Origin of the sequence: Kitasatospora sp. NPDC005748, assembly GCF_040630735.1 — a bacterium.
Classification (GTDB): domain Bacteria; phylum Actinomycetota; class Actinomycetes; order Streptomycetales; family Streptomycetaceae; genus Kitasatospora.
The window spans coordinates 169,581-226,269 of record NZ_JBEXYD010000003.1 but is presented as its reverse complement, the minus strand read 5'-3'; the positions used below and the strand labels follow the sequence as shown (position 1 = coordinate 226,269).

Genomic DNA, 56,689 nt, shown 5'->3' with positions numbered 1-56,689 from the left:
CACGTAGGTGACCTCGGGGTGGACGGCGGCGGCGGTGTTGGAGACCAGGGTCCACGGCGTGGTCGTCCAGACCAGCAGCGCGGCCCCGCCGGCCAGCGGGCCGGAGGTGAGCGGGAAGCGGACGAAGACCGAGGGGTCGACGACGGTCTCGTAGCCCTGGGCCAGCTCGTGGTCGGACAGGCCGGTGCCGCAGCGCGGGCACCAGGGGGCGACCCGGTGGTCCTGGACCAGCAGGCCCTTGTCGAAGATCTGCTTGAGCGACCACCAGACCGACTGGACGTAGGACGGGTCCATCGTCCGGTAGGCGTCGTCGAGGTCGACCCAGTAGCCCATCCGGGTGGTGAGCTCGGTGAAGGCGTCGGTGTGGCGGGTCACCGACTCGCGGCACTTGGCGTTGAACTCGGCGATGCCGTACGCCTCGATGTCCTGCTTGCCGGAGAAGCCCAGCTCCTTCTCGACGGCCAGCTCGACGGGGAGGCCGTGGCAGTCCCAGCCGGCCTTGCGGGCGACGTGGTAGCCCTTCATCGTCCGGTAGCGGGGGAAGACGTCCTTGAAGACGCGGGCCTCGATGTGGTGGGCGCCGGGCATGCCGTTGGCGGTCGGCGGGCCCTCGTAGAACACCCACTCGGGGCGGCCCTCGGACTGCTCCAGGCTGCGCTGGAAGATCTTGCTGTCCTGCCAGAAGGAGAGGATCTGGTGTTCGAGGGCAGGCAGGTCCACCTGCGCGGGGACGGCGTTGTAGGTGGTCATCGCGGTGTCAAACCTCCGGCGGATATCGGCTGGATCCGACGGAGGGACGAGACGGCGAGCCGCCCCGCGGTACCACCCTCCTTGGCCGCGGTGCTGCTGCGACCCTCTTGTTTGGGCTTGCTGCCGGTTCTACCGGGCCGCTGGGCTGACCAGCGGCCGTTCTTCCGGCGGCTCCGGGGTGATCTTCCCGCCGCGCACACCCCCGGGCTCGCACCGTCCCCGGGTCGCTGGTGGCTGCGTACGTCGGTACTCGTCCCATCTGCGCCTTGCCGGCCCAGTCTATCGGCAGCCGCAAGTCGGTTTGTCCGCCGCCGCGACGGCGCGCGGAGGCGGTTAGGCGGGGGTGTTCTGGGCACAACTCAGGTCAGCGCGCGGGGCGGGGCGGTTGTGACGGCTGCCTGGGTGGGATCATTGTGAGGCGTCGGTATGTCATGTTGTGACCGGTTTTGATGGGGATTATCGTTCCGGCACTGGAGGCCGCCGGGAACCGGCGGCTCGATTCGTTCGTAGATGGGGTCGAAGCCATGGCTGATGAGGCAACCGGCGCGGGTACCGCCACCAAGCGGGCCCGCAAGGCCGTGGCAGGCGAACCAGGGGAGGGGACCGTGACCACTACCGCACGGCACAAGACCAGCAACGATTCCGCGCTCGTGGCCCCCGGCCGCACCCGCACCCCCGCCGCGGCGGTCCGCGGCGGCGGCGCGGAGGCCGTGGACCCGGCCGAGCTTCCCGTCCGCCCGGGCGAGGACCCGTGGACCTCGCAGGAGGTGCACGAACTGCACGCCGAGCTGATCAGCGAGCTGGACCGGCTGCAGAACGAGATCGGCGCCGCCGAGGCCGCGATCACCGGGCTGATGCGGGACTCCAACGACGGAGCCGGCGACGACCAGGTCGACGCCGGTACGAAGAACATCTCGCGGGAGAGCGAGCTGGCGCTGGCCAACAACGCCAGGGACAGCCTCGCGCAGGTCGAGCGGGCCCTGGGCCGACTGGAGGGCGTCGGCTTCGGGACCTGCGAGTCCTGCGGCCAGGCCATCGGCAAGGCCCGCATGCAGGCCTTCCCCCGGGCGACGCTCTGCGTCCAGTGCAAGGCCAAGCAGGAACGCCGCTGACCGGGGCGACGCGGGGGGTCGGGCTTGCCGTACGCTCGACCCCGTAACGTCGCCTGACTCGTCGAGGTCGGCGACCACCGGCCCACTCTCCCCCGACCTTCGGCCCCGGGGGACCCTCATCGGCAGCGGAGCGGATCATCAGTACGCAAGGTTCCCCCCAGACGCGGGACGAGTCCGTCCCGACCCCCGCCGAAGCCCTGGAGGAGGCCGTGGCCGAGCCCGGTGAGGTGACCGCTCCGGTCGAGCAGGAGGCACCGAAGGGCCGTCGGCGGATCGGTGTCCTGCTGGGCGTCGCGCTGGTCGCCTTCCTGATCGACCTGGGGACCAAGCTGCTGGTGGTCGCCCGCCTGGAGAACCACGCGGCGATCAAGGTGATCGGCGACGTGGTGACCTTCCAGGTGATCCGCAACTCCGGCGCCGCGTTCGGCATGGGCCAGGCGCTGACCATCGTCTTCACCGTGATCGCGGCGTCGGTCATCGTGGTCATCTGGCGGATCGCCCGCCGGCTGTACAGCCTCCCCTGGGCGATCGCGCTCGGGCTGCTGCTCGGCGGGGCGCTGGGCAACCTGACCGACCGGCTGTTCCGCTCGCCGAGCGCCTTCCGCGGCCACGTCGTGGACTTCATCTCCGTCCAGCACTTCGCCGTCTTCAACCTCGCCGACTCGGCGATCGTCTGCGGCGGCATCCTGGTGGTGCTGCTCTCCTTCCGCGGCAGCAACCCGGACGGCACGGTCCACCAGCCGGCCGGCAAGGGCGCGGGCGGCAAGGACGGGGCGGCCGGGGGCGACGCCGACGGGGACCGGCCCGGCCCGACCGCGTAAGGGGCGGCTCCCGCGTCCGGCATACTCGTACGGGTGAGTACCGCAGCGCAGATCCGCAGCCTCCCCGTACCCGACGGCCTGGAGGGCGAGCGTCTCGACGCCGCTCTCGCCCGGATGTTCGGTTTCTCCCGGACGAAGGCCGCCGAGTTGGCAGCCGACGGCAAGGTGACGCTCGACGGCGCCCTGGCCGGCAAGTCGGACCGGGTCACCGCCGGCTCCTGGCTGGAGGTCGAGATCCCGGCCCCCGCCGCGCCCGTGCGGATCGTCGCCGAGCATGTCGAGGGCATGCGCATCGTCCACGACGACGAGGACATCGTGCTCGTCGACAAGCCGGTCGGCGTCGCCGCCCACCCCAGCCCCGGCTGGACCGGTCCGACCGTGATCGGCGGCCTGGCCGCGGCCGGCTACCGGATCTCCACCTCGGGCGCCGCGGAGCGCCAGGGCGTCGTGCACCGGCTCGACGTGGGCACCTCCGGGCTGATGGTGGTCGCCAAGTCCGAGCGCGCCTACACCGACCTCAAGCGCCAGTTCCACGACCGGGTGACCGAGAAGAAGTACCACACGCTGGTGCAGGGCCACCCGGACCCGATGAGCGGCACCGTGGACGCGCCGATCGGGCGCCACCCCAGCTCCGACTGGAAGTGGGCGGTCATCCAGGAGGGCAAGCCCTCCGTCACCCACTACGACCTCATCGAGGCCTACCGGGCCGCCTCGCTGCTGGACATCAAGCTGGAGACCGGCCGGACCCACCAGATCCGGGTGCACATGTCGGCGCTGCGCCACCCCTGCGTGGGCGACCTGACCTACGGCGCCGACCCGACGCTGGCCAAGCGGCTCGGGCTGACCCGGCAGTGGCTGCACGCGGTCTCGCTCGCCTTCGAGCACCCGGCCGACGGCGAGTGGGTGCAGTTCGGCAGCGAGTACCCCGAGGACCTGCGCAGGGCGCTGGACATCATCTCGGCGGAGAGCTGACATGAGCTCCTTCGCGGCGCGGATCCGGGTGGCCGAGGGCGCGGACGACCTGGCACTGGTGCGGGGCGTCCGGCACGAGGTGTTCATCGCCGAGCAGGGCGTGCCCGAGGAACTGGAGTACGACGACCTCGACGCGACCTCCGAGCACCTGCTGGCGGTCGGCCCGGAGGGCGAGCCGCTCGGCACCGCCCGGCTGATCCACGGCCCGCAGGCGCTCGCCCTCACCGGCGGGACGGCGGGCCGGGTGCTGCTCGGCCGGCTCGCGGTGGTGAAGGCGGCGCGCGGCACCGGGCTGGGCGCCGAGCTGGTCCGCGCCGTCGAGGCGGCCGGGCGCGGGCGGGGCGCCCGTGAGGTCGAGCTGCACGCGCAGGTGCAGGCGCTGGGCTTCTACGAGCGGCTCGGCTACACGGCGGAGGGGCCGGTCTACGACGACGCCGGGATCCCGCACCGGACCATGACCCGGGTGCTCTAGGGCCGGTCCCGGTCCCGGGCCGCGCCGGGACCGGGGTGCTCCTCCGTGCGCAGTCGTCGGCGCCGTCTCGTACCGGCTGAGCAGCGCCTCCAGGCCGGTCGCCACCACCCGGACGGTGAGCCGGCCGACGGAGCCGAGCAGGAACAGCGGCACCAGGTGGTGCAGGCCGTCGTCGTGCCGGTGGAAGATCCGCTCCCGCGGGGCGGCGGCGAGCGTCAGCGCCGACCCGGCCCCCAGCTGCAGGGGGATCCGGCAGCGGCGCAGCAGTGCCCAGACGGCGTCGTCCGGGTGGCTCGCGGCGACGCGCTGGAAGACCTGGTCGACGATCCGGCCGACCACCAGGGTGGCGGCGATGGCGGCGAGCAGGCCGGTCAGCGGCCGGAGCACAGACACCTCGTCGTCGGGCGGTGGGGCGGGACGGGCGGACGACACCCGGGCATAGTCGGATGAATCGGGCGTCTCGGCCCGGCCCGGCCCGGGCGGCCTTATCGGACGCCTACCGGCACGGCGGATACGATCACCGACCATGGAGCTCGGTGGGGCGTGGCGTCGGTGGCGCGGCCGCGGAACGGCTGTCGGACGAAGAGTGCTGGCCGCGGCGGTGGCCCTGGTGGTGGTGGCCGGAGTCGGCACGGCGGTGGCGGTGGCCGCCGGCGGGGACGAGCCCGTCCGGCAGGAGGATCGTTTCCTCAGCATGCCGGAGACGCCCGGCAGCGACGCCACGGTCCAGCTGGACACCTCGTTCTTCACGACCGGGACGGGCCCCCGCCCGGCGGTCCTGCTCGCCCACGGCTTCGGCGGTTCCAAGGAGGGTGAGCGCGAGCGCGCCCAGCAGCTCGCCCGGCAGGGCTACGCGGTGCTGACCTGGTCGGCGCGCGGCTTCGGCCACTCCGGCGGCCGGATCGGCCTCAACGCCCCCGACCGCGAGGTCGAGGACGTCCGGCACCTGGTCGACTGGCTGGCCCAGCGGCCCGAGGTGCGCCTCGACGGGCCGGGCGACCCGCGGGTCGGCATCACCGGTGCCTCGTACGGCGGGGCGGTGTCGCTGCTCGGCTCCGCGTACGACAGCCGGATCGACGCGGTGGCCAGCCAGATCACCTGGTGGAACCTGGCCGACGCGCTGTTCCCGCAGGGCGTGCGGGGCTCGGGCGCGGTGGACGGCGTGTTCAAGAAGCTCTGGGCCGGCATCTTCTTCACCACCGGCTCGGCGGGGGACCTCGGCCCCTCGGGCGAGGCCCCGCGCGGTGGCACCGGGCCGCAGCAGGCCCCGGGCGATTCGGCGGACGCGACGGTCGGCTGCGGCCGCTTCCTGGACGAGCTCTGCCGGATGTACGACCGGGTGGCGACCGCCGGTCACGCCGATCCGGAAGCCGTGACCCTGCTGGACCGCTCCAGCCCGTCCTCGGTGGCCGGGCGGCTCAAGGCGCCCACCCTGGTCGTCCAGGGCCAGCAGGACTCGCTGTTCCCGCTCGACCAGGGCGATGCGATCGCCCGGGCGGTCGCGGCCAACGGCGCGCCGGTCGCGGTGGACTGGTTCGCCGGCGGGCACGACGGCGGCACCGACACCAGCGCCCGGGTGGACGACCGGGTCGGTGCCTGGTTCGACCGGTACCTGAAGGAGCCGGCCGGGCAGGACCCGGCCGGCTCCACCGGGCCGGCGTTCCGGGTGACCCGCACCGGCGGGGTGGACTCCACCGGCTTCCAGGCCGTGCTGCGCGGCGCCTCCGCCGACGCCTACCCCGGTCTGGCGGGCACCGGCTCGCGGCAGGTGGAGCTGACCGGCGGCAAGGCGGGCGCCGAGCAGACCTTCGCCAACCCGCCCGGCGGCGCGCCGCCCAACATCTCCGCGCTGCCCGGCATCGGCGCGCTCAGCCAGGCCGCCTCGCTCGGGGCCGGGCTCTCGCTCGACTTCCCCGGTCAGTACGCCGGGTTCGACTCGGCGCCGCTGGACGGGCAACTGCACCTGACCGGGCAGCCGACGGTCACGGTGAAGGTCGCGGCCGACCGGCCGGACGCGGTGCTCTTCGCCAAGCTGTACGACGTCGCGCCGGACGGCAAGCAGACCCTGCCGCAGCAGCTGTCCGCCCCGCTCCGGGTGACCGGCGCGGACGCGCCCGGCGGCCGGACCGTCACGGTGGCGCTGCCCACCGTCGACCACACCTTCGCCGCCGGGCACCGGCTGCGGCTGGTGCTCGCCGCGACCGACCTGGCGTACGCCTCGCCGGCCGAGCCGGCCACCTACCGGGTCTCCCTGGCCGGCCCGGTCACCGCGCCGACCGTCGCCGAGCTGGTCACCGAGGCCACCCCGCTGCCGGCCCGGACCTGGGTGCTGCCGCTGATCGCCGTCGCGGTGGCGGCCGCGCTGCTGCTCCTGCCGCGGCTGCGCCGGCGCGGCCGGACCGCCCGCGGGCCGGCCTACGACCCGGCGCTGGCCGAGGTGCCGCTGCAGATCACCGGCCTCGGCAAGCGCTACAAGGGCGCCACCGACCGGTACGCCGTCCGGGACGTGGGCTTCCGGGTGGAGCAGGGCCAGGTGCTCGGGCTGCTCGGGCCCAACGGCGCCGGCAAGACCACCACGCTGCGGATGCTGATGGGCCTGATCCGGCCCGACGCCGGCGAGATCAGGATCTTCGGCCACCTGGTGCGGCCCGGCGCGCCGGTGCTGTCGCGGGTCGGCGCCTTCGTCGAGGGCGCCGGGTTCCTGCCGCACCTGAGCGGCCGGGCCAACCTGCGGCTGTACTGGCAGGCCACCGGCCGCCCGGAGGCGGACGCGCACCTGGCGGAGGCGCTCGCCATCGCCGGGCTCGGCGAGGCGCTGGACCGGGCGGTGCGGACCTACTCGCAGGGCATGCGGCAGCGCCTGGCCATCGCCCAGGCCATGCTCGGCCTGCCGGACCTGCTGATCCTGGACGAGCCGACCAACGGGCTCGACCCGCCGCAGATCCGCGAGATGCGCGAGGTGATGGTGCGCTACGCCGCCGCCGGACGGACCGTCATCGTCTCCAGCCACCTGCTGGCGGAGGTCGAGCAGAGCTGCACCGACCTGGTGGTGATGGACCGCGGCCGGCTGGTCACGGCGGGCGCCGTCGCCGAGATCATCGGCGCGGGCGAGCACCTGCTGATCGGCACACCCGACTCGTTCGGGCCGTCGGAGCTGGCGGTGGCCGCCGACAAGGCGGGCGCGCTGGCCGGCGTGGGCTCGGTGGAGGTGGTCGAGGGCGGGCTGCTGGTGCGGCTGGACGGCATGGCGGCCAGCCAACTGCTGGCCGAGCTGGTGCGCCTGGGAGTGCCGGTGGAGCGGGCCGGACCGCACCGCCGGCTGGAGGACGCGTTCCTGTCGCTGATCGGAGGTGCGGCGTGAGCGCCGTTGTGTCACCGGACCACGTCTCACCGGACCACGCGCCCGGGTACCGGCCCGGGCGGACGCTGCCGCTGCGGATCGAGGCCCTGCGCCAGCTGCGGCGCCGGCGCACCCTGGTGATCGGCGGGGTGCTGGCCGCGATGCCGTTCGTGATCCTGGCGGCGTTCCAGATCGGCGGCACGCCGGGGCGGGCCGACCGGACCAGCTTCATCGAGCTGGCCACCGCCTCCGGCCCGAACTTCGCGACCACCCTGCTCTTCATGGGCACCGGCTTCCTGCTGGTGATCCCGGTGGCGCTGTTCTGCGGGGACACCGTGGCCTCGGAGGCCAGCTGGTCCTCGCTGCGCTACCTGCTGGCCGCGCCGGTGCCCCGGGCCCGGCTGCTGGCCCGCAAGTTCGTGGTGGGGCTGGCCTTCTCGGCGGCGGCCGTGGTGCTGCTGCCGACGATCGGGCTGCTGGTCGGCACCGCCGCGTACGGCTGGGGGGACCTGAAGCTGCCCACCGGCGCGACCCTGTCGGCGACGGAGGCACTGCCGCGGCTGGCGCTCGCGGTGGCGTTCGTGTTCCTGGGCGAGGTCGTGATCGCGGCGCTGGCGTTCTGGCTCTCCACCGCGACCGACGCGCCGCTGGGCGCGGTCGGCGGCGCGGTGTTCGCCTCCATCGTCACCGGGGTGCTGGACGCCGTCACCGCCCTCGGTGACCTGCGGGAATGGCTTCCCGCGCACTGGCAGTACGCCTGGGCGGACGCCCTGCAGCCGCAGTTGGAGTGGGGCGGCATGGTGCAGGGCGTCTCGCTGTCGCTCTCCTACGCGGTGGTGCTGCTGGCGCTGGCGTTCCGCGGGTTCGCGCGCAAGGACGTGGTGTCCTGAGGAGCCTGCGGAAGGGCGTCTGCGGAGGGGGTGCGCCTGGGTGGCGTACCCCCTCCGGGGCGCGGCCTACTTGACGGGAGAGTAGACCCGCTCGATCTGCTGGGTGCCGGACCGGGTGCGGTAGGAGCGCGTCCACTTGGTGGTGGCGTCCTTGCGGGTGCGGTCGGAGAGGACGTAGTAGTCCATCTGGGTCTGGCTCGGGGTGATGTCCAGGACGCCGTAGCCGTGCGAGTCCAGGTCGACCCACTTGACGTGCGGGTTGGCCGACTTGATCGCCGCGGCCGCCACCAGCGAGAGGGTCTGCGGGGCGACCTTGAGGACGTCGTCGATGTTGTCCGACGTCACCGAGGTCACCACGAACTCGGTGGCCGCGCTGCCCGAGAGCGGGTAGGTGGCGGCCTCGTTGGGGACGTCCGACGCCCAGGCGGAGTGGATGTCACCGGTCAGGAAGACGGTGTTGGTGATGCCGTTCGTCTTGAGGTGGCCGAGCAGCTCGCGGCGGTCGTGGGTGTAGCCGTCCCACTGGTCGGTGTTGACCGCGAGGCCCTCGCCCGGCAGGCCGAGCAGCTTGGCCAGCGGGCGCAGCAGGTAGTCCGGCAGCGAGAAGAAGGCGACCGGGGAGATCATCACCTCATTGCCGATCAGCCGCCAGGTGGTGTCGGAGGCGGTGAGCCCGGCCTTCAGCCAGTCCATCTGGGCGCGACCGGTGATGCTGCGGTCGGCCGAGTCGACGTCGCCGTTGCCGACCTTCACCTGCTCCGAGCGGAACGAGCGCTGGTCCATCAGGTGGAAGTCGGCGAGCTTGCCGTAGCGCAGGCGGCGGTAGGTGGTGCCGGCGATCGACGGGCGGACCGGCATCCACTCGAAGTAGGCCTGCTTGGCGGCGGCCATCCGGTCGGCCCAGTCGCCCTCGGTGCCGGGGGTGTGGTTCTCGGCGCCGCCGGACCAGGCGTCGTTGGCGAACTCGTGGTCGTCCCAGATCGCGATGGTCGGGACCTGCGCGTGCAGCCCCTGGAGGTCCTCGTCGGTCTTGTAGCGGCCGTGCCTGGTCCGGTAGTCGGCGAGGGTGAGGATCTCGTGGGTGGGGGCGTGCGGGCGCACGACCGAGCCGCGGGCGCAGAACTCGCCGGTCTTGTACTCGTAGATGTAGTCGCCGAGGAAGAGGAAGGCGTCCAGGTCGCCGCGGGCGGCGAGGTGGCGGTAGGCGGAGAAGTAGCCGGCCTCCCAGTTGGCGCAGGACGCGACGCCCAGGCGCAGACGGGAGAGGGCGGCGTCGGCGGCCGGGGTGGTGTGGGTGCGGCCGACCGGGGAGACGGCGGCGCCGGCGGTGAAGCGGTACCAGTAGAGGGTGTCCGGGGTCAGGCCGCGGACGTCGGCCTTGACGGTGTGGTCGGAGGCGGCGGTGGCGGTCACCGTGCCGCTCGCCGCGATCCGGGTGAAGCCCTTGTCGGTGGCGAGCTCCCAGCGGACCTCGGTGGCCGGGCCCGTGGCGGAGCCGGGAACGGCGTCGGGGGTCGGGGTGACCCGGGTCCAGAGCAGGATGCCGTCGGGGAGCGGGTCGCCGGAGGCGACGCCGTGCAGGAACTGCGGGGCGGTCGCGGCCGAGGCCGCGGAGCCGAGGGCGAGCGGCAGGGCGGCGGCGCCCGCCACGATCGCGGTGGCCTTCAGCACCTGGCGGCGGTGCGTGCGGGCAGCGGTCATGTCATCGACAAGGTCAGTCACGGCGGACAGGCTACCGGTCGGTAACGCGCCGCTCCATAGGTCGGACTGACTGTTCGTCGCCGCTTCACCGACGCGTGGCCTCCGCCACCGCCGCGCGGGCGCGAGGCCACCCGGTGGCCATGAGCGATGATGGGGGGAGTCTCCGCCCGCCCTGCAAGGAAGTCCGACCGTGGCCCAGATCCTGCTCCTCCACTCCGTCTACGGACTGCGCCCCGCCGTCCACGACGCCGCCGACCGGCTGCGCGCCGCCGGGCACACCGTGCACACCCCGGACCTGTTCGACGGGAAGACCTTCGACGACGTCGAGGAGGGCATGGCGTACAAGGAGGAGCTCGGCAGTGACGAGCTGCTGCGCCGGGCCGTCGGCGCCGCCGCCCCGCTGCTGGGGTCGGGAGCCTCGCTCGTCTACGCGGGCCTCTCGCTCGGCGGCTCGCTCGCCCAGAACCTCGCGCTGGCCGACGAGAAGGCGCTCGGCCTGCTCCTGCTGCACGGCACCTCGGACATCCGGGAGGACGCGGCGACCTCGATCCCCGTCCAGCTGCACGTGGCCGAGCCGGACCCGTTCGAGTCCGAGGACTGGCTGAACGCCTGGTACCTGCAGCTGCGCCGGGCCGGCGCCGACGTCGAGGTCCACCGCTACCGGGGCGCCGGTCACGTCTACACCGACCCCGAGCTGCCCGACTACGACGCCGAGGCGGCCGAGCGGACCTGGGCGGTGGCCCTGGACTTCCTCGCCGAGCTGGACGACCAGGCGGCCTGAGACGCGCCCCGTGCACAGGAAGTCGGCCCGGCCGACTTCCTGTGTATCGAGCCTGGCTCAGCTGCTACGGCACCGGCGCTGGTACCGGCACCGGCGCTGCGCCGCGCAGCAGGCCGCGCGCGAACTCGGCGACGCCAGCGGGGATGTAGGTCGGAAACCGTCCTCGGCGGGAGCTGGGGGAGGATGGCGGGGTGACACAGCGGAGATACGAGTACGCACCGGCGGCGACGCTGCCGGGGCTGTTGCAGCGGGGCCGGGGGCTCGGGGCGCGGATGGCCGAGGAGGACCCGGCGGCGGCCGCCGAGCTGGTGTACGGGTGCGTGCGGTGGGACTGGCGATGGGAGCCCGTCGATCAGCGGGCGCTCTACCTGGCACGACTGGTCAGGGACCTCGCGCTGCCGGTCGGGCCGGTGGTCGAGCTGCTGGCGGGGGACGAGGACGCCTGTGAGCGGGCCGGCGCGGTGCTGGTGCTGCTGGCGCTCGACGGGTCGGCGCAGGCCCGGGAGGCGCTGCGGGCGTATGTGCGGGTGGGGCGGCACTGGGCGCCGGTGCTGGAGGCGATGGCGGACCGGTGGCCGGTGGAGTGGTGGGAGGACCTGGCGGAGACGGCCGGGGAACGGGCGCGGCGGGATCCGGCGGACCGGTGGGGCGAGCCGTGGACGCGTTGGGGGTGGGTCCGGCCGGGGCCGGGGCCGGTGCACGGGCCCCGGGAGGCGAAGCCGTTGGCGAGGACGGGGAACGCGGAGCTGCTGGAGCTGCTGGCGGATCCGGCCGAGTCGCAGGAGCGCCGGACCGCCGCGCTGGACGTGCTCGACGACCGGGGGCCGGAGCCCGGGGTGCTTCCGCTGGTGCCGTCGCTGGGGACGGCGGACGGCAGGTACGTGCTGTGGCCACTGACCGGGGTGCTGGAGAAGCTCGGCGCCCGGGCGGTGCCCGCCGCGCGGGAGTGGGCCGCGGTCACGGAGCCGGACTGGCTGCGGGCGCAGGGGCAGTGGGTACTGGCCGAGTACGGGGCGGCCGAGGACGTCCCGGTGCTGGTGGCGGAGCTGGAACGGCACTGGGTGCGGCGGCACTGGTGCGGGCCGAGGAGACAGGCCAAGGCGCTCGCCCGGTTCGGGCCGGCGCAGGCCCGGGACGCCGTCTCGCTGCTGCGCCGGTTCTGGCTGTGGACGCCGCACTCGTACGAGCGGGCCGCCTACCTGGAGGCGCTGGCCGCGATCGGCCCGGCCGGGCTGGGCGCGGTGTACACCGAGTCGCTCCGGGACTGCGAGGCGGCGGCGCGGCTGCTGGCCGTCGGGCACGCGCCGGACGGCCCGGAGGTGCGGGAGCGGCTGGCCTACCTGCGGGACGACCCGATGGAGGAGGTGGAGGTCAGGGCCGCCGCCGGGGAGCGGCTGGCGGCCCTGGCCGGGTAGTCCTACAGGCCGGGGATGCGGCCGTTGCGGTAGAGGTCGACGAAGAGCTGGTGGTCCTGGCGGGCCTGCGCCCCGTAGGCGTGCGCGAAGTCGACCAGCATCGCCGTGAAGCCGGCCTCGTCGCGGGTGATGGCGGCGTCGATGGCGTGCTCGGTGGAGAACGGCACCAGGGTGTGGCCGCTGGAGGACTCGTCGGCGGCCGCGTGCATGGTGGCGGTGGCGCGGCCGAGGTACTCGGTGACGGCGAGCAGGTCGGACAGCTCGTTGAGGTCGGTCCAGTCGAGGTCGGTGGTGTAGGGGGAGACCTCGGCGACCAGCTGGCCGCGCCCGCGCAGGGTGGTGTGGCCGAGCCACGGGTCGCTGTGCGCCTGGAGGGCGCGCTGGGAGATGACCGTGCGGTGGCCCTCGTGCTCGAAGTACCCGGCGATCGCCGGGTCGGTGACGTGCCGCGACACGGCCGGGGTCTGGCCCTGCTTCATGTAGATGACGACGTCGTTCTCCAGCGCGTCGGTGTGCCCCTCCAGCAGCAGGTTGTAGGAGGGCAGGCCGGCGCTGCCGATGCCGATGCCGCGGCGGCCGACGACGTCCTTGACCTTCAGCGACTCCGGCCGGGTGCGGGAGGCGGGCGGCAGGGTGGCGACGTACGCCTCGAAGGCGGCGAGCACCTCGGCGCGGGTCGCTTCGTCCAGCTCGATCGCGCCGCCGCCGAGGCGGAAGCGGCGCTCGTAGCCCTCGACGACGGTGTCGCCGTCGAGCAGCGCGACCCGGGTCTGCAGCCGGGCCCGGCGCAGGGTGTCCAGGATCGGGCCGGTGGCGGTGTCCAGGGTGAAGGGGTCGGCGTCGCCGGAGGAGACGTGGGCGGCGATCTGGGCCCGGTAGGCGGTGGCGAAGGCTGTGACCAGCTGGGTGATCGTGGTGTCGGACAGTGCCTTGGCGTAGCCGATCAGGGCCAGCGAGGCGGCGAGGCGCTGGACGTCCCAGGTGAAGGCGCCGACGTAGGCCTCGTCGAAGTCGTTGACGTTGAAGACCAGCCGGCCCTCGGCGTTCAGGTAGGTGCCGAAGTTCTCGGCGTGCAGGTCCCCGTGGATCCAGACCCGGCTGGTGCGCTCGTCCAGGAAGGTGGCGCCGTACCCGGCGAACGGGCCGTCGGCGAGGTCGGCGTAGTAGAGCCCGGCGGTGCCGCGGTAGAAGGCGAACGCCGAGGCGGCCATCTTCCGGAACTTCACCCGGAACGCCGCCGGGTCCTTGGCGAGCAGGTCGCCGAAGGCCGTGTCGAAGACGCTCAGGACGGTCTCGGCGCGGTGGTCGGCGATGGGCTGCGGGTGGGACATGGAAGGGTCCTTTGCGGCGTGGTGGGCGGCCGGGCACTTCTGGGGCCGGAGGCTAGAGTAGGACCGTGAACGTGTGAGAGCTGGTCCGGGCCCCGATGGCGGCTCGGACCACAGCTGTTTCCAGGCACCTCCGTGACCTGTGCGTTCGCCGGCCAGCCAGACAGCACCAGCCTCCGGAGGCCCCGCCTTGAGCGACCAGCCGTACGCGCACCTGCACGTCCACACCGAGTACTCGATGCTGGACGGCGCCGCCCGGCTGAAGCAGCTCTTCAAGGAGGTCGAGCGGCTGGGCCAGACCCATGTCGCGATGACCGACCACGGCAACATGTACGGCGCGGCGGAGTTCCACAAGCAGGCCACCGCCGCCGGGATCACGCCGGTGATCGGCATCGAGGCGTACGTCGCGCCCGAGTCGCGCACCAACACCAAGCGCGTCCTCTGGGGGCAGCCGCACCAGAAGCGGGACGACGTCTCGGCGTCCGGGGCCTACACCCACAAGACCATCTGGGCCCGCAACAAGCAGGGCCTGCACAACCTCTTCAAGCTGACCTCGCGCTCCTACGCCGAGGGCTGGCTGGTGAAGTGGCCCCGGATGGACAAGGAGATCATCGCCGAGCACGCGGCCGGCCTGATGGCCACCACCGGCTGCCCTTCCGGCGAGGTGCAGACCAGGCTGCGGCTCGGCCAGTTCGACGAGGCGCTCCGGTCCGCCGCCGACTACCGGGAGATCTTCGGCCGGGAGAACTACTTCCTGGAGCTGATGGACCACGGCCTGGACATCGAGAAGCGGGTCCGCGACGGGCTGCTGGAGATCGGCCGGAAGCTGGACATCCCGCCGGTGGTCACCAACGACTCGCACTACACCACCGAGTCCGACGCCGGCGCGCACGACCTGCTGCTCTGCGTCCAGACCGGCAAGAACCTCTCGGACCCGGACCGCTTCCGCTTCGACGGCACCGGCTACTACATCAAGTCGGCCGCCGAGATGTACGCGCTGGACTCCTCGGACGCCTGGCAGGAGGGCTGCCGCAACAGCCAGCTGCTGGTCGCCTCGCGGGTCGACACCGAGGGCATGTTCGAGTTCAAGAACCTGATGCCGCGCTTCCCGATCCCGGCGGGCTTCGCGTCGGAGGCGGACTTCTTCAAGGCCCAGGTCTGGCAGGGCATGGACCGGCGCTTCCCGGGCGGGTACGACGAGGAGCACAAGAAGCTCGCCGAGTACGAGATGGACACCATCATCCAGATGGGGTTCCCGGCGTACTTCCTGGTGGTCGCCGACTTCATCATGTGGGCCAAGGAGCAGGGCATCGCGGTGGGGCCGGGCCGCGGCTCGGCGGCCGGCTCGCTGGTCGCCTACGCGATGGGCATCACCGACCTCGACCCGATCCCGCACGGCCTGATCTTCGAGCGCTTCCTCAACCCCGAGCGCGTCTCCATGCCCGACGTCGACATCGACTTCGACGAGCGCCGGCGCGGTGACGTGATCCGGTACGTGACGGACAAGTGGGGCTCCGACAAGGTCGCCATGATCGTCACGTACGGCACCATCAAGGCGAAGGCCGCCATCAAGGACTCCTCGCGCGTCCTCGGCTACCCGTACGCGATGGGCGACCGGATCACCAAGGCGATGCCGCCGGACGTCATGGGCAAGGGCATCCCGCTCTCCGGCATCACCGACCCCTCGCACCCGCGCTACGGCGAGGCCGGCGAGATCCGCGGGCTGTACGAGAACGACCCGGACGTCCGCAAGGTGATCGACACCGCGCGCGGCATCGAGGGCCTGATCCGCCAGCCCGGGGTGCACGCGGCCGGCGTCATCATGTCCGCCGAGCCGCTCACCGACCACATCCCGGTCTGGACCCGGCACACCGACGGCGTCACCATCACGCAGTTCGACTACCCCACCTGCGAGGGCCTCGGCCTTCTCAAGATGGACTTCCTCGGCCTGCGCAACCTGACGATCATGGACGATGCCGTCAAGGCGATCGAGCGGAACAAGGGCGTCAGGATCAACCTGCTCGACCTGCCCCTGGACGACAAGCCCGCCTACGAGCTGCTGGCCCGCGGCGACACGCTCGGCGTCTTCCAGCTCGACGGCGGGCCGATGCGCTCGCTGCTGCGCCTGATGAAGCCCGACAACTTCGAGGACATCTCCGCCGTCCTCGCGCTGTACCGACCGGGCCCGATGGGCGTCAACTCGCACACCAACTACGCGCTGCGCAAGAACGGCCAGCAGGAGATCACCCCGATCCACCCGGAGCTGGAGAAGCCCCTGGAGGAGATCCTCAAGCCGACGTACGGCCTGATCGTCTACCAGGAGCAGGTGCAGAAGGCCGCCCAGATCCTGGCCGGCTACTCGCTCGGCCAGGCCGACCTGCTGCGCCGCGCGATGGGCAAGAAGAAGAAGGAGATCCTGGAGGCCGAGTTCGTCCCGTTCCAGCGGGGCTGCCGCGAGCGCGGCTACTCGGACGCGGCGATCCAGGCGGTGTGGGACGTCCTCGTCCCCTTCTCCGGCTACGCCTTCAACAAGGCGCACACCGCCGGGTACGGGCTGGTCTCGTACTGGACGGCGTACCTCAAGGCCAACTACCCGGCCGAGTACATGTCCGGGCTGCTGACCTCGGTGAAGGACGACAAGGACAAGTCGGCGGTCTACCTCAACGAGTGCCGGAAGATGGGCATCCAGGTGCTCCCGCCGGACGTCAACGAGTCCGACTCCGACTTCACCCCGCACGGGGACACCCTCGTCCGGTTCGGTCTCACCGCCATCCGCAACGTCGGCGGGCCGGTGGTGGAGTCGATGATCCGCACCCGGAAGGCGAAGGGGAAGTTCACCTCCTTCCCCGACTTCCTGGAGAAGGTGGAGTCGGTGGTCTGCAACAAGCGGACCGTCGAATCGCTCATCAAGGCGGGCGCGTTCGACTCGCTCGGGCACACCCGCAAGGGGCTGACCGCGGAGTTCGAGCCGATGATCGACAACGTGGTCGGGGTCAAGCGCAAGGAGGCGGAGGGCCAGTTCGACCTGTTCGGAGGCGACGCGGTCGCCGACGAGCCGAGCTTCGGGCTGGACGTGGTCTTCTCCGAGGAGGAGTGGGACAAGGCCTTCCTGCTCACCCAGGAGCGGGAGATGCTCGGCCTCTACGTCTCCTCGCACCCGCTGCACGGCATCGAGCACCTCCTCGCCGACAGGGCGGACTGCGCGGTGGCCGACCTCGCGGAGCGGCCGGACGGCTCGATCGTCACCATCGGCGGCATCATCTCGGGCCTCCAGCGGAAGATGACCAAGCAGGGCAACGCCTGGGCGATCGCCACCGTCGAGGACCTGGCGGGCTCGATCGACTGCATGTTCTTCCCCGCCAGCTACCAGCTGGTCTCCTCGCAACTCGTCGAGGACTCCGTGGTGTTCGTCCGCGGCAAGCTGGACAAGCGGGAGGACGTGCCGCGGCTGATGGGGATGGAGCTGTCGGTGCCGGACCTGTCGAACGTCGCCGCCCAGCTCCCGATCACCCTCACCATCGCGGAGAGCCGGCTCAACCCGCAGGTGGTGACCCGGCTCGGCGAGGTACTGGCCCACCACAAGGGGACCACCGAGGTGCACGTCCACCTCCGGCGCGGCGGCACCACCACGGTGCTGCGGCTGGACCGGCACCGGGTGAAGTCCGACCCGGCGCTGTTCGGGGACCTCAAGCAGCTGCTCGGGCCGAGCTGCCTGGCGAACTGAGACCGGCCCCGGGAGACGCCCCGGGGCGAGCTCAGAGCACCGCGCCGCCGAGGGCGGGCGGGACGGCGGTGTGCAGGGCCGAGACGAAGGCCGAGATCGCCGGGTGCGAGCCCGCGCCCGCCCGGAAGGCGGCGCGGGTCCGGCGGTACATCGGCAGCCGGGTCAGCACCACCCCGGGCGGGGTCCGCTCCGTGCCCAGCTGCGGGACCAGCGCCACCCCCTGGCCGGCCGCCACCAGGGCCAGCACCGTCGCGAAGTCGTCGATCTGGTGCCGGATCCGGGGGGCGAAGCCGGCGCTCTCGCAGGCCCGGACGGCCATGCTGTGGCAGAGCGTGCCGCGCGGCGCCATGATCCAGGGCGCGGCGCGCTGCTCGGCGACGGTGCCGGCCGCCCGGGCCGCCAAATACATCGGCTCGGTGAACACCGGGCGGGTCACCGCCAGGCCGGGCTCCGGGTCGGTCGGCACCAGGTCGTACTCGTGCACCAGCGCGACGTCCAGCTCGCCCGCGCGCAGCGCCGCCGCCACGTCCGCCGGGTCCACCTCCGCCACCATCGGCTCCAGCCCCGGGTGCCAGCCGGACAGCTCGGCGAGCACCGCCGGGATCACCGCCCGGGCCGCCGAAGGATAGGTGCCGATCCGCAGGGGACCGGCCAGCCCCTCCCTGGCGTGGGCGAGTTCGGCGCCGGCCTGTTCCAGCCGTGCCAGCACCGCCTCGGCGTGCCGGACCAGGCCCAGCCCGGCCGGGGTCAGCGCGACCCGCCGCCCGGTGCGCTCCAGCAGCGGGACACCGGCCTCCTTCTCCAGGACGGACAGCTGCTGGGAGACCGCCGAAGGGCTGAACGAGAGCGACTCGGCGACGGCGGCGATGGTGCCGAGGTGGGCGAGTTCGCGCAGCAGGCGCAGGCGTCGGACATCGAGCATCGGCCCAGCTTACGAGAAGCGTCAGAAATGTGAACTGGACCTGAGTGATGACCGGGCCGCAGGATCGTGGCCATGGAACACACGGTTCTCAAGGGCATCTACGTCCCGCTGGTCACCCCGTTCGCCGAGGACGGCTCGGTGGCGCTGGACGCACTGGAGAAGCTGGCCGGTTCGCTGCTGGACGACGGCGCGGCCGGGCTGGTCGCGCTCGGCACCACCGGCGAACCGGCCACGCTGGACGCGGCCGAGCGGCGCGCGGTGGTCGACGTCTGCGCGGCCGTCTGCGCCGATCGCGGCGCCCAGCTGGTGGTCGGAGCGGGCGGGGCCGACACCCGGGCCGCCGCCGAGGAGCTGGCCGGGCTGGGCGCGCGGGTGCCGGGGGCGGCGGCCGCGCTGGTCACCGTCCCGGCCTTCGTCCGCCCGGGCGAGGCCGGGACGGTCGCGCACTTCCGGGCGCTGGCCGCGGCGAGCGCGGTGCCGCTGGTCGTCTACCACATCCCGTACCGGACCGGGCAGCAGCTGTCGGCCGGCGCGCTGCTCGAACTCGCCGCGATCGACGGCGTGGTCGGCGTCAAGTACGCGACCGGCGGGCTGGACCAGGCGGCCGTCGAGCTGCTCGCGCAGGCCCCGGACGGGTTCGCGGTGCTGTCCGGCGAGGACGCCTTCCTCGCGCCGGTGCTGGCGCTCGGCGGCGCCGGCGGCATCCCGGCCTCGGCCCACCTGGCCACCGCCCGGTTCGTCGAGCTGACCGACGCCTGGGAGCGCGGAGACGTACCGCGGGCGCGGGCCCTGGGGCACCGGCTGACCGCGTTGGCGACGGCCGCCTTCGCCGCGCCCAACCCCGCGGTGGTCAAGGGCGTGCTGCACGCGCAGGGCCGGATCCCCACCCCGGACGTCCGGCTGCCGCTGCTGCCGGCGGGGGCGGACGAGGTGGCGGTGGCGCTCGCACTCGCCACCGGTCTGGACCACTAGTCCGGCCCGGGCCGATCCGGCCGGATCGGCGCCCGGCGGGACCTACCGGACCGGGGCCGGGCTCTCACACCGTGGAATACCAGGTCGCCCCGCCCGGGTCACAAGGCATGATGGGCGGAGGGCGGCTGTGACCAGCACCATCAAGAGGAGTACTCGGAATGAAGATCGGCATTGTCGGGGCCACCGGCCAGGTCGGCGGCGTGGTCCGCGAGATCCTGGCGGAGCGCGCAGGACTTCCCGGAGGCGTGGGTCCGGTGGAGCAGCTGCGGCTGTTCGCCTCGGCCCGTTCGGCCGGGCGCACGCTGCCCTGGCAGGGCACCGACATCACCGTCGAGGACGCGGCCACGGCCGACTACACCGGCCTGGACATCGTGATCTTCTCGGCGGGCGGCTCCACCTCCAGGGAACTCGCCCCCAAGGCGGCCGCGGCCGGCGCCGTCGTGATCGACAACTCCTCGGCCTGGCGCCGTGACCCCGACGTCCCGCTGGTCGTCTCCGAGGTCAACCCCGACGCCATCGCGAACCGCCCCAAGGGCATCATCGCCAACCCGAACTGCACCACCATGGCGGCCATGCCGGTGCTGCGCCCGCTGCACGACGAGGCCGGCCTCGCCGCGCTGGTCGTCTCCACCTACCAGGCCGTCTCGGGCAGCGGCGTGGCCGGGGTGGCCGAGCTCCAGGACCAGGCCGCCAAGGTCGTCGACGGCGCCTCGGCGCTCGCCCACGACGGCTCCGCGGTCGAGTTCCCCGAGCCCAAGGTCTACAAGCGCCCGATCGCCTTCAACGTGCTGCCGCTGGCCGGCTCCATCGTCGAGGACGGCTCCAACGAGACCGACGAGGAGCAGAAGCTCCGCCACGAGAGCCGCAAGATCCTCGGCATCCCCGGGCTGAAGGTGGCCGGTACCTGCGTGCGCGTCCCGGTCTTCTCCGGCCACTCGCTGCAGATCAACGCCCGCTTCGAGCGCCCGATCAGCCCCGAGCGCGCCGTCGAGCTGCTCGCCGCCGCCCCCGGCGTCGAGCTGAGCGAGATCCCCACCCCGCTCCAGGCCGCGGGCAAGGACCCGAGCTTCGTCGGCCGCGTCCGCGTCGACGAGACGGTGGAGAACGGGTTGTCGCTGTTCGTCTCCAACGACAACCTGCGCAAGGGCGCCGCGCTCAACGCCGTCCAGCTGGCCGAACTCGTCGCCGCCGAGCTCAAGGGCTGAGCACGCGGTCGCACGCGGCGGGCCCCGTCCTCGGACGGGGCCCGCCGCGCGTTCCCGGCCCTCGCCCGCGCCCCGGCCGCACCTCGCGCGCACCTCGCCCGCGCCCCGGCCGCACCGCCGCCGGATGTTGCCGGACCGCGACATCCGCCGAGATTCGGCGGGCGAACCAGGGGTAAAGGTGACCCAACGATCGGGCGGCCACGGGCACCCTCACCCCACGGGCCCGAGCGCCGGGCCGACCGCGCCCACCCGGCAGCGCCGCACACCGGCGCCGCCGGATCCCCGAGGGCGAGCGAAAAGAGGTGCGCGATGGACCGCTGTGTCGTCCTGGTGGACGCCGGTTACCTGCTGGGCGCCGCCGCCAGCCTGCTCGCCGGCGACCCGAGCCGTTCCCGGGTCAGTGTCGACCACACCGCGCTCATCACCGCGCTGCGCGAGCGCGCCGAGGCCGAGACCGGGCTGCCGCTGCTGCGGATCTACTGGTTCGACGCCGCCCCCGACCGCCGCCCGATGCCCGAGCACCGCCGGCTCCGGGTCCTGCCGCGGGTCACCGTCCGGCTGGGCGCCCTGACCAGGGCGGAGGGCCGCTGGGTGCAGAAGGGCGTGGACGCCGCGATGCACGCCGAGCTCTCCGAGCTCGCCCGCAACCGGGCCTGCGCGGACGTCGTGCTGATCACCGGCGACGGGGACCTGCTGCCCGGCATGATGTCCGCCAAGGAGCACGGCGTGGTCGTGCACCTCTGGGCGCTGCAGGCCGCCGACGGCGACTTCAACCAGTCCGAGGACCTGGTCGGCGAGGCGGACGAGCGGCGGGTGCTCGACCGGGAGTGGATCGAGGGCTCGTTCACCCTGCGCGACACCGCCACCGCCTTTCCCGCCCCCGGGCCGCGCCACGAGATCGCCAAGATCCTGGCCGCCCCGCCCGCCGCCGTCGCGTCCGCCGCCCGGCCCGCCGCCGTCCCCGCGGCCGAGCAGGTGCCGGTGGCGAACGGGCGCGCCACCGGGACGGCCACCGCGCTGAAGGTCGTGCCGACGCCCAAGGACCTCGCCGGGCGCACCCCCCAGCTGCCGGCGACGGCGGGGCACCCCACCGGCCCGGTGCTGCGCTGGTCGTCGGACCGGGGCTGGGTCGAGCGGCCCGCCGCCGAACAGCCCGTCACCGCCGGGGACGGCCTGCCCACGCTGGCCCAGCTGACCACCGCCGAGCAGCGCTGGGCCGACCGCGAGGAGGACATCACCACCATCGGCGGGGACGCCCACGAGGTCGGCCAGGTGTTCGCCCGCCGCTGGACGGAGCGGCTCGGCGACGTCGAACGGCTCACCGTGCTCTGGCCCGACTACCCGCGCATCCCGCACCGGGTCGACGGCGAGCTGCTCCGCTACGCGGCCCGGTTCGGGCTGCTCGCGCACAAGGACGACCAGATCGACGAGCACGACCGGTACGCCATCCGGGCGGGATTCTGGAAGGAGCTCGCCGGCCGGGTGCCGGGCGGGGACCTCGTCGTCGACGACTGACCCGCCCCGCCGCCCCGGGCGGCCGGGCCCCCTTGTCCGGCCGACCGCGTCCACCGCGTAGAGTCTTCGCTCGTGAGCGAGGGCAAGGAGCGGAGCGTCGACAGGGACGCGATCCGTGGTGCGACCGCTCGGTGGAGCGAGGCGGGCGGATGAGCGAGACGGCCGGGCGGGCACCCGGGGAGGCCTCGCCGTGCTGTGCCGTACGCGACCTGGTCAAGACCTACCGCGCCGGACGCGGCACCGGGGCCGCCGGTGGGATCCGGGCCAACGACGGCATCAGCCTGACCGTCCGGCAGGGCGAGATCTTCGGGCTGCTGGGGCCGAACGGAGCCGGCAAGTCCACGCTGGTCCGCCAGCTCACCGGCCTGCTGCGGCCCGACTCGGGCTCCATCGAGCTGCTCGGCCACGACGTCGTCCGCCACCCCGAGCGGGCCGCCCGCCTGCTGGGCTACCTCGGCCAGGAGTCCAGCGCGCTGGACGAGCTGACCGTCGCGCTCGCCGCCGAGACCACCGGCCGGCTGCGCGGCCTCAGCCGGGCCCGGGCCCGGGCCGAGGCCGCCGACGTGCTGACCGAACTCGCCCTGGAACCGCTCGCCCACCGGCCGCTCGCCAAGCTCTCCGGCGGCCAGCGCCGCCTCGCCTGCTTCGCCGCCGCGCTGGTGGGGGAGCGGCCGCTGCTGGTGCTGGACGAGCCGACCACCGGCATGGACCCGGTCGCCCGCCGCGCGGTCTGGAGCGCCGTCGACCGCCGGCGCGCCGAACGGCGGACCACCGTGCTGCTGGTCACCCACAACGTCATCGAGGCCGAGACCGTGCTGGACCGCGTCGCGGTCGTGGACGAGGGCCGGGTGATCGCCTGCGACACCCCCGGCGGACTCAAGGCACTGGTGGACGGTGACGTCCGGCTGGACCTGGTCTGGCGGGACGAGGCACCGATGGCGGTGCCCGCCGTCGCCGCGCTCGCCGAGCGGGCCGAGCGCACCGGCCGGCGCTGGACCGTGCGCACCAGCCCCGAGCGGGCCCGCGAACTGGTCGCCGCCGTCACCACCGGCCCGGCCTTCGCCGCGCTGGACGACTTCACCCTGGCCACCCCGAGCCTTGAGGACGCCTACCTCAAGCTGGGCGGCCGCCATGGAGGACTGGCCAAGTGACGCTGCTCTCGGTGCCGCCGCAGACCGCCGGGGCCCTGGCCGGCGGGCCCGCCCCGCTGGCCCCCGCCGCCCGGCTGCTGCCCGCGCTGGCCGCCGTCTACCGGGCGCAGCTGGCCCGGGCCAAGGTGGCCCGCATTCCGCTGCTGTTCGTGGCGACCTTCCAGTCGCTCGGCATCCTGGTGATGATGCGGGGCGTCGTCGACCCGGGGCAGACCTCGGCCGCGCGGTCGGTGGTGGCCGGCTCCAGCGTGCTGGTGGTGGCCTTCGTCGCGCTCAACCTGCTGGCCCAGTACTTCGGCCGGCTGCGGGCCACCGGCGGCCTCGACCACTACGCGACGCTGCCCGTCCCGGCGGCCTCGGTGGTCCTCGGCGCGGCCGCCGCGTACGCCTCCTTCACGCTGCCGGGCACCCTGGTGACGGCCGTCGCCGGGGCCTGGATGTTCGGGCTGCCGATGGGGCAGCTCTGGGTGCTGCTCGCGGTGGTGCCGCTGGCCGGGGCGGCGCTCTCCGGGCTGGGCGCGGCCTGCGGGCTGCTGGCGCCCAAGCAGGAGATCGCCACCATGCTGGGGCAGCTCGGCATGTCGGCGGCGCTGCTGCTGGGCGTGCTCCCGGTGGACAACCTGCCGCAGCCGGTGCTCTGGCTGCGCGAGCTGCTGCCCTCCACGTACGGCGTGGAGGCGTTCGCCCGGACCTTCGCGGCCGACCCGGACTGGGCGGCGGTGGCGGGCGACCTGGCGGTCTGCGCCGGGGTCGGCGTGGCGTCGCTCGCGGTGGCCACCTGGGCGTACCGGCGGGCCACCACCCGCTAGGGCTTCTCCGATCGATTCGCGTCGCACCGGCGGGCGGCGGGAGGTGCCGGGCAAGCCCCGGGCCCGTGCGACGGTCCCGCCGCGCCAGGCCGGGCGGGCTCCGGGCGCGGGCCGGTACGGGTGGCGGGTCCGTTCGGGCGGCGGTCGTGAAACGATGGGGCCCGTGACCGTACCGAACACACCTCCGGACCCCCTGCGTGCCGCCGCGGGCACCGACGCGGACGCCACCGCCCCTGGTCCGGCCGCCGGCCGGGACCCGTACGCGCCGCCGCCCGTGGACCAGGCCGTCGTGCGGGCCGCGGACCGGCGGGCGCCGCTGGAGCGGCTGCTGCCCGAGCTGAAGGTCGGTGCGGTCACGGTGCTGGCCTGTCTGGCGCTGGGTCTGCTGATGGCGGTGCTCTGGGCCTGGCTGGCGCCGAAGGTGCCACTGGTGGTCGACGGCAACAAGATCCTCTACGGCGACCCGGAGGGCGAGCAGCGGGCCGGGGCGGACAGCGTCTTCGTGCTGATCGGGCTGGGCATGGGCATCGTGACCGCGCTCGGCGCCTTCCTGTTCACCCGGCGGCGCGGCGGCGGGATCGCGGTGGCGACCGGCCTCGCGGTCGGCGGCCTGCTGGCCTCGGTGGGCGCCTGGGGCCTGGGCCGGCGGCTCGGCCCGGCGAGCGACCTCGTCGCCGAGGCGCGGCGGGTCGGCAACGGCGGCCACTTCGACGCGGACATCGACCTCGGGGCCTACGGCGCGCTGCTGGCCTGGCCGATGGCCGCGATGGTGGTGCTGCTGGCGCTCTCGGCCGCCTTCGGCAAGCGCGAGGAGGACCCGCCGCCGTACTGGGCGGGCCCGTACGACCCGCAGCGGCCGGTGGCCGGGCCGCCCGGCGCGGCCGGTCCGCTGCCCGGCGGGCCGTTCCACCCGGGCCCGGCGGGGGAGCACCCGGGCGACCGCACGCCGCAGGGCCGGCCGTCGCAGGACCAGCCGCCGCAGGGCCGCACGCCGTGACGGCACACCGGGCGGGGGCGGCCTTCGCCGGACCCGCCCGGTGCGCCCCGGCGGTCAGCGGCCGATCGGGGCGGTCAGCGCGCCGGTGACGCCGACCAGGTCGGCCGGGGCCAGCTCGACCTCCAGCCCGCGCCGGCCGGCCGAGACGTACACCGTGGCGTGGGCGAGCGCGCTGTCGTCCACCACGGTGCGCAGCGGGCGGCGCTGACCGAGCGGGGAGATCCCGCCGAGGACGTAGCCGCTGCTGCGCTCGGCGGCCGCCGGGTCCGCCATCGCGGCCCGCTTGCCGCCGACGGCGGTGGCGAGCGCCTTGAGGTCCAGCCGGCCCGCGACCGGGACGACGCCCACCGTGAGCACCCCGTCGACATCGGCGACCAGGGTCTTGAAGACCCGCTCGGGCGGCACGCCGAGCACCTCGGCGGCCTCGCCGCCGTAGGAGGCGGCGGCCGGATCGTGCGGGTAGGAGTGCACGGTGAACGCCACCGCGGCGTTCTCCAGGGCGACGGTGGCGGGCGTTCCCCCGCCGGCCTTCTTCGGCTTCCTGGCCATCGGGACCTCTTCGAACGCGTGAGTGGGCGTGGTCAGTTGGGACTGAACGACTGCCGGGTCAGATCGACCGCGGGCAGCGACGGCAGCCAGCTGAGCACCGCCGTCTCGCGGCGCAGCAGCTCCAGCTCGGAGGTCAGCCGCCGGGCGGTGTCGGGGCAGGCCAGCAGCTCCTGCTTGACCGGCGTCCCGAACACCGAGGCCGCGGCCACCAGGTAGGAGAGCACCTGCGGGTCGTCCGGCAGCTCCTGGCGGCCGACCGTGCTGGCCTCGCGGGCGCCGGCCAGCCGCTTCTGGTACGCCCGGAACGCCCGCTCGACGCCGGAGGCCAGTGCCCCGGCGCCCTCGCCGGGCAGCTCCTCGAGCGTCTCGATCTCGCCGTTCAGGTACGCGCCGCCGGTGTCCACCGAGCGCAGCCGGAACCGGGTGGTCCCGGTGACCAGCAGCTCGTACCGGCCGTCCGGCTGCTCCTGGGCCGAGGCGACGTCGGCCACGCAGCCGACGTGGTACAGCGCCTCCAGAGGGTCCCCGGTGACGGTGCCCAGGCCGTCCAGCGGACCGGCCGGGCCCTCCTCGGGCCGGACCGGCGCGACCTCGCGGCCGTCCTTGATGGCGAGCACGCCGAACCGCCGCGGCTGGTCCTCGGGGAGGGCGAGCAGGTCGGCGACCAGACGGCGGTAACGCTCCTCGAAGATGTTCAGGGGCATCACCAGGCCCGGGTAGAGCACGGTGTTCAGCGGGAAGAGCGGCAGCCGTTCTGTCACGGCCGACAGCGTAGTTCCCCGGACGGCCGCCTCGCGCCCGGGTTATCCGCGCTGGAGCATCCGGGTCGCGCCCGCGGCGACCGTGGTGGCGAGGATCCAGCCGACGATCACCAGCCCGGAGGCCACCCACTGGCTGAACCCGCCGGGGTTCCAGCCCTGCTGACCGAGGTCGACGACCGGCAGCAGCTGGCCGAGCGCGTACAGCACCGGGTTCCAGTGCGGGCTCTCGTCGGCCTTGAGCGGCTGGAGCCGGTGGGCGGCGAAGTAGCCGCTGCCGAGCGCCCAGGCGAGCAGCAGCCAGAGCGCGGCCCGGCCGGGGCGGAAGCCGTAGCCGACGGTGACGTCCTGGACCCGGCCCCAGAGCCGGGCCGGCAGCGGCAGGGTCTGCCGGCGGCGGCGCTGCTTGGCGTACAGCACCTCGCGGGCGTCGTCGTCGGCGCCGTCGCGGCGCAGGGCGGCGGCCAGCTGCTCGTAGGACTCGGGCTGGAACTCCACCGAGGAGCCCTCCAGCCAGGCGATCCGCTGCGGGACGGTGAAGGGCGCGGCCGGGCGCAGGCACTCGTAGGTGAAGCCGGTGAGGCCGAGGTGCCTGCCGTGCGGCCAGGAGTCCGGGGCGTCGACCAGGTTGCCCACCCGGGCGCGCGAGAGCGAGACCTTGCCGGTGGGCGGGGTGCGGCAGGTGAAGCGCAGCTCGGGCGTCTGGATCCGGCGCAGCGCCAGCTCGTCGTCCGTGCCCAGGCGGAACTCGGCGTCGGAGATCAGGCAGGCGTTGTCGAAGCGGCTGTCCGAGAGCCGGACGGCGCCGTGCGCGCGGAACGGCGTGCCGGCCACGCCGGCCGTGACGACCTGGCCGTAGCCGGAGCCGTAGTACGAGCCGGAGGAGGACCAGCCGCCGTCCGCCGAGCCGCTGAGGTACAGGGTGTGGCCGACGGTGACCCGGACGGCGTTGAGGGCGTTCGGGTTCTCCGGGACGGCGTACAGCTGGGCGCCGCGCAGCGAGAGCCGGCCGCCGATCCGGGCGGAGCGCAGGCTGACCTCGCCGCGCGACTCCAGCCGGTCCGCCTCGAAGTCCTGGCTGACGGCCAGGCCGTCGGCGGACAGCGCCCGGCCGAACCGGTCGCCGCCGAGGACGGCCTGGTTGAGCAGCAGGTCGGTGCCGATCCGGGAGTCGGTGAGCCGGACGCCGCCCGGTATTCGGCAGCGGGCCAGGTGCAGGTCGCCGGAGGTGGTCAGGCGGGAGGCCTCCAGCCGGGGGATCGCGCAGCTGACGAAGCGCAGGGTGCCGGCGTCGGCCTCGGACACCAGGACCTTCCGCTCGAAGCGGCAGTCGTGCACCTCGACGTAGTGGCCGATGGTGCCGCCGGCCAGCACCAGCGGGCCGGTGACCCGGGCGCCGGTCAGCTTGAGCGAGGCGACCCGGCCGGGGGCGGCCGGCGGGCCGTCCAGCAGCAGGTGGGCCAGGACCTCGGCGCGGACGGTGCGCCCGGGGCCCCAGGGCGCGTCGCCGAAGGGGTCGTCCAGCGGGGTGCCGGTCCGGCCGCCGGCGCCGTTCGCCGGTTCGGCGCCGCGGGCCCGCAGGTCGTACACCTCGCCCTGGCGGAACGCCTCCCAGAGCCCCTGCTCGGTCCGCGTCCAGTCGTCCGGCGCACGCTCCGCCATCGTTCCCCCGTCTCCCCCGGTCGTCTCGCCTTTCGTATCACGGACTGAAATGCGGGGCCGCCGGTTCCGGCCACTCCTTACACTGGGTGGCGTGATCTCTCGAATCGACCTGCGCGGATCCCTCGACGACCCGCGCGACCTGCTGCCCCGTGCCGACTTCGACGTCGCGGCCGCCCTGGAGACGGTGCGCCCGATCGCCGAGGACGTGCATCATCGCGGGGTCGCGGCGCTGATCGACATCACCGAGCGTTTCGACGGCGTGCGGCTGGAGTCCACCCGGGTGCCCGCCGAGCAGCTCGCCGAGGCCCTGGAGACGCTGGACCCGAAGGTCCGCGCCGCGCTGGAGGAGTCGATCCGCCGCGCCCGCCTCGTCCACGCCGACCAGCGCCGCACCGGGCACACCACCCAGGTCGTGCCGGGCGGCACGGTCACCCAGCGCTGGGTGCCGGTGGACCGGGTCGGCCTGTACGTGCCGGGCGGCCTCGCCGTCTACCCGTCCTCCGTCGTGATGAACGTGGTGCCCGCGCAGGAGGCCGGGGTGACCGGCATCGCGGTGACCTCGCCGCCGCAGAAGGCCTTCGGCGGCCGGGTGCACCCGACGATCCTGGCGGCCTGCGCGCTGCTCGGCGTCACCGAGGTGTACGCGGTCGGCGGCGCCCAGGCGGTCGCCATGTTCGCGCTCGGCACCGAGGAGTGCGAGCCGGTCAACATGGTCACCGGTCCGGGCAACATCTACGTGGCGGCGGCCAAGCGGTACTTCGCGGGCCGGATCGGCATCGACTCCGAGGCCGGTCCGACCGAGATCGCCGTCCTCGCCGACGACAGCGCCGACCCGGCGGAGGTCGCGGCCGACCTGATCAGCCAGGCCGAGCACGGCCCGACCTCCGGCTCGGTACTGGTCACCGACTCGCCCGAGCTGGCCGAGGCGGTCGAGGCCGAGCTGAAGACGCAGGTCGCCCGGACGAAGCACAGCGCGCGGGTGGCCGAGGCGCTGGGCGGCCGGCAGTCCGGCGTCATCCTGGTCGACGACCTGACGCAGGGCCTGGCGGTGGTGAACGCCTACGCCGCCGAGCACCTGGAGATCCAGACCCGGGACGCCCACGCGGTCGCCGACCGGGTCCGCAACGCCGGCGCGATCTTCATCGGCCGCTACACCCCGGTCTCGCTGGGCGACTACGCGGCCGGCTCCAACCACGTGCTGCCGACCGGCGGCTGCGCCTGCCACTCCTCCGGACTCTCCGTGCAGACCTTCCTGCGCGGCGTCCAGGTCGTCGAGTACGACCGGGAGGCGCTGGCCGGCATCGCCGCGCACGTCGTCAACCTCGCGGACGCCGAGGACCTCCCCGGTCACGGCGACGCCGTCAAGGCACGTTTCGTGGGAGACGAACAGAACTGGCACAGCGACTGGACGGTTCCCCGCTCGTGAAGATCGACGACCTCCCCATCCGCGACGAACTGCGCGGACAGTCCCCGTACGGCGCACCGCAGTTGGACGTCCCCGTCCAGCTGAACACCAACGAGAACCCGTACCCGCTGCCCGCGGAGCTGGTGGCCCGGATCGCCGAGCGGGTGGCCGAGGCCGCCCGCGGCCTCAACCGCTACCCCGACCGGGACGCGGTCGAGCTGCGCGAGGGCCTGGCCGCCTACCTGACCACGACGACCGGTTTCGCGCGCACCCGCGAGCAGGTCTGGGCCGCCAACGGCTCCAACGAGATCCTGCAGCAGCTGCTCCAGACCTTCGGCGGCCCCGGCCGCACGGCGCTGGGCTTCGAGCCCTCCTACTCGATGCACGCGCTGATCTCCCGGGGCACCGGCACCGGCTGGCTCTCCGGGCCGCGCAACGCGGACTTCACCATCGACGTGGACGCCGCCGTCGCGGCGATCGCCGAGCACCGGCCGAACGTCGTCTTCGTCTGCTCGCCGAACAACCCGACCGGCACCGCCGTCGCCGCCGACGTGGTGCTGCGGCTCTACGACGCCGCGCAGGCCGCCCGGCCCAGCCTGGTGGTCGTGGACGAGGCGTACGTCGAGTTCTCGCACCGCGCCTCGCTGCTGCCGCTGCTGGAGGGCCGCCCCAACCTGGTGGTCACCCGCACCATGTCCAAGGCCTTCGGCGCGGCGGGCCTGCGGCTGGGCTACCTGGCCGCCGACGCGGCCGTGGTGGACGCGGTGCAGCTGGTCCGGCTGCCGTACCACCTGTCGGCCGTCACCCAGGCCACCGCGCTGGCCTGCCTGGAGCACACCGACACCCTGCTCGGGTACGTGGGCCGGCTCAAGGCCGAGCGGGACCGGCTGGTCGACGCGCTGCGCGGGCTGGGCCTGGAGGTGACCGAGTCGGACGCCAACTTCGTCCAGTTCGGCCGCTTCGCGGACACCCACGCCGTCTGGCAGGCGATCCTCGACCGGGGCGTCCTGGTCCGGGACAACGGCGTGCCCGGGTGGCTGCGCGTCACCGCCGGCACCCCGGCCGAGAACGACGCCTTCCTGGACGCCGTCCGCTCCGCCCTCCCGTCGCCCGCCCCCACCCCCGCAGCGGCGCGCTCCGCGCGCGCGGCCAGTCAGGAGCTGTAACCCGCATGCCCCGCATCGGACGCGTTGAACGCACCACCAAGGAGACCTCGGTCCTGGTCGAGATCGATCTCGACGGCACCGGCCGGACCGAGATCTCCACGGGCGTCGGGTTCTACGACCACATGCTCGACCAGCTCGGCCGCCACGGCCTCTTCGACCTCACCGTGAAGACCGACGGCGACCTGCACATCGACACCCACCACACCATCGAGGACACCGCCCTCGCGCTGGGCGCCGCCTTCAAGCAGGCGCTCGGCGACAAGGTCGGCATCTACCGGTTCGGCAACTGCACGGTGCCGCTGGACGAGTCGCTCGCCCAGGTCACGGTGGACCTCTCCGGCCGCCCCTACCTGGTGCACACCGAGCCGGAGTCGATGGCGCCGATGATCGGCAGCTACGACACCACCATGACCCGGCACATCCTGGAGTCCTTCGTGGCCCAGGCGCAGGTCGCCCTGCACGTCCACGTGCCGTACGGGCGAAACGCGCACCACATCGTGGAGTGCCAGTTCAAGGCGCTGGCCCGGGCCTTGCGCTACGCCTCCGAGCGCGACCCGCGCGCGGTCGGCATCCTCCCCTCGACCAAGGGTGCGCTGTGAGCAAGTCCGCGATCGTCCTTCTCTTCGTCGGCCTGTTCCTGGCCGGCGGCGTCATCTCGTTCTGGAAGCAGAAGATCCCGAAGGGCGTCATCGCCGTGCTCGCCATAGGCTCGGTGCTCTGCCTGGCCTCCGGCCTCATGCGGCTGTAGACCCGCCCCCGGCGCCGCCCCGCGGGACGGCGCCGCACAGAGCCGCTTCGGAACAGCCGAGAGACTTGGACACCTGAACATGGGCAAGAACGTCGTCGTACTCGACTACGGGTCGGGCAACCTCCGCTCGGCCCAGCGCGCCGTCGAGCGCACCGGCGCGACCGTCACCGTCACGTCGGACTTCCAGGCCGCGATGGACGCGGACGGCCTGCTCGTCCCCGGCGTCGGGGCCTTCGAGGCCTGCATGCGCGGGTTGAAGGCCGTCCGCGGCGAGCAGATCATCGGCCGCCGCCTCGCCGGCGGCCGCCCGGTGCTGGGCATCTGCGTCGGCATGCAGATCCTCTTCGAGAAGGGGGTCGAGCACGGCGTGGAGACGCCCGGCTGCGACGAGTGGCCGGGCACCGTCGAGCCGCTGGACGCGCCGGTCGTCCCGCACATGGGCTGGAACACCGTCGACGCCCCCGAGGGCAGCCGGCTCTTCGCCGGCCTGGACGCCGACACCCGCTTCTACTTCGTGCACTCCTACGCGGTGCGCCGCTGGGAGCTGGAGGTCCACAGCGCGCGGCTGCACGCCCCGCTGGTGACCTGGGCCACGCACGGGCAGCCGTTCGTCGCGGCCGTCGAGAACGGCCCGCTCTGGGCCACCCAGTTCCACCCCGAGAAGTCCGGCGACGCCGGCGCCGCCCTCCTGACCAACTGGGTCAACACCCTCTGACGATCTGAGAGTTGCCACCATCATGAGCCGCCTCGAACTGCTCCCCGCCGTCGACGTCCGGGACGGCCAGGCCGTCCGCCTGGTCAAGGGAGCCTCCGGCACCGAGACCTCCTTCGGCGAGCCGCTCGCCGCCGCCCTCGCCTGGCAGAACGCCGGTGCCGAGTGGCTCCACCTGGTCGACCTGGACGCCGCGTTCGGCACCGGCAGCAACCGCGACCTGCTCCGTGAGGTGACCGCCGCGCTGGACATCAAGGTCGAGCTGTCCGGCGGCATCCGCGACGACGAGTCGCTGGCCGCGGCCCTCGCCACCGGCTGCACCCGGGTCAACCTGGGCACCGCCGCCCTGGAGAGCCCCGAGTGGGTCGCCAAGGTCATCGCCGAGCACGGCGACAAGATCGCCGTCGGCCTGGACGTGGTCGGCACCACCCTGCGCGGCCGCGGCTGGACCCGCGACGGCGGCCAGCTCTTCGACGTGCTGGCCCGCCTGGACGCCGAGGGCTGCGCCCGCTACGTGGTCACCGACGTCAACCGGGACGGCACCCTGACCGGCCCCAACCTGCGGCTGCTGCGCGACGTCTGCGCCGCCACCGACAAGCCGGTGGTTGCCTCCGGCGGCGTCTCCTCGCTGGACGACCTGCGCGCCATCGCCTCTCTCGTCGGCGAGGGTGTCGAGGGAGCCATCGTGGGCAAGGCACTCTACGAGCAGAAGTTCACCCTCGAAGAGGCCCTGGAGGCGGTTTCAGGATGACGGAACGTCAGGTCGTACGCGGTCGGGTGGCCGGGTTCTCCCCCAAGGAGGACGAGTTCGGCTACTCGCGGGCGGTCGCCGCGGGAGACCACGTGCACGTGGCCGGCTCCACCGCCTGGGTGGACGGGAAGATCGAGCACGAGGGCGACCCGTACCTGCAGACCCTCGCCGCGTTCGGCGTGGGCCTCAAGGCCCTGGCCGCGTACGGCCTGACGACGGACGATGTGGTCCGTACCCGGATGTACATCACCCACTCCCGCGACGCCGACGAGGTGGGCCGCGCCCACCGCGCGCTCTTCGACGCCGCCCGCCCGGCGGCCACCATGGTGGTGGTCGACGGCCTGATCGACTCCCGGATGATGGTCGAGGTCGAACTCGACGCCTACCGCGCCGGGCTCGCACGCACTCTGGAAGGCAAACAGCCGTGACCCTCGCCGTACGTGTCATCCCCTGCCTGGACGTCGACGCCGGCCGGGTGGTGAAGGGCGTCAACTTCCAGAACCTGCGCGACGCCGGTGACCCCGTCGAGATGGCCAAGCTGTACGACGCCGAGGGTGCCGACGAGCTGACCTTCCTCGACATCACCGCCTCCTCCGGCGACCGCGAGACCACCTACGACGTGGTCCGCCGCACCGCAGAGCAGGTCTTCATCCCGCTCACCGTCGGCGGCGGCATCCGGGCCGTCGACGACGTCGACAGGCTGCTGCGGGCCGGGGCGGACAAGGTGGGCGTCAACACCGCGGCCATCGCCCGCCCGGAGCTGGTCCGGGAGATCGCCCAGCGCTTCGGCCGGCAGGTGCTGGTGCTGTCGGTGGACGCCCGGCGCTGCCCCGAGGGCACCGAGACCGCCTCGGGCTTCGAGGTCACCACGCACGGCGGGCGCCGCGGCACCGGCCTGGACGCCGTCGAGTGGGCGGGCCGCGCGGCCGAGCTGGGCGCGGGCGAGATCCTGCTCAACTCGATGGACGCGGACGGCACCAAGGACGGCTACGACCTGGAGCTGGTCCGGGCCGTCCGCAAGACCGTGGCCGTCCCGGTGATCGCCTCCGGCGGCGCCGGCAAGCTCGCCGACTTCGCCCCGGCGGTGGAGGCCGGCGCGGACGCCGTCCTGGCCGCCAGCGTCTTCCACTTCGGCGACCTGCGGATCGGCGAGGTCAAGGACGCGCTGCGGGCGGCCGGGCACCCCGTCCGCTGAGGACGCGCCGCCCGGGCCGCCCGGGTGCGCGGCCGGCCCGGGCGGCTCCGCTCAGGCGTCCTGCCGCGGGTCGCCCTTGATCAGGGCGAACGGCGCGCCGAACGGGTCCGCCAGCCACGCGATCCGGCCGACCTCCGGGACGTCCGCGGCGGGCATCAGCACCGCGCCGCCGGCCGACTGGGCGCGGCGCACCAGCTCGTCCACCGTGTCGGTGGCGAAGTACGGCGTCCAGGACGGCGGCTGCCCCTCGTCCCTCACCGGGGCGACGCCGCCGAAGCTGGTGGCCCGCAGGTCGCCCTCGGCGGGGGAGAGCACCAGGTACGTCATCCCCGGGGCCGGGAACTTCTCGTTGCGCCAGCCGAAGACCTTCTCGTAGAAGCCGAATCCGGCCTCCGTGTCGGTGGTGTGCAGCTCGGACCAGACCAGCGCGTTGTCCGCGGACACCGCGTCCAGGCCCTTGGTGGTGCCGGCCTGCCAGATCGCGAACTGCGCGCCCTGCGGGTCGGTCAGCTGGGCCATCCGCCCGGCGTCCATGACGTCGAACGGCGCGGCCCGGACGGTGCCGCCGGCCTGCTCGACGGCCCTGGCGGTGGCGTCCGCGTCCGCGGTCTTGAAGTACGTCGTCCAGGCGGACTTCGCACCCTCCTCGGTGAGCGGCCCGATCGCGCCCACGGTCTTGCCGTCGGCCTGCAGGAAGCCGTAGCCGCCCGTCTCCGGGCCGAGGTCCTGGAACGTCCAGCCGAACACCGCGCCGTAGAAGGCGGCGGCCGCGGCCGGGTCCGGACTGCCGAGGTCGATCCAGCAGGGCGAGCCGATGGGAAAGTCGGTGGTGAGCATGAGGTGGTGCTCCTTCGACGGAAAGACGGCCGGGCGGCGTTCCGGAGGCGCGGCCGCGCCTCTTCCCGGCCCGTTGCGAGTCTGCACCCCGCCACTGACATCCGCAGCCGGGGCGGCCGCGGGCACGTCCCCGCGGCCGCCCGCCCGGGCCCTACCCCCGGGCCGCCGGCAGCGGGAACAGGTGGTGCAGCGCGGCGAGCGCGTCCGGCGGGCCGTCCACCGACAGCTCGGTGCGGGCGCCCCGGCCGTGGACGAACAGCACCAGCTCGCCCGGCTCGCCGGTGATCCGCACCGTCGGCGCCCCCGCGGGGCCGGCCGTCAGGCTCCGGCCGTCCGGGTGGCACAGCTCCAGCCGGGCGGGGGAGCGGCGGCCCTCCAGCCGGGCGAGCAGCGGCAGGCGGCGCCAGAGCGCCTCGGCCCGCCCGGGCGGCACCGGCCGCGCCTGCCACGGGTCGCCCGCCCGCAGGACGTCCTCGGCGTGCACGAAGTACTCCACGGTGTTCGCCGCCTCGTCGGCGCCGGGCAGCGCGAAGGGGGAGAGCAGTGGCGGGCCGGCGCGGAACGTCCGCAGCAACTCCTCGTACGGGCGCTTGGCGTAGCCGGTGCGCACCCGCTCGGTCCAGCCGGCCAGCGGGCCGATCCGGATGCCGGCGGCGGCGTCCGGCCGGTGCTCGCGCAGGACCAGGTGGGCGGCGAGGTCGCGGGTGGTCCACCCGGCGCAGAGGGTGGGGGCGTCCGGTCCGGCGGCGGCGAGGAGTCCGGCCAGCCGGTGGCGCTCGGCGAGGGCGTGGTTCGACATGCGGACAGCCTAGGGGCCCGGCCCCGGGCCGGGCCGTCAGCGCAGGTGTCCGGAGAGCCGGACGCCGCCCGGGCGGTTGCTCGCCGTCAGGGTGCAGGTGAAGTCCCGCCAGCCCTGCTGGTAGTAGGTCATGGACGGACCGAACGGGTACCCGTAGTAGGGGCCGCCGCCGCCCTGGCGGGCCTCGGCGGCGGCCTGCGCCGGCTGGCAGCCCTCCCGCATCGCCTTGCCGATCTGGCTGTCGCCGGTCAGCCCGTCCGGCAGCAGCAGGTCGGCGATCGCCTCGCCGTCGTGCTCGCCCTCGCAGGGGCGGGCCTCCGGCTTGGTGACCGTCTTGTTCAGCTGCGGGTGGTCGAAGCAGGAGCCCACCGGGAGGAAGGTGTACGGCACCGTCCTGGTCGGTGTCGGGGTGGGGGTCGGGGTGGGCGTGGGCGTCGGGGCGGCCGTGCTGGGAGCGGGCGGCGGCGCCGGCGCGACCGGCTTCTTCTCGGGCCAGAGCAGCACGGTGGCCACCACCGCGAGCAGGACGGCCAGCACCGCCGAGACGGCGAGGACCAGGCCCCGCGACGGACGGGAGGCGGCTGCGGGGGGCTGCTCGGAGGTCATGGCCACGAGGATGGCCCACTCCGGGGCCCGGTGACAGGCGGTTGGCACAACTCGTACGAGCAGACCGGTCCGGTGCGGCCGAGCGGAGCCCGGCCGCGGACGGGGGTCGGTTAGGCTCGCCCCGGCACGACACGATCCCAGGAGTTGCGGATGCGCGTCGGAATCACCGGTCACCACGGCCTGTCGGGTGGCATCACCGAGATGCTGGTCCGCGGGGACCTCTGGACCCTCGTCACCACCTTCGGCTCCTACGACCTGGTCGGCGTCACCTGCGCCGGCGAGGGCCCGGAGAGCTGGTTCGCCCGGTCCGTGCTGGACCACGGCGGCAAGCTGGAGGTGATCGTCCCCGCCGGGGCGGCGCCGGTGGGCCGCGCCGAGGACCGGCACCGGGGCACCCGGCTGCGGCTGATGAACGAGGCCGGCGCCGTCCACCGGCTCGCCGCCGTCGAGCACGGCGGCCTCGGCGACGACACCGCCCGCGCCCTGGTCGGCATGGTCGACGAGGTGATCGCGGTCTGGGACGGCGAGCCCGGCAGCGAGCCCGCCCACGTCGCCGAACTGGCCCGGCGGGCCGGGCTGTTCGTCCACCGGATCTGGCCGCAGGGCTGCGAGCGGCCCGCCTGAGCCGCGGCCGGGGGCGGGCCGGACCCGCCGCCGCGCGGGCCGGGCCGCGATCCGGACGGCGGCCCGGCGGCCGGGGCCGGGCTGACACAATGGCCCCATGTCCACCACACCCGCCGCCCCCGGCTCCACCGCCCTGGCCCCCGAGATCGCCGCCCGGCTCAAGCGCACCGACGACGGCCTGCTCCCGGCCGTCGCGCAGCAGTACGACACCGGCGAGGTGCTGATGCTGGGGTGGATGGACGACGAGGCGCTGCACCGCACCCTCACCACCGGCCGCTGCACCTACTGGAGCCGCAGCCGCCGGGAGTACTGGGTCAAGGGCGACACCTCGGGCCACGTCCAGCGGGTCGTCTCGGTGGCGCTGGACTGCGACGGCGACACCCTGCTCGTCAAGGTCGACCAGAGCGGCGCGGCCTGCCACACCGGCGACCGCACCTGCTTCGACGCCGACGTGCTCCCGCTCGCCTGATCCCCCAGCCCACCACGACCAGAAGGTGCCGCCCGCCATGGACCTCGAAGCCTTCCGCAAGCTCGCCGTCGACACCCGGGTCATCCCGGTCACCCGCAGGCTCCTCGCGGACGGCCTCACCCCGATCGGCCTCTACCGCAGCCTCGCCGGCGAGCGCCCCGGCACCTTCCTGCTGGAGTCCGCGGAGCAGGGCCGCAGCTGGTCCCGCTACTCCTTCGTGGGCGTGCGCAGCGCCGCCACGCTGACCGCCGGCGCCGACGGCAACGCCCGCTGGCTCGGCGCCCCGCCGGTCGGCATCCCCACCACCGGCGACCCGCTCCAGGTGCTGCGCGCCGCGCTGGAGGCGCTGCACACCCCGCGCCGCACCGACGACGGCCTGCCCCCGCTGACCGGCGGCCTGGTCGGCTACCTCGGCTACGACGTCGTCCGCCGGCTGGAGAAGCTGCCCGACCTCAACCCGGACGACCTGCGGCTCCCCGAGCTGACCATGCTGCTCGCCACCGACCTCGCCGTGCTCGACCACGCCGACGGCACGGTGCTGCTGATCGCCAACGCGGTCAACCACAACGACCTGGCCAGCGGCGTCGACGAGGCCTACGCGGACGCGGTGGCCCGCCTCGACGCGATGGAGGCCGACCTGCTGAAGCCGGTCGACCCCGGCCTCGCCACCTTCACCCCGGCCGGCCCCGGGGAGGTCCGCTCGCCGTTCGGCGGCGCGCCGTACCGGGCGGCCGTGGAGGAGATCAAGGAGCGGATCCGGGCCGGCGAGGCCTTCCAGGTGGTGCCCTCGCAGCGGTTCGAGGCGCCCTGCCCGGCCTCCGCGCTGGACGTCTACCGGGTGCTGCGCACCACCAACCCCAGCCCCTACATGTACCTGTTCCGCTTCCCCGGTCCGGACGGCGCCGCCGAGGGCGGCTTCGACGTGGTCGGCTCCAGCCCCGAGGCGCTGGTCAAGGTCACCGAGGGCGAGGCGATGCTGCACCCGATCGCCGGTACCCGGCACCGCGGCGCCACCCCGCACGAGGACGCCGAGCTGGCCGCCGAGCTGCTCGCCGACCCCAAGGAGCGGGCCGAGCACCTGATGCTGGTCGACCTCGGCCGCAACGACCTCGGGCGGGTCTGCGAGCCGGGCAGCGTCGAGGTGGTCGACTTCATGCAGATCGAGCGGTACAGCCACGTCATGCACATCGTCTCGACGGTCACCGGGCGGGTGGCGCCCGGCCGGACCGCGTTCGACGTGCTGACCGCCTGCTTCCCGGCCGGGACGCTCTCCGGCGCGCCGAAGCCGCGCGCGATGCGCATCATCGAGGAGCTGGAGCCCACCCGTCGGGGCCTGTACGGCGGCTGCGTCGGCTACCTGGACTTCGCCGGGGACTCCGACACCGCGATCGCGATCCGCACCGCCGTCCTGCGCGACGGCACCGCCTACGTCCAGGCGGGCGCGGGCGTGGTCGCCGACTCGGACCCGCACGGCGAGGACACCGAGTGCCGCAACAAGGCCGCCGCCGTCCTGCGCGCCGTGGCGACCGCCAACACCCTGCGCACGCCGACGCTCTAGCGACGCCCAGCAGCGAGGAGGCCACCATGTCGGACGACCGGCAGCCCACCGGATCGGCCTGGGACGTCCTGGCGGGCACCCGGCTGCCGCCCGGCCACCGGGTGGAGATCACCGCCGGGAAGGTCACCATGACGCCGCGCACGGCCGCCTCGGCGGCGATCGCGCGGGCCGTCGCCGCGCAGGCCGGGGAGCAGTCGGCCGGGCGCGGCACGGTGCTGGCCCAGGCCGTCGTGGACTTCCCGTCCGCGCGGTACGGCTACGCGCCGGACGTGGCCCTGGTCGCCCCGGGCGCGCGCCCCGGGGCCGGGGGCCGGTACGGCTGGCGCGACCTGGAGGCGGTGCTGGAGGCCGTCCCGCGCGGTCAGCAGGACGAGGACTTCGTGCGCAAGCACCGCTTCTACGCGGAGTGCGGGATCCCGCTGTACGTGCTGGTGGACCCGGCGGAGGCGGTCTGCACGGTGTACAGCGCGCCGCAGCCGGCCGGGACGTACCGGGAGGCGGAGCGGGTGCCGTTCGGCAACGACCTGTTCCTGCCGCTGGCGGGGCGGACCCTGGTGCTGCGGACCGACGACTTTCCGGTCGAGTCGCCGACCCCGGGTGCGGAGCCGGGCGGCGGCCGGGGGATAGTGGACGGGTGAGCGTTCCTACCCAGTCGCGTGCCGAAGCCGTATCCGCCGCCCCCGCCAGGTCCGGGCGCCGTACGCTCGGCCTGATGCTGCTGCTGACCGTGCTGGGCGCGGTGCTGGTGCTGACCGCCGTCGGCCGGGTCTGGGCCGACGGCGTGGCCGGCACCCTGGAGGTGTCCGTCACCGGCAGCCGGATCTCCGAACTGCCCGGCGGGCTGGCCCTGGTGGCGATGGCGGCGGCGCTGGCGGTGTTCGCGGTGCGCGGCGCCGGCCGGATCGCCGTCGGCCTGCTCACCCTGCTGGCCGGCCTCGGCGCGGCGGCGACCGCGGCCGCGGGGGCGGGCGACAGCGCCGCGCTGGACGGCGAGGCGGCCCGCAAGCTGGCGCTCTCCGGCACCACCGCCACCGAGGTCGGCCACACCGGCTGGCCCTGGGTGGCCCTGGTCGGCGGGCTGCTGCTGGCCCTGGCCGGGCTGCTGGTCGTCCGGTACGGGCGGAGTTGGCCGGCCATGGGCAGCCGCTACGACGCCCCCACCCGGACGGCGCCGGCGAAGGCGGCCGAGACGCCGGCGGACCTCTGGAAGGCGCTCGACCGCGGCGAGGACCCGACCGCGGGCTGACCCGCCCCCGCCCCGCCCCCGATGTGACCCGATAGACGAGCACCCCCTTTGGGCCGACGGTGTGTGGCCCGGCACAATGGAACACGTCAACCCGCCAGGGGCCCGCCGGGGCCCGGCCGGGCCCCGGAGAACCAAGGAGCACCGCAGATGTCGGCAGCAGCACACGGCCACAACCCCGCCGCCTGGACCGGCGTGACCATCTCCTTCGTCGGCTTCGCGATCGCGGGCGTGGCGATGATCCTCCCGTCGGTGCCGGTCGTCTGGGGCGGCCTGGCGGTCGTCGTGCTGGGCGGCGTGATCGGCAAGGCCATGTCGATGGCCGGCATGGGCAAGCAGCCCAGCCCGCACGTCGAGACCGTGGAGGACCGCGCCGCGGCCGCCGCCGTCGTCGCCGCCGCCTGACGAAGCCCCGCGCGGTACCGAACGGCGGGCGCCACGCCCGCCGTTTCGTCGTCCCGGCCGGAACGTTTCGCCGCCGGAGGCCGTTTCGTGCCCCCGGCGGCCGCGTCGTACCGGCACAATCGTGGGCGTGAACGCCGCACCCCTCGTCTCCGCCCGGCCGTCCGTCCTGCGCCGGCTCGGTCCGCCGCTGGCCGCCCTGGCCGCGGCGGCCGTCCCCACCGTGTACCTCGCGGTGGTCGACCCGAACGCCCCCGGCCACTACCCGACCTGCCCGTTCCTGGCGGCCACCGGCTGGTGGTGCCCGGGCTGCGGCGGCCTGCGCTGCGTCCACGCCCTCGCCCACGGCGACCTCAGCGGCGCGCTGCACGACAACGCGGCCGCGGTGCTGCTCTTCGCGGTGCTGGCGCTGCTCTGGGTGCGCTGGGTGTGGGCGGCGCTGACCGGGGGACCGGCGCCCCGGGTCGCGCTGGGCGCCCGCCGCTGGGCGCTGGTCGCGCTGCTGGTCCTGGTGTTCACCGTGGTGCGCAACCTGTCGGTGGGCGTGGGGCTGGCGCCGCCGCTGATCTGACCCGGCGCGGTGTGGACGGTGTGAAGCCGCAGTTGGGAGGCGTGTCGGGGGGCATGTCGGGGGGCGTCCGTTCCGCGAGACGCGCGCCGGGTGGATGCGCCTCGCGCTCCCCGGTGCCGATACCATCGAAGGGCCGGCGGGCCCATTGGCCGTCCGGCTCCTCGCTAGCAGAACTAGCAGAACTGATGGGGGCGCTCGCGTGAGTGTGCTCGACACGATCATCGAAGGGGTCCGCGAGGACCTCGCCGAGCGGCAGGCCGAGGTCTCACTGGACCAGCTCAAGGAGCTCGCCGCCAAGGCCCCGGACGCCAAGGACGGCGTCGCCGCCCTCAAGGGCGACGGGGTGCGGGTGATCTGCGAGGTCAAGCGCTCCAGCCCGTCCAAGGGAGCGCTGGCCGCCATCGCCGATCCGGCCGCCCTGGCGACCGACTACGCGGCGGGCGGCGCCGCGGCGATCAGCGTGCTGACCGAGCAGCGCCGCTTCGGCGGCTCGCTGGCGGACCTGGACGCCGTCCGCGCCGCGGTGGACACCCCGCTGCTGCGCAAGGACTTCATCGTCACCGCCTACCAGCTCTGGGAGGCCCGCGCGCACGGCGCCGACCTCGCGCTGCTGATCGTCGCCGCGCTCGACCAGCCGGCCCTGGTGTCGCTGATCGAGCGTGCCGAGTCGATCGGCCTCACCCCGCTGGTCGAGGTGCACGACGAGGAGGAGATCGCCCGCGCGGTGGACGCCGGTGCGAAGATCATCGGCGTGAACGCCCGCAACCTCAAGACCCTTGAGGTGGACCGCAACACCTTCGGCAACATCGTGCACGCGATCCCGTCCCACGTGGTCAAGATCGCCGAGTCCGGTGTGCGCGGCCCGCTGGACGTCATCTCCTACGCCAACCTGGGCGCCGACGCGGTGCTGGTCGGCGAGACCCTGGTGACCGGCCGGGACCCGCGCGCCGCGGTGGCCGACCTGGTCGCCGCCGGTGCGCACCCCGCCCTGCGGCACAAGGACTGATCCCGCCGCCATGAAACTCGCCTCCCGTCTCGCTCCCGGTTGCCGCCCGCGCGGCTGCCGCGCGCCCGCACGCCGGGTGCTGGGCAGGCGGGTGCGCTACGTGATCGGCTGCGAGCCCGGGCAGGTGCAGGGCCGCCGATGGCGCAGGACGCACGGCCGCTAGGCCGTTCCGACGTCACTGCCGTCATCTGCGAGAAGGACTCCACCATGTCCGAGAAGGACTACCTGCCCGGCGCCGAGGTGCCGGACGCCCGCGGTTACTTCGGCGCCTACGGGGGCCGCTTCATCCCGGAGGCGCTGGTCGCCGCCGTCGAACAGGTCGCCGACGAGTACGAGAAGGCCAAGGCCGACCCGGCCTTCGCGGCCGAGCTGGACGGGCTGCTGAAGGACTACACCGGCCGCCCCTCCCCGCTGACCGATGTGCACCGCTTCTCCGCCGAGGCGGGCGGCGCGCGCGTCCTGCTCAAGCGCGAGGACCTCAACCACACCGGCTCGCACAAGATCAACAACGTGCTGGGCCAGGCCCTGCTGACCCGGCGGATGGGCAAGACCCGGATCATCGCCGAGACCGGCGCCGGCCAGCACGGCGTGGCCACCGCCACCGCCTGCGCGCTGTTCGGCTTCGACTGCACCATCTACATGGGCGAGGTCGACACCCAGCGCCAGGCGCTGAACGTGGCGCGGATGCGGATGCTCGGCGCCGAGGTGGTGTCCGTGACCTCCGGCAGCCGCACCCTCAAGGACGCCATCAACGAGGCGTTCCGCGACTGGGTCGCCAACGTGGACTCCACCCACTACCTGTTCGGCACGGTGGCCGGCCCGCACCCGTTCCCGATGATGGTCCGCGACTTCCACCGGGTCATCGGCGTCGAGGCCCGCGAGCAGGTGCTGGAGCGGACCGGACGGCTGCCGGACGCCGTGGTCGCCTGCGTCGGCGGCGGCTCCAACGCGATGGGCATCTTCCACGAGTTCATCCCGGACGCCGCGGTGCGCCTGATCGGCTGCGAGGCGGCCGGCGAGGGCGCCGAGACCCCGAAGCACGCCGCCACCCTCACCAAGGGCGACCCCGGGGTGCTGCACGGCTCGCGCACCTACGTCCTGCAGGACGAGGACGGCCAGACCATCGAGTCGCACTCCATCTCGGCCGGTCTGGACTACCCGGGCGTCGGCCCGGAGCACGCCTGGCTGAAGGACACCGGCCGGGCCGAGTACCGCCCGGTCACCGACGACGCCGCCATGCAGGCCCTGCGGCTGCTGTCCCGCACCGAGGGCATCATCCCGGCCATCGAGAGCGCCCACGCGCTGGCCGGCGCCCTGGAGCTGGGCCGCGAACTCGGACCGGAGGCCACCATCCTGGTCTCGCTCTCCGGGCGCGGCGACAAGGACATGCACACCGCGGCCGAGTACTTCGGCCTGTACGACGAGACCGGCGGCAAGGCGGCCGGCAACGCCGGCGACGGCACCGGCAACGGGGGTAAGTGACCATGGCTTCGAAGCTCAGTGACGTCCTGGCCGGGGCCAAGGCGGAGAACCGCGCCGCGCTGATCGGCTACCTGCCGGCCGGCTTCCCGACCGTCGACGGCGGCGTGCGCGCCGTCAACGCGCTGATCGAGGGCGGCTGCGACGTCGTCGAGATCGGTCTGCCGCACTCCGACCCGGTCCTGGACGGCCCGACCATCCAGACCGCCGACGACATCGCGCTGCGGGCCGGGGTGAAGATCAAGGACGTGCTGCGCACCGTCCAGGAGGTGGCCACCGCCCACCCCGCGGCGGCGGTGCTGGTCATGACCTACTGGAACCCGGTCGACCGCTACGGCACGGCGCGCTTCGCCGCCGACCTGGCCGCCGCCGGCGGGGCCGGCTGCATCCTGCCGGACCTGCCGGTCGAGGAGTCCGAGGAGTGGCGCAAGGCGGCGGGCGAGCACGGCCTCGACACCGTCTTCGTGGTCGCCCCCAGCAGCAGGGACAAGCGCCTCGCCGAGGTCACCGCGGCGGGCTCCGGCTTCGTCTACGCGGCCGCGGTGATGGGGGTGACCGGTACCCGGGCGCAGGTCGGCAACCTCGCCGAGGACCTGGTCGCCCGGACCAGGGCCACCACCGACCTGCCGGTCTGCGTCGGCCTCGGCGTCTCGACCGCCGCCCAGGCCGCCGAGGTGGCGGGCTTCGCGGACGGCGTGATCGTCGGCTCGGCCTTCGTCCAGCGGATCCTGGACGCCGACGGGGACGAGCCGGCCGCGCTGGCCGCCGTCCGCGAGCTGGCCGGCGAGCTGGCCCGGGGCGTCCGCCGCCGGTAGGCACCCGCGTCCGACACCGACGGCCCGTCGCCCCCACCGGAGGGGGCGGCGGGCCGTCGGCGTGCCCGGCCGGACCCGAACGGGTGAACAAGGCGGCTCCGACGCATCAGGTGGGGTTGACCGGCGTTGAGTGGAGGGACGAGTGCACGAACCACGTGTACGCGGGCGTGAAGCGAACGGAAGGGGTCCGCCGGTGCCGGGTCTGCAGCGAGCCGTCCTGCTGCGGGCGGCGGCCGCCGTGCTGGCCCTGTCCGCGGCGGTCGGGGCGGACACCGCGGTGGGACACGCGCTGGCCAGGCGGGGGGCGGAGCGGGCCGAGCGGGACGCGTACGTCTGCGCCGAGGCGGCCCGGGTGGACGCGGTGGCGCGGGCGACGCGCTCGGCGCACGAGAGCCGCCCGGACCTCCACGACCCCGGGCGCCCGCCGGGCTGCGACCCGAACGGGCACTAGAACACATTCGGGCAGAACGCCATCAGACGTCACTCATCCGGCTTAATTCCTGAATATGGAGGAACCACCCTTCATCCCTTACGGTTCCTCAGGAAGTGAACGTGTTTCCCGAGGGGGGTTTCCCGATGGCCGGCCCGGCAGCGCACCTCAGCCAGACCGAGCCGGCGGCCCGGCGTCCGTGGCCGGCCTGGACGGAGTGGATCGGCACCGCCGCCCGGCTCGGCCTCGCCGTGGTCTGGGGCTGGGCCGGACTGGCCAAGATCGCCGATCCGGCGGAGGCGGCCCAGGCGGTCCGCGCGTACGAGATCCTGCCCGAGTCGCTGGTCAAGCCGGTCGGCTACGCCCTGCCCTTCCTGGAGCTGGCGCTCGCGCTGCTGCTGGTGATCGGGCTCGGTGTCCGGCTGGTCGCGGGCGTGTCGGCGCTGCTGCTGCTCGCCTTCATCGCCGGGATCGCCTCGGCCTGGGCGCGCGGCATCTCGATCGACTGCGGCTGCTTCGGCGGCGGCGGGGCGGTGGACGCCTCGCAGACCGAGTACCTCCAGGAGATCCTGCGCGACACCGGGTTCCTGCTCCTGGCCGGCTGGCTGATCTGGCGCCCCCGCACCAAGTTCTCGGTGGACGGCTGGCTGGCGGCCTGAGCGGCCGCGGGCACCCATCCCCACACCCCTTTCCCCGCTAGTGGATGTCAAGGCGAACAGTGGATGTCAAGGCGATGAGCGAGAAGAACCGAGAAGGCAAGCGCACCGCCCGCGAGCGGATGCTGGCGGACCGGGCGGCCGACGAGGCCCGCGGCCGGCGCAAGAAGAAGCTGGTGATCGGCGGTGTGGTGCTGGCGGTGATCGCCGCCGCCGTGGTGACCGGCGTCGTGGTGCAGAACGAGCGCTCCAAGCCGGAGACCCCGACCGCCGCGCCGGCCGGCACCATCGGCGACAAGAACCTCGTCGTCCCGGTGGGCGCCGCCGACGCCCCGGCCGTGCTCACCGTCTACGAGGACCCGCGCTGCCCCGCCTGCGGCACCTTCGAGCGTGAATTCGCCTCCACCATCGACCAGTTGGAAGACGCGGGCAAGATCTACACCAACTACCACATCGTCTCGTTCATCGACCGGGCGGTGCCCGGCAAGGGCTCCAAGTACGGGGCCAACGCGCTGGGCTGCGCCCAGCAGGCCGGGCACTTCCGCGACTACCACGACGTGCTCTACCGCAACCAGCCGGACGAGACCAACGACGCCTTCGGCGACAAGGCCACCCTGATCAACCTCGCCAAGCAGGTCGACGGCCTGGCCACGCCGGCCTTCGAGGCCTGCGTCAACGACAACACCTACGGCGGCTGGGTCTCCGCGGTGCAGCAGGACTTCGACAAGTCCAGCTACAAGTCGACGCCGACGGTGCTGCTCAACGGCCAGCCGATCTACCCGAAGAACGGCAACGAGGAGATCACCCCGCAGAACCTGGTCACGTGGGTGGACGCCGCCAACCAGGGCAAGAAGCTGGGCACACCGGGTTCGCACGGGCAGTCCCCTGCGCCGACCGGCACCGCGCCGGAGAGCAACAACCCGTCGCCGAAAGCCGGCTGAGGCCGGCCCCGGCCGGTCGCCCGCCGCCCCTCCCCGTCCGGAGCGGGCGGCGGTGCGTCCGGCGTCCGGCCCGGCGTCCGGCACCCTGTTGTTCGGGATCTGTGACCCGCGGGGTGACCGGGGCGGGCCGCCGACCCTGTAGCGTCGGAGCTGCCATGGATATCGCCTACATTCCCAGCCCGTCGCGGGGTGTCCTCTACATCGGACCGATCCCGCTGCGCGCCTACGCCTTCTGCATCATCCTCGGTGTCGTCGTCGCCGTCTGGCTCGGCAGCAAGCGCTGGGTCGCCCGTGGTGGCGGCAAGCACACGGTCGGCGACATCGCCGTCTGGGCCGTGCCGTTCGGCCTGGTCGGCGGCCGGCTCTACCACGTGATCACCGACAACCAGCTCTACTTCGGCGAGGGGAAGAACCCCTGGAACGCCTTCAAGATCTGGGAGGGCGGCCTCGGGATCTGGGGTGCGATCGCGTTCGGCGCGGTCGGTGCCTGGATCGGTGCCCGCCGCCGGGGCGTGCCGCTGCCCGCCTACGCCGACGCCATCGCGCCGGGCATCGCGCTGGCCCAGGCGCTCGGCCGCTGGGGCAACTGGTTCAACCAGGAGCTGTACGGCCGGGAGACCACGCTGCCGTGGGGCCTGGAGATCGACAAGACGCTGCCCAACGGCGAGGTGGTCACCGGGATCTACCACCCGACCTTCCTCTACGAGTCGCTCTGGTGCGTGGGCGTCGCGGCGCTGGTGATCTGGGCGGACCGCCGGTTCACCCTCGGCCACGGCCGGGCCTTCGCGCTGTACGTGGCCGCGTACACGGTCGGCCGGTTCTGGACCGAGTGGCTGCGGATCGACGAGGCGCACACCTTCTTCGGGCTGCGGCTCAACGACTGGGTGGCGATCGCGGTCTTCATCTCCGCCGTCGTCTACCTCGTGATCGTCGGCAAGAAGCACCCCGGCCGGGAGGACCCGGCGACCATCGACCCGACCGCGACCGGCCCGTCCGACGCCGCCGAGCCCGTGGAGGCTCCGGGTTCCTCGGATGACAGCCCGGCGTCTCGCCCCTCGGACAAAAAGGTGGACGGCGAGTCGGCCCGGTCCGTCGCCGGGAGTGCCGACAAGGACGCCAAGAACCTCACCTGACCAGCTCTTTCCCCTGCCACCGGCCGTTCTCCCGACTTCCGCGGAGGGCGGCCGGAGGTGTGTTCGGACAGCCTTACTTTGCTGGAAGTGCCCAGGCCGGAAGGACTACGTTCGGGTCGTCGGACGATCGGACGGAGACCCGGGACCGTGAGCGTGACCACCCTTGAACCCGAGGCCGGGCAACACCCCCGCGTGCCCGCCGCAGGGCACCACCGCGATGTGAACGGCGGCTGGCTGCGGCCGGCGGTGTTCGGTGCGATGGACGGGCTGGTCTCCAACTTCGCGCTGATGACCGGCGTCGTCGGGGGCGCGGCCTCCAGCGGCACGGTGGTGATCACCGGCCTCGCCGGTCTGGCGGCCGGTGCCTGCTCGATGGCGGCGGGGGAGTACACCTCGGTGGCCTCGCAGCGCGAGCTGGTGCAGGCGGAGATCGAGGCCGAGCGGCTGGAGCTGCGCCGCAACCCGCAGGGCGAGCTGGCCGAGCTGGCCGAGCTCTACGCCTCGCGCGGGGTCGATCCGGAGCTGGCGCGCGAGGTGGCCCGGCAGCTCTCCGCGGATCCGGAGCGGACCCTGGAGGTCCACGCCCGGGAGGAGCTGGGGGTGGACCCCAACGACCTGCCCTCGCCGTGGGTCGCGGCCGGGTCCTCGTTCGTCTGCTTCGCGGTCGGCGCGCTGCTGCCGCTGCTGCCGTACCTGCTGGGCGCCACCTCGCTGCTGCCCGCGGTGCTGCTCGCGACGGGCGGCCTCTTCCTCTGCGGTGCGGTGGTCGCCCGAGTGACGGCGCGGACCTGGTGGTTCAGCGGGCTGCGGCAGCTGGTGCTGGGCGGAGCGGCGGCCGCGGTGACGTATCTGCTGGGCATGCTCATCGGCGGGCAGGTCGGCTGACCGGGGCCCACCGGGGCCGCTGACCGGGGCCCGCCAGGGGTCTGGGGCGGCCGGGGCCGGGGAATCGTCGATTGCTACAGCAGGCTGCATGGTTATGCCGTGCAGCGCGTGACGTTCCGCACATGGGCCCGGTTGTGCGGTCGCCCTAGTATCGGCCGAAGAGCCGCCGGTCCGAGGATTCCTTCGGTCCGATCGGCCCCGGAGGATCGAATCGCAGGCGCGATCGTGGCGATCTTGTCGACGGGGGATTTCGGTCCCGTTTCGGTCCTCCGCGGCACGGGCACACTGGAGGGAGCGCGCAGTCGGCAAACCGACTCCTCCCGCTCGCACTACTCGCCGGTAATAGCCCCTGACCTGGGGTCATGTCCGCCATATGGACGAGATGTTCCACTTCTCGGGATCTCCGGCATCATGTAACCTGCACGAAATCGCAGAGGGCCAACGTCGTCCCTATTGCACGAAGCTCATTGCTCAAGACGACGACGGGAGAGCCGATGCTGTCTGCATCCATGCACTCCGCCAACGAGCCCCAGGCCGGCGCCGCCCGCCCGCCGTACGCGCTCGTTCCGGATGCGCGACCTGCTGCTCAGGGCCTGTACGACCCGAGGAACGAGCACGACGCCTGTGGCGTCGGCTTCGTCGCCACGCTGACCGGCATCGCCGACCACACGATCGTCGAGCAGGCGCTCACCGTCCTGCGCAACCTGGAGCACCGGGGTGCCACCGGCGCCGAGCCGGACTCCGGTGACGGCGCGGGCATCCTGACCCAGGTCCCCGACGCCTTCCTGCGCGCCAAGGTCTCCTTCGAGCTGCCCGCCGCCGGCTCCTACGCGGTCGGCATCGCCTTCCTGCCCGACGAGGACGCGGCCGCCGCCGCCGCCGTCGCGCAGATCGAGGCCATCGCCGCGGAGGAGGACCTCACCGTCCTCGGCTGGCGCGACGTCCCGGTCACCCCCGACCTGCTGGGCGCCACCGCCCGCTCGGTGATGCCGCGCTTCCGCCAGGTGTTCCTGGCCAAGGACGGCAGCGAGGGCATCACCCTCGACCGGCTCGCCTTCGTCGTCCGCAAGCGCTCCGAGCGCGAGGCCGGCGTGTACTTCCCGTCGCTCTCCGCGCGCACCATCGTCTACAAGGGCATGCTGACCACCGGCCAGCTGGAGCCCTTCTTCCCCGACCTGTCGGACCGGCTCTACGCCTCCGCGCTCGGCCTGGTGCACTCGCGCTTCTCCACCAACACCTTCCCGAGCTGGCCGCTCGCCCACCCGTACCGCTTCGTCGCGCACAACGGCGAGATCAACACGGTCAAGGGCAACCGGAACTGGATGACCGCCCGCGAGTCCCAGCTCGCCACCGACCTCATCCCGGCCAACAAGAACGGGCAGGGGCTCGACCGGATCTTCCCGATCTGCACCCCGGACCACTCCGACTCGGCCTCCTTCGACGAGGTCCTGGAGCTGCTCCACCTCGGCGGACGCTCGCTGCCGCACTCGGTGCTGATGATGATCCCGGAGGCGTGGGAGAACCACGCCACCATGGAGCCGGCCCGCCGCGCGTTCTACCAGTACCACTCCAACCTGATGGAGCCCTGGGACGGCCCGGCCTGCGTCACCTTCACCGACGGCACCCAGATCGGCGCCGTGCTGGACCGCAACGGCCTGCGCCCGGCCCGCTACTGGATCACCGAGGACGGCCTGGTCGTCCTCTCCTCCGAGGTCGGCGTGCTCGACATCGAGCAGGAGAAGGTCGCCCGCAAGGGCCGGCTGCAGCCCGGCAAGATGTTCCTCATCGACACCGCGGAGCACCGCATCGTCGAGGACGAGGAGATCAAGTCCGCGCTGGCGTCCGAGCACCCCTACGCGGAGTGGGTCGACGGCGGCCAGATCCAGCTCGCCAAGCTGCCCGAGCGCGAGCACATCGCGCACACCCACGCGTCGGTGACCCGCCGCCAGCAGACCTTCGGGTACACCGAGGAGGAGCTGCGGGTCATCCTCGCGCCGATGGCCCGCACCGGTGGCGAGGCGCTCGGCTCGATGGGCACCGACAGCCCGATCGCGGCGCTCTCCGAGAAGCCGCGGCTGCTGTTCGACTACTTCGTGCAGCTCTTCGCGCAGGTCACCAACCCGCCGCTGGACGCCATCCGCGAGGAGCTCGTCACCTCGCTGCTGAGCAACCTCGGCCCCGAGGGCAACCTGCTGACCGCCGAGGCCGCCTCCTGCCGCTCGGTCGGCATCACCTTCCCGGTGATCGACAACGACGAGCTGGCCAAGCTCGTCCACATCAACCACGACGGGGACCAGCCCGGCCTCAAGGCCGTCACGCTCTCCGGCCTGTACAAGGTCGCCACCGGCGGCGAGGGCCTGGCCGCGCGGCTGGCCGAGATCGCCGCCGAGGCCGACGCCGCGATCGCCGACGGCGCCCGGATCGTGGTGCTCTCGGACCGGCACTCGGACGCCGAGCACGCGCCGATCCCCTCGCTGCTGCTCACCTCCGCGATCCACCACCACCTGATCCGCACCAAGCAGCGCACCCAGGTGTCGCTGCTGGTCGAGGCCGGCGACGTCCGCGAGGTGCACCACGTCGCGCTGCTGATCGGCTACGGCGCCGGCGCGGTCAACCCGTACCTGGCCATGGAGTCCGTCGAGGACCTCGTCGCCCAGGGAGTCTTCATCGAGGGCGTCGAGCCCGAGCGGGCCATCAAGAACCTGATCAAGGCGCTCGGCAAGGGCGTGCTCAAGGTCATGTCCAAGATGGGCATCTCCACCGTCGCCTCCTACCGCGGCGCGCAGGTCTTCGAGGCGATCGGCCTCTCCCAGGAGCTGGTCGGCGCCTACTTCGCGGGCACCACCACCAAGCTCGGCGGCATCGGCCTCGACGAGATCGCCAAGGAGGTGGCCGCCCGCCACGCCAAGGCGTACCCCGCCTCCGGCATCCCCGCCGCGCACCGCGCGCTGGAGATCGGCGGCGAGTACCAGTGGCGCCGCGAGGGCGAGCCGCACCTGTTCGACCCGGACACCGTCTTCCGGCTGCAGCACTCCACCCGCAACCGCCGGTACGACATCTTCAAGCAGTACACCGACCGGGTGAACGAGCAGTCCGAGCGCCTGATGACGCTGCGCGGCCTGTTCCGCCTCGACACCCTCGGCCGCACCCCGATCTCCGTCGACGAGGTCGAGCCGGTCTCCGAGATCGTCAAGCGCTTCTCCACCGGTGCCATGTCCTACGGCTCCATCTCGCTGGAGGCGCACGAGACGCTGGCCATCGCGATGAACCGGCTCGGCGGCAAGTCCAACACCGGTGAGGGCGGCGAGGACCCGGACCGCCTCTACGACCCCGAGCGCCGCTCGGCGATCAAGCAGGTCGCCTCCGGCCGGTTCGGCGTCACCTCCGAGTACCTGGTCAACGCGGACGACATCCAGATCAAGATGGCCCAGGGCGCCAAGCCCGGCGAGGGCGGCCAGCTGCCCGGCCACAAGGTCTACCCGTGGGTCGCCAAGACCCGGCACTCCACCCCGGGTGTCGGCCTGATCTCCCCGCCGCCGCACCACGACATCTACTCCATCGAGGACCTCGCCCAGCTGATCCACGACCTCAAGAACGCCAACCCGGCGGCCCGCATCCACGTGAAGCTGGTCTCCGAGGTCGGCGTCGGCACGGTCGCGGCCGGCGTCTCCAAGGCGCACGCGGACGTCGTGCTGGTCTCCGGCCACGACGGCGGCACCGGCGCCTCGCCGCTCACCTCGCTCAAGCACGCGGGCGGTCCCTGGGAGCTCGGCCTCGCCGAGACCCAGCAGACCCTGCTGCTCAACGGCCTGCGTGACCGCATCGTGGTGCAGACCGACGGCCAGCTGAAGACCGGCCGCGACGTCGTCATCGCCGCGCTGCTGGGCGCCGAGGAGTTCGGCTTCGCCACCGCCCCGCTGGTCGTCTCCGGCTGCATCATGATGCGCGTCTGCCACCTGGACACCTGCCCGGTCGGCGTCGCCACCCAGAACCCGGTGCTGCGCGAGCGCTTCTCCGGCAAGCCCGAGTTCGTCGTCAACTTCTTCGAGTTCATCGCCGAGGAGGTCCGCGAGATCCTCGCCGAGCTGGGCTTCCGCTCGATCGAGGAAGCGGTCGGCCACGCCGAGCACATCAACGCCCAGGCCGCGATCGAGCACTGGAAGGCCGCCGGGCTCGACCTGGCGCCGCTGTTCCACGTCCCCGAGCTGCCCGAGGGCGCGGCCCTGCACCGCACCACCACGCAGGACCACGCGCTCGACAAGGCGCTGGACAACCAGCTGATCGACCTCGCCCAGGACGCCCTGGAGCGCGGCGACGCCGTCCGCATCCAGCTGCCGATCCGCAACGTCAACCGCACGGTCGGCACCATGCTCGGCCACGAGGTGACCAAGCGGTACCGCGGCGAGGGCCTGCCGGAGGGGACCATCGACGTCACCTTCACCGGCTCGGCCGGGCAGTCGTTCGGCGCCTTCCTGCCGAAGGGCATCACGCTGCGCCTGGAGGGCGACGCCAACGACTACGTCGGCAAGGGCCTCTCCGGCGGCGTGGTGATCGTCCGCCCGGCCCGCGAGGCGGCCGCGATCGGCGCCGACGCGCAGAGCCACGTGATCGCCGGCAACACCATCGGCTACGGCGCCACCAGCGGCCGCGTGCACCTGCGCGGCAAGGCCGGCGAGCGCTTCGCCGTCCGCAACTCCGGTGCCACCCTGGTGGTCGAGGGCGTCGGCGACCACGGTCTGGAGTACATGACCGGCGGCCGGGTCGTCATCCTCGGCGAGACCGGGCGCAACCTGGCGGCGGGCATGTCCGGCGGCGTCGCCTACGTGCTGGACCTGCGGCCCGCGAACGTCAACGACGGCATGGTGGGCATCGAGGCCCCGAGTGCCGCCGACCGCGAATGGCTGCGGGAGACCGTGCAGCAGCACTACGAGGAGACCGGCTCCACCGTCGCCGCCGAGCTCCTGGCCGACTGGGGCAGCGGGGTCTCCCGCTTCTCCACGATCATGCCGACCGACTACAAGGCTGTGCTCGCCGCCAAGGACGCCGCTGAGCGCGATGGACTCTCCGAGTCCGAGACCACTCGCAAGATGATGGAGGCGGCACGTGGCTGACCCCAAGGGCTTCCTGACCACCGGCAAGCAGCTGGCCGAGCGCCGGCCCGTGGACGTCCGTCTGCGGGACTGGAACGAGGTCTACGTCGAACGCAGCCTCCTGCCGATCATCAGCAAGCAGGCCGGCCGCTGCATGGACTGCGGCATCCCGTTCTGCCACAACGGCTGCCCGCTCGGGAACCTCATCCCCGAGTGGAACGACCTGGCCTACCGGGACGACTTCGTCGGCGCGATCGAGCGGCTGCACGCGACCAACAACTTCCCGGAGTTCACCGGGCGGCTCTGCCCGGCTCCCTGCGAGTCCGCGTGCGTGCTGGGCATCAACCAGGACGCGGTGACCATCAAGAACGTCGAGGTCACCATCATCGACAAGGCCTGGGACCGGGGCGGCGTCACGCCGCAGATCCCCGAGCGGCTCTCCGGCAAGACGGTCGCCGTGGTGGGCTCCGGCCCGGCCGGCCTGGCCGTCGCCCAGCAGCTCACCCGGGCCGGGCACACCGTGGTGGTGTACGAGCGCGCCGACCGCGTCGGCGGCCTGCTGCGCTACGGCATCCCCGAGTTCAAGATGGAGAAGCGCCACATCAACCGCCGCATCGAGCAGATGCGGGCGGAGGGCACCCGGTTCCGCACCGGTGTCCACGTGGGCGAGGACATCACCGGCCAGCAGCTGCGCGAGCGCTTCGACGCGGTGGTCGTGGCCGCCGGTGCGACGACCGCCCGCGACCTGCCGGTGCCCGGGCGCGAGCTCAAGGGCATCCACCAGGCGATGGAGTACCTGCCGCTGGCCAACAAGGTGCAGGAGGGCGACTTCGTCGACTCGCCGATCAGCGCCAAGGGCAAGCACGTCATCGTCATCGGCGGCGGCGACACCGGCGCGGACTGCCTCGGCACCGCGCTGCGCCAGGGGGCGGCCTCGGTCACCCAGCTGGAGATCATGCCGCGCCCCAGCGACGAGCGCCCCGGCCACCAGCCCTGGCCGACCATGCCGATGACCTACAAGGTCACCTCGGCCCACGAGGAGGGCGGCGAGCGGGTCTACGCCGTCAACACCACCCACTTCACGGGCGACGAGGACGGCAACGTCCAGGAGCTGCACCTGGTCGAGGTCGAGTTCCGGGACGGCCGCTTCGAGCCGGTCCCCGGCACCGAGCGGGCGATCCCGGCCCAGCTGGTCACCCTGGCCATGGGCTTCACCGGCACGGACGTGAAGAACGGCCTGGTCGAGCAGCTTGGCGTCGACCTGGACGCTAGGGGTAATGTGGCCCGGGACGGGAAGTTCGCCACCAATGTCGATGGCGTCTACGTCTGCGGGGACGCCGGTCGTGGCCAGTCGCTGATCGTCTGGGCCATCGCGGAGGGCCGTTCGGCCGCCGCCGCGGTGGACAGGTACCTGGGCGGCAAGACCCCGCTGCCCGCCCCGATCCGCCCGACGGACCGCCCGCTGGTGGTCTGATCCCCGGCCGGACCGCCGGCGGCCACTCCCGCCGGTGGACCCGTCCACCCCCAGAGCGCCCGGCACCGCAACGCCGGGAGTACGAGCCGCTCCTCCCGCCAGTGTCGCCGGGCCAAACGCGGTCCCACGGCGCCTGCCCTCTCCCCGACCAAGTTGAGGGCAGGTGCCGCTTTCGTGCGCCCGCCGCGGTGGCGGTTCAGACCCGGGGCGTCGCCGGGGCGATCGTGACGGTGGGGCGGGGGAGGCCGGGATCGCCGGGCCGGGGCGGCAGCCCCCGCTCGTTCCCCCCGGCGGTGACCGTCAGGACGGCGAACACCAGGGCCGTGAGGGCCAGCACGGTGAGCAGCAGGGCGGCGGGGCTCGGGCGGCGTCGGCGCATGGCGCTTGGACGGGCCGGAGGCCGCGGCGGTTCCGGGCCCCGGCCGCGCGGCGGTCTTCGTGCCTCAGCCGCGCGGCGGCGGTTCTCGGGGCTCAGCCGCGCAGCAGCAGTTCCGCGGCCTCGGTGCGCAGGTAGAGGACGGTGCGGCCGGCGCGGTGGCGGGCGGCCAGGCCCGCTCCGCGCAGGGCCGTGAGGTGGTGCGACACGTTGGCGGCCGACAGGCCGGTCCGGGCGGCGAGTTCGGTGGTCGAGGCGGGTGCGTCGAGTTCGGCGAGCAGCCGGGCCCTGGTCCGCCCGATCACCCGGGCCAGGCCGTCGGGCACGGTGGCGCCGGAGGTCTCCCAGAGCGTGGCCACCCCCCGCGGCGGGTAGACCAGGCCGGGCTGCCAGGGCGGGTTCCGCTGGGAGAAGACGCCCGGCCAGGCGAACACGGTGGGGGCCAGGACCAGGCCCCGCTCGCCGTCCAGCCGTCGCTGCACGTCCACCCGGCGGTGGTCGATCCGCAGGGTGTCGCGCTCCCAGCTCACCTGGGGGTGCAGGTCGGCGAAGAGCGCGGCCGGGCCGCCCGCCGACATCTGGCGGGCCCGCCGCAGGATCTCGCCCTCGGTGAGGCGCTGGATGCGCGGCCAGTGGGGGGCGATCGCCGCCGTCCAGTAGGCCCGCACCTCGGCGGCCAGCCGGGCCGTGCCCGCCTCCGGATCGGCCCGCAGTTCGGCGACCAGTGGCGGGAGTTCCCCGCCGAGCCGGTCGAGGTCCCGGCGGACGACGGCCGGGTCGGTGGCGGCCAGCGCGGCCACCGACTGCTCGATGGTGGGCGAGGAGTGGGTCGGCACCGGGGTCAGGAAGTCCGGTACGTACACCGTGGGCAGCCGGATCAGCTCGGACAGCAGCTCCCAGCCGACGCCCTCCAGCCGCCGCCGGGCCTGCCGCACCCACGGCAGGTGGACGGCGTGCCGGCCCGGCTCCTTCAGCACCTCGACGCTGGTGGCGACCTCGGACAGCGGGGAGCAGGCGAAGCGCGTCCGGGCGAGGTCCTGGGCCGAGAACTCCCAGACGAGCATGGCGGCCTCCGGCGAGGATTCGAGCAGGATGGAATCTCTGGGCAGGGATGATCATGCCCGAGAACCTGGGGCCATGACCACCGCGACCGCCACACCCGCCCCGCTGCGCGACCGACTGGGCCTGCCGGACACCTCCGGCCGGACCGGGCTGGTCGGCGCCCACCTGATCGACAGCCTCGGCACCGGGCTGATCCTCGCCTTCACCCTCGTCTACTTCGCCCGCACCACCGGCCTGGCCGTCGCCGCCGTCGGCGCCGCGATCACCGCCGCCCGGCTGCTCGCCCTGCCCACCGCGATCGGCGTCGGCCCGCTGATCGACCGCTACGGGGCCCGGGTGGTGGCGGCCGCCGGCAACGCGCTCTCCGCGCTCGCCTTCGGCGGCTACCTGCTCGCCCAGCAGCTCTGGCA

54 protein-coding genes (2 of these 54 only partly in view) are annotated in these 56,689 nt (G+C 73.7%); 42 read left to right on the top strand and 12 right to left on the bottom strand.

The window, feature by feature from the left end; translation table 11 throughout:
* A protein-coding gene (ileS, locus tag ABZ495_RS04140; RefSeq protein ID WP_359834329.1) for an isoleucine--tRNA ligase crosses the window boundary here: on the bottom strand, positions 1-750 show its beginning. The gene continues 2,379 nt to the left of window position 1, outside the view; 750 of the gene's 3,129 nt are visible here — the first part of the coding sequence; the start codon lies at positions 748-750; its stop codon lies off the left edge, out of view.
* A gap of 605 nt (positions 751-1,355) precedes the next feature.
* Here ileS and ABZ495_RS04135 point away from each other — a divergent pair.
* The 7 genes from ABZ495_RS04135 to ABZ495_RS04105 all read left to right on the top strand — a co-directional run bounded on the left by ABZ495_RS04135 (position 1,356) and on the right by ABZ495_RS04105 (position 8,357).
* Positions 1,356-1,862 carry a TraR/DksA family transcriptional regulator gene (locus tag ABZ495_RS04135; protein WP_359834327.1) on the top strand — a complete coding sequence of 169 codons (507 nt, stop codon included), beginning with the start codon at positions 1,356-1,358 and terminating at the stop codon, positions 1,860-1,862.
* A gap of 209 nt (positions 1,863-2,071) precedes the next feature.
* Positions 2,072-2,683, top strand: a complete 612-nt coding sequence (gene lspA / locus ABZ495_RS04130; protein ID WP_352287138.1) for a signal peptidase II — start codon at positions 2,072-2,074, stop codon at positions 2,681-2,683.
* A 33-nt stretch (positions 2,684-2,716) separates the two neighbouring features.
* The gene (locus tag ABZ495_RS04125; RefSeq protein WP_329487246.1) at positions 2,717-3,655 is read left to right on the top strand and encodes an RluA family pseudouridine synthase; all 939 of its coding nucleotides are present in this window, start codon (positions 2,717-2,719) and stop codon (positions 3,653-3,655) included.
* A gap of 1 nt (position 3,656) precedes the next feature.
* Positions 3,657-4,127 (top strand): GNAT family N-acetyltransferase, encoded by a 471-nt coding sequence (locus ABZ495_RS04120; protein ID WP_329487245.1) that lies wholly within the window; start codon positions 3,657-3,659, stop codon positions 4,125-4,127.
* A 156-nt stretch (positions 4,128-4,283) separates the two neighbouring features.
* The gene (locus ABZ495_RS04115; protein WP_359834326.1) at positions 4,284-4,577 is read left to right on the top strand and encodes a hypothetical protein; all 294 of its coding nucleotides are present in this window, start codon (positions 4,284-4,286) and stop codon (positions 4,575-4,577) included.
* 76 nt (positions 4,578-4,653) lie between these two features.
* Entirely contained in the window at positions 4,654-7,488 is a 2,835-nt protein-coding gene (locus tag ABZ495_RS04110; RefSeq protein WP_359834324.1) for an alpha/beta fold hydrolase, read from the top strand.
* Positions 7,485-8,357, top strand: a complete 873-nt coding sequence (locus ABZ495_RS04105) for an ABC transporter permease subunit (protein WP_359834322.1) — start codon at positions 7,485-7,487, stop codon at positions 8,355-8,357. The genes ABZ495_RS04110 and ABZ495_RS04105 overlap by 4 nt, the downstream gene beginning before the upstream one ends.
* A 66-nt stretch (positions 8,358-8,423) precedes the next feature.
* Here ABZ495_RS04105 and ABZ495_RS04100 read toward each other — a convergent pair whose 3' ends face one another.
* The gene (locus tag ABZ495_RS04100; protein ID WP_359834396.1) at positions 8,424-10,058 is read right to left on the bottom strand and encodes an alkaline phosphatase D family protein; all 1,635 of its coding nucleotides are present in this window, start codon (positions 10,056-10,058) and stop codon (positions 8,424-8,426) included.
* Between the two features lie 190 nt (positions 10,059-10,248).
* Here ABZ495_RS04100 and ABZ495_RS04095 point away from each other — a divergent pair, with 190 nt between their 5' ends.
* Positions 10,249-10,839: a dienelactone hydrolase family protein gene (locus ABZ495_RS04095; protein ID WP_359802518.1), complete on the top strand. Its 591-nt coding sequence runs from the start codon at positions 10,249-10,251 to the stop codon at positions 10,837-10,839.
* A 191-nt stretch (positions 10,840-11,030) separates the two neighbouring features.
* Complete coding sequence (locus ABZ495_RS04090) at positions 11,031-12,254, top strand: hypothetical protein (protein WP_359834321.1); 1,224 nt, start codon at positions 11,031-11,033, stop codon at positions 12,252-12,254.
* A 2-nt stretch (positions 12,255-12,256) separates the two neighbouring features.
* Here the strand turns inward: ABZ495_RS04090 and ABZ495_RS04085 are convergent, their stop codons facing one another.
* The gene (locus ABZ495_RS04085) at positions 12,257-13,585 is read right to left on the bottom strand and encodes a DUF2252 domain-containing protein (RefSeq protein WP_352287155.1); all 1,329 of its coding nucleotides are present in this window, start codon (positions 13,583-13,585) and stop codon (positions 12,257-12,259) included.
* A 187-nt stretch (positions 13,586-13,772) separates the two neighbouring features.
* Between ABZ495_RS04085 and dnaE the strand changes: the two genes are divergently transcribed.
* Complete coding sequence (gene dnaE, locus ABZ495_RS04080) at positions 13,773-17,306, top strand: DNA polymerase III subunit alpha (protein WP_359802506.1); 3,534 nt, start codon at positions 13,773-13,775, stop codon at positions 17,304-17,306.
* Between the two features lie 31 nt (positions 17,307-17,337).
* Here dnaE and ABZ495_RS04075 read toward each other — a convergent pair whose 3' ends face one another.
* The gene (locus ABZ495_RS04075) at positions 17,338-18,228 is read right to left on the bottom strand and encodes a LysR substrate-binding domain-containing protein (RefSeq protein ID WP_352287160.1); all 891 of its coding nucleotides are present in this window, start codon (positions 18,226-18,228) and stop codon (positions 17,338-17,340) included.
* Positions 18,229-18,300: 72 nt separating this feature from the next.
* Between ABZ495_RS04075 and ABZ495_RS04070 the strand changes: the two genes are divergently transcribed.
* The 6 genes from ABZ495_RS04070 to ABZ495_RS04045 all read left to right on the top strand — a co-directional run bounded on the left by ABZ495_RS04070 (position 18,301) and on the right by ABZ495_RS04045 (position 24,877).
* On the top strand, positions 18,301-19,200 hold the full coding sequence (locus ABZ495_RS04070; RefSeq protein ID WP_359802503.1) for a dihydrodipicolinate synthase family protein: 900 nt from the start codon (positions 18,301-18,303) through the stop codon (positions 19,198-19,200).
* A gap of 158 nt (positions 19,201-19,358) precedes the next feature.
* Entirely contained in the window at positions 19,359-20,405 is a 1,047-nt protein-coding gene (locus tag ABZ495_RS04065) for an aspartate-semialdehyde dehydrogenase (protein ID WP_359834319.1), read from the top strand.
* A gap of 309 nt (positions 20,406-20,714) precedes the next feature.
* Complete coding sequence (locus ABZ495_RS04060) at positions 20,715-21,920, top strand: NYN domain-containing protein (RefSeq protein ID WP_359834318.1); 1,206 nt, start codon at positions 20,715-20,717, stop codon at positions 21,918-21,920.
* A 149-nt stretch (positions 21,921-22,069) separates the two neighbouring features.
* Positions 22,070-23,071, top strand: coding sequence for an ABC transporter ATP-binding protein (locus ABZ495_RS04055; protein ID WP_359802497.1), 1,002 nt, complete (start codon positions 22,070-22,072; stop codon positions 23,069-23,071).
* Entirely contained in the window at positions 23,068-23,880 is an 813-nt protein-coding gene (locus tag ABZ495_RS04050; RefSeq protein ID WP_329487233.1) for an ABC transporter permease, read from the top strand. Before ABZ495_RS04055 ends, ABZ495_RS04050 begins: the two co-directional genes overlap by 4 nt.
* A 163-nt stretch (positions 23,881-24,043) precedes the next feature.
* Positions 24,044-24,877 (top strand): hypothetical protein, encoded by an 834-nt coding sequence (locus tag ABZ495_RS04045; protein WP_359834316.1) that lies wholly within the window; start codon positions 24,044-24,046, stop codon positions 24,875-24,877.
* A 54-nt stretch (positions 24,878-24,931) separates the two neighbouring features.
* Here the strand turns inward: ABZ495_RS04045 and ybaK are convergent, their stop codons facing one another.
* Genes ybaK through ABZ495_RS04030 form a run of 3 tightly spaced genes read right to left on the bottom strand, consistent with a single transcriptional unit; the run spans position 24,932 to position 27,846 of the window.
* Complete coding sequence (ybaK, locus tag ABZ495_RS04040) at positions 24,932-25,426, bottom strand: Cys-tRNA(Pro) deacylase (protein ID WP_329487231.1); 495 nt, start codon at positions 25,424-25,426, stop codon at positions 24,932-24,934.
* Between the two features lie 32 nt (positions 25,427-25,458).
* A complete protein-coding gene (locus ABZ495_RS04035) occupies positions 25,459-26,187 on the bottom strand; it encodes an LON peptidase substrate-binding domain-containing protein (protein WP_329487230.1) in 729 nt (242 codons plus the stop codon).
* 42 nt (positions 26,188-26,229) lie between these two features.
* Complete coding sequence (locus ABZ495_RS04030) at positions 26,230-27,846, bottom strand: oxidoreductase (protein WP_359834315.1); 1,617 nt, start codon at positions 27,844-27,846, stop codon at positions 26,230-26,232.
* A 91-nt stretch (positions 27,847-27,937) separates the two neighbouring features.
* On the opposite strand from ABZ495_RS04030, the gene hisD reads away from it, so the two are divergent.
* The 8 genes from hisD (at position 27,938) to hisF (ending at position 33,823) form a co-directional block, all read left to right on the top strand.
* The gene (gene hisD / locus ABZ495_RS04025) at positions 27,938-29,272 is read left to right on the top strand and encodes a histidinol dehydrogenase (protein WP_352287180.1); all 1,335 of its coding nucleotides are present in this window, start codon (positions 27,938-27,940) and stop codon (positions 29,270-29,272) included.
* Positions 29,269-30,417, top strand: coding sequence for a histidinol-phosphate transaminase (locus ABZ495_RS04020; RefSeq protein WP_329487227.1), 1,149 nt, complete (start codon positions 29,269-29,271; stop codon positions 30,415-30,417). The genes hisD and ABZ495_RS04020 overlap by 4 nt, the downstream gene beginning before the upstream one ends.
* Before the next feature lie 5 nt (positions 30,418-30,422).
* Positions 30,423-31,016, top strand: coding sequence for an imidazoleglycerol-phosphate dehydratase HisB (gene hisB / locus ABZ495_RS04015; RefSeq protein ID WP_359834313.1), 594 nt, complete (start codon positions 30,423-30,425; stop codon positions 31,014-31,016).
* Positions 31,013-31,165 carry a hypothetical protein gene (locus ABZ495_RS04010; protein ID WP_329487225.1) on the top strand — a complete coding sequence of 51 codons (153 nt, stop codon included), beginning with the start codon at positions 31,013-31,015 and terminating at the stop codon, positions 31,163-31,165. Before hisB ends, ABZ495_RS04010 begins: the two co-directional genes overlap by 4 nt.
* Positions 31,166-31,244: 79 nt before the next feature.
* A complete protein-coding gene (gene hisH / locus ABZ495_RS04005; protein WP_329487224.1) occupies positions 31,245-31,880 on the top strand; it encodes an imidazole glycerol phosphate synthase subunit HisH in 636 nt (211 codons plus the stop codon).
* Positions 31,881-31,902: 22 nt separating this feature from the next.
* On the top strand, positions 31,903-32,628 hold the full coding sequence (priA, locus tag ABZ495_RS04000; RefSeq protein ID WP_359834310.1) for a bifunctional 1-(5-phosphoribosyl)-5-((5-phosphoribosylamino)methylideneamino)imidazole-4-carboxamide isomerase/phosphoribosylanthranilate isomerase PriA: 726 nt from the start codon (positions 31,903-31,905) through the stop codon (positions 32,626-32,628).
* Positions 32,625-33,056 carry a Rid family hydrolase gene (locus ABZ495_RS03995; RefSeq protein ID WP_329487222.1) on the top strand — a complete coding sequence of 144 codons (432 nt, stop codon included), beginning with the start codon at positions 32,625-32,627 and terminating at the stop codon, positions 33,054-33,056. Before priA ends, ABZ495_RS03995 begins: the two co-directional genes overlap by 4 nt.
* The gene (gene hisF / locus ABZ495_RS03990; protein WP_329487221.1) at positions 33,053-33,823 is read left to right on the top strand and encodes an imidazole glycerol phosphate synthase subunit HisF; all 771 of its coding nucleotides are present in this window, start codon (positions 33,053-33,055) and stop codon (positions 33,821-33,823) included. Before ABZ495_RS03995 ends, hisF begins: the two co-directional genes overlap by 4 nt.
* A gap of 51 nt (positions 33,824-33,874) precedes the next feature.
* Here the strand turns inward: hisF and ABZ495_RS03985 are convergent, their stop codons facing one another.
* From ABZ495_RS03985 to ABZ495_RS03975, 3 genes are all read right to left on the bottom strand, one after another.
* Positions 33,875-34,660 (bottom strand): VOC family protein, encoded by a 786-nt coding sequence (locus ABZ495_RS03985; protein WP_359802480.1) that lies wholly within the window; start codon positions 34,658-34,660, stop codon positions 33,875-33,877.
* A 151-nt stretch (positions 34,661-34,811) separates the two neighbouring features.
* Positions 34,812-35,459: a TIGR03085 family metal-binding protein gene (locus ABZ495_RS03980; RefSeq protein ID WP_359834308.1), complete on the bottom strand. Its 648-nt coding sequence runs from the start codon at positions 35,457-35,459 to the stop codon at positions 34,812-34,814.
* Positions 35,460-35,495: 36 nt separating this feature from the next.
* The gene (locus tag ABZ495_RS03975; protein ID WP_359802475.1) at positions 35,496-36,065 is read right to left on the bottom strand and encodes a hypothetical protein; all 570 of its coding nucleotides are present in this window, start codon (positions 36,063-36,065) and stop codon (positions 35,496-35,498) included.
* A gap of 150 nt (positions 36,066-36,215) precedes the next feature.
* Between ABZ495_RS03975 and ABZ495_RS03970 the strand changes: the two genes are divergently transcribed.
* From ABZ495_RS03970 to ABZ495_RS03890, 17 genes are all read left to right on the top strand, one after another.
* Positions 36,216-36,689, top strand: coding sequence for a hypothetical protein (locus tag ABZ495_RS03970; protein WP_359834307.1), 474 nt, complete (start codon positions 36,216-36,218; stop codon positions 36,687-36,689).
* Between the two features lie 97 nt (positions 36,690-36,786).
* Positions 36,787-37,158, top strand: a complete 372-nt coding sequence (gene hisI, locus ABZ495_RS03965) for a phosphoribosyl-AMP cyclohydrolase (protein WP_329487216.1) — start codon at positions 36,787-36,789, stop codon at positions 37,156-37,158.
* Positions 37,159-37,195: 37 nt separating this feature from the next.
* Positions 37,196-38,716, top strand: a complete 1,521-nt coding sequence (locus tag ABZ495_RS03960) for an anthranilate synthase component I (protein WP_329487215.1) — start codon at positions 37,196-37,198, stop codon at positions 38,714-38,716.
* Between the two features lie 26 nt (positions 38,717-38,742).
* Positions 38,743-39,354 carry a Uma2 family endonuclease gene (locus ABZ495_RS03955; RefSeq protein ID WP_359802469.1) on the top strand — a complete coding sequence of 204 codons (612 nt, stop codon included), beginning with the start codon at positions 38,743-38,745 and terminating at the stop codon, positions 39,352-39,354.
* Complete coding sequence (locus ABZ495_RS03950; protein WP_329487213.1) at positions 39,351-39,962, top strand: TIGR02234 family membrane protein; 612 nt, start codon at positions 39,351-39,353, stop codon at positions 39,960-39,962. Before ABZ495_RS03955 ends, ABZ495_RS03950 begins: the two co-directional genes overlap by 4 nt.
* Before the next feature lie 147 nt (positions 39,963-40,109).
* Complete coding sequence (locus ABZ495_RS03945) at positions 40,110-40,364, top strand: HGxxPAAW family protein (protein ID WP_352287201.1); 255 nt, start codon at positions 40,110-40,112, stop codon at positions 40,362-40,364.
* Positions 40,365-40,491: 127 nt separating this feature from the next.
* Positions 40,492-40,932, top strand: a complete 441-nt coding sequence (locus ABZ495_RS03940) for a DUF2752 domain-containing protein (protein ID WP_352287203.1) — start codon at positions 40,492-40,494, stop codon at positions 40,930-40,932.
* Positions 40,933-41,131: 199 nt separating this feature from the next.
* Complete coding sequence (trpC, locus tag ABZ495_RS03935) at positions 41,132-41,938, top strand: indole-3-glycerol phosphate synthase TrpC (protein WP_329487210.1); 807 nt, start codon at positions 41,132-41,134, stop codon at positions 41,936-41,938.
* A 207-nt stretch (positions 41,939-42,145) separates the two neighbouring features.
* Entirely contained in the window at positions 42,146-43,420 is a 1,275-nt protein-coding gene (gene trpB, locus ABZ495_RS03930; RefSeq protein ID WP_359802465.1) for a tryptophan synthase subunit beta, read from the top strand.
* A gap of 2 nt (positions 43,421-43,422) precedes the next feature.
* Positions 43,423-44,232 (top strand): tryptophan synthase subunit alpha, encoded by an 810-nt coding sequence (gene trpA / locus ABZ495_RS03925; RefSeq protein WP_329487208.1) that lies wholly within the window; start codon positions 43,423-43,425, stop codon positions 44,230-44,232.
* Between the two features lie 193 nt (positions 44,233-44,425).
* Positions 44,426-44,683 (top strand): hypothetical protein, encoded by a 258-nt coding sequence (locus ABZ495_RS03920; protein WP_359802462.1) that lies wholly within the window; start codon positions 44,426-44,428, stop codon positions 44,681-44,683.
* Between the two features lie 125 nt (positions 44,684-44,808).
* On the top strand, positions 44,809-45,321 hold the full coding sequence (locus ABZ495_RS03915) for a MauE/DoxX family redox-associated membrane protein (RefSeq protein ID WP_329487206.1): 513 nt from the start codon (positions 44,809-44,811) through the stop codon (positions 45,319-45,321).
* A 74-nt stretch (positions 45,322-45,395) separates the two neighbouring features.
* Complete coding sequence (locus tag ABZ495_RS03910) at positions 45,396-46,259, top strand: thioredoxin domain-containing protein (protein ID WP_359802460.1); 864 nt, start codon at positions 45,396-45,398, stop codon at positions 46,257-46,259.
* Between the two features lie 155 nt (positions 46,260-46,414).
* On the top strand, positions 46,415-47,392 hold the full coding sequence (gene lgt, locus ABZ495_RS03905; RefSeq protein ID WP_359834305.1) for a prolipoprotein diacylglyceryl transferase: 978 nt from the start codon (positions 46,415-46,417) through the stop codon (positions 47,390-47,392).
* Between the two features lie 153 nt (positions 47,393-47,545).
* Positions 47,546-48,277 (top strand): VIT1/CCC1 transporter family protein, encoded by a 732-nt coding sequence (locus tag ABZ495_RS03900; protein WP_329487203.1) that lies wholly within the window; start codon positions 47,546-47,548, stop codon positions 48,275-48,277.
* Positions 48,278-48,786: 509 nt separating this feature from the next.
* Positions 48,787-53,388, top strand: a complete 4,602-nt coding sequence (gene gltB, locus ABZ495_RS03895) for a glutamate synthase large subunit (protein WP_359834394.1) — start codon at positions 48,787-48,789, stop codon at positions 53,386-53,388.
* The gene (locus ABZ495_RS03890; protein ID WP_359834302.1) at positions 53,381-54,841 is read left to right on the top strand and encodes a glutamate synthase subunit beta; all 1,461 of its coding nucleotides are present in this window, start codon (positions 53,381-53,383) and stop codon (positions 54,839-54,841) included. Before gltB ends, ABZ495_RS03890 begins: the two co-directional genes overlap by 8 nt.
* Before the next feature lie 196 nt (positions 54,842-55,037).
* On the opposite strand, the gene ABZ495_RS03885 is transcribed toward ABZ495_RS03890, so the two are convergent.
* Complete coding sequence (locus ABZ495_RS03885) at positions 55,038-55,220, bottom strand: hypothetical protein (RefSeq protein WP_359834300.1); 183 nt, start codon at positions 55,218-55,220, stop codon at positions 55,038-55,040.
* 92 nt (positions 55,221-55,312) lie between these two features.
* Complete coding sequence (locus tag ABZ495_RS03880) at positions 55,313-56,281, bottom strand: DUF5937 family protein (protein WP_359834298.1); 969 nt, start codon at positions 56,279-56,281, stop codon at positions 55,313-55,315.
* 73 nt (positions 56,282-56,354) lie between these two features.
* Here ABZ495_RS03880 and ABZ495_RS03875 point away from each other — a divergent pair, with 73 nt between their 5' ends.
* A protein-coding gene (locus tag ABZ495_RS03875) for an MFS transporter (RefSeq protein ID WP_359834296.1) crosses the window boundary here: on the top strand, positions 56,355-56,689 show its beginning. It continues 919 nt past the right edge of the window; only the first 335 of its 1,254 coding nucleotides appear in the window; it begins with the start codon at positions 56,355-56,357; its stop codon lies off the right edge, out of view.

Bases quoted from the DNA above. Each gene is read 5' to 3' on its own strand.
- ABZ495_RS04120 (WP_329487245.1), top strand. From the start codon at position 3,657: ATGAGCTCCTTCGCGGCGCGGATCCGGGTGGCCGAGGGCGCGGACGAC.
- ABZ495_RS04110 (WP_359834324.1), top strand. From the start codon at position 4,654: ATGGAGCTCGGTGGGGCGTGGCGTCGGTGGCGCGGCCGCGGAACGGCT.
- ABZ495_RS04100 (WP_359834396.1), bottom strand. From the start codon at position 10,058: ATGACCGCTGCCCGCACGCACCGCCGCCAGGTGCTGAAGGCCACCGCG.
- ABZ495_RS04085 (WP_352287155.1), bottom strand. From the start codon at position 13,585: ATGTCCCACCCGCAGCCCATCGCCGACCACCGCGCCGAGACCGTCCTG.
- ABZ495_RS04075 (WP_352287160.1), bottom strand. From the start codon at position 18,228: ATGCTCGATGTCCGACGCCTGCGCCTGCTGCGCGAACTCGCCCACCTC.
- ABZ495_RS04070 (WP_359802503.1), top strand. From the start codon at position 18,301: ATGGAACACACGGTTCTCAAGGGCATCTACGTCCCGCTGGTCACCCCG.
- ABZ495_RS04065 (WP_359834319.1), top strand. From the start codon at position 19,359: ATGAAGATCGGCATTGTCGGGGCCACCGGCCAGGTCGGCGGCGTGGTC.
- ABZ495_RS04060 (WP_359834318.1), top strand. From the start codon at position 20,715: ATGGACCGCTGTGTCGTCCTGGTGGACGCCGGTTACCTGCTGGGCGCC.
- ABZ495_RS04055 (WP_359802497.1), top strand. From the start codon at position 22,070: ATGAGCGAGACGGCCGGGCGGGCACCCGGGGAGGCCTCGCCGTGCTGT.
- ybaK (WP_329487231.1), bottom strand. From the start codon at position 25,426: ATGGCCAGGAAGCCGAAGAAGGCCGGCGGGGGAACGCCCGCCACCGTC.
- ABZ495_RS04030 (WP_359834315.1), bottom strand. From the start codon at position 27,846: ATGGCGGAGCGTGCGCCGGACGACTGGACGCGGACCGAGCAGGGGCTC.
- hisB (WP_359834313.1), top strand. From the start codon at position 30,423: ATGCCCCGCATCGGACGCGTTGAACGCACCACCAAGGAGACCTCGGTC.
- hisH (WP_329487224.1), top strand. From the start codon at position 31,245: ATGGGCAAGAACGTCGTCGTACTCGACTACGGGTCGGGCAACCTCCGC.
- priA (WP_359834310.1), top strand. From the start codon at position 31,903: ATGAGCCGCCTCGAACTGCTCCCCGCCGTCGACGTCCGGGACGGCCAG.
- ABZ495_RS03995 (WP_329487222.1), top strand. From the start codon at position 32,625: ATGACGGAACGTCAGGTCGTACGCGGTCGGGTGGCCGGGTTCTCCCCC.
- ABZ495_RS03985 (WP_359802480.1), bottom strand. From the start codon at position 34,660: ATGCTCACCACCGACTTTCCCATCGGCTCGCCCTGCTGGATCGACCTC.
- ABZ495_RS03980 (WP_359834308.1), bottom strand. From the start codon at position 35,459: ATGTCGAACCACGCCCTCGCCGAGCGCCACCGGCTGGCCGGACTCCTC.
- ABZ495_RS03975 (WP_359802475.1), bottom strand. From the start codon at position 36,065: ATGACCTCCGAGCAGCCCCCCGCAGCCGCCTCCCGTCCGTCGCGGGGC.
- ABZ495_RS03970 (WP_359834307.1), top strand. From the start codon at position 36,216: ATGCGCGTCGGAATCACCGGTCACCACGGCCTGTCGGGTGGCATCACC.
- hisI (WP_329487216.1), top strand. From the start codon at position 36,787: ATGTCCACCACACCCGCCGCCCCCGGCTCCACCGCCCTGGCCCCCGAG.
- ABZ495_RS03960 (WP_329487215.1), top strand. From the start codon at position 37,196: ATGGACCTCGAAGCCTTCCGCAAGCTCGCCGTCGACACCCGGGTCATC.
- ABZ495_RS03955 (WP_359802469.1), top strand. From the start codon at position 38,743: ATGTCGGACGACCGGCAGCCCACCGGATCGGCCTGGGACGTCCTGGCG.
- ABZ495_RS03945 (WP_352287201.1), top strand. From the start codon at position 40,110: ATGTCGGCAGCAGCACACGGCCACAACCCCGCCGCCTGGACCGGCGTG.
- trpB (WP_359802465.1), top strand. From the start codon at position 42,146: ATGTCCGAGAAGGACTACCTGCCCGGCGCCGAGGTGCCGGACGCCCGC.
- trpA (WP_329487208.1), top strand. From the start codon at position 43,423: ATGGCTTCGAAGCTCAGTGACGTCCTGGCCGGGGCCAAGGCGGAGAAC.
- ABZ495_RS03915 (WP_329487206.1), top strand. From the start codon at position 44,809: ATGGCCGGCCCGGCAGCGCACCTCAGCCAGACCGAGCCGGCGGCCCGG.
- ABZ495_RS03910 (WP_359802460.1), top strand. From the start codon at position 45,396: ATGAGCGAGAAGAACCGAGAAGGCAAGCGCACCGCCCGCGAGCGGATG.
- lgt (WP_359834305.1), top strand. From the start codon at position 46,415: ATGGATATCGCCTACATTCCCAGCCCGTCGCGGGGTGTCCTCTACATC.
- gltB (WP_359834394.1), top strand. From the start codon at position 48,787: ATGCACTCCGCCAACGAGCCCCAGGCCGGCGCCGCCCGCCCGCCGTAC.
- ABZ495_RS03885 (WP_359834300.1), bottom strand. From the start codon at position 55,220: ATGCGCCGACGCCGCCCGAGCCCCGCCGCCCTGCTGCTCACCGTGCTG.
- ABZ495_RS03880 (WP_359834298.1), bottom strand. From the start codon at position 56,281: ATGCTCGTCTGGGAGTTCTCGGCCCAGGACCTCGCCCGGACGCGCTTC.